The sequence below is a fragment of the Marinomonas spartinae genome (assembly GCF_900089775.1).
Taxonomy (GTDB): domain Bacteria; phylum Pseudomonadota; class Gammaproteobacteria; order Pseudomonadales; family Marinomonadaceae; genus Marinomonas; species Marinomonas spartinae.
In genome coordinates this window covers 230,686-288,356 of record NZ_FLOB01000002.1, presented here as the reverse complement: position 1 = coordinate 288,356, position 57,671 = coordinate 230,686, and the positions used below count along the sequence as shown (strand labels likewise).

At 43.2% G+C, this 57,671-nt stretch carries 52 protein-coding genes and 2 CRISPR repeat arrays (2 of these 54 only partly in view); of the genes, 11 read left to right on the top strand and 41 right to left on the bottom strand.

Annotation, left to right across the window (positions count from 1 at the left end):
• From MSP8886_RS22445 to MSP8886_RS05345, 9 genes are all read right to left on the bottom strand, one after another.
• Positions 1–310, bottom strand: partial view of a hypothetical protein gene (locus MSP8886_RS22445; RefSeq protein ID WP_217491327.1) — the beginning only. It extends 443 nt beyond the left edge of the window; the window shows 310 of its 753 coding nt (coding positions 1–310); the start codon lies at positions 308–310; the stop codon falls past the left edge of the window.
• A 68-nt stretch (positions 311–378) separates the two neighbouring features.
• A CRISPR array of direct repeats spans positions 379–1,007; the repeat unit is 28 nt.
• Positions 1,008–1,098: 91 nt separating this feature from the next.
• Positions 1,099–3,349: a CRISPR direct-repeat array (repeat unit 28 nt; unit sequence TTTCTAAGCCGCGTGCTCGGCGGCAAAC).
• 130 nt (positions 3,350–3,479) lie between these two features.
• On the bottom strand, positions 3,480–4,085 hold the full coding sequence (gene cas6f / locus MSP8886_RS05380; RefSeq protein WP_067013520.1) for a type I-F CRISPR-associated endoribonuclease Cas6/Csy4: 606 nt from the start codon (positions 4,083–4,085) through the stop codon (positions 3,480–3,482).
• A 12-nt stretch (positions 4,086–4,097) separates the two neighbouring features.
• Positions 4,098–5,078 carry a type I-F CRISPR-associated protein Csy3 gene (gene csy3 / locus MSP8886_RS05375; RefSeq protein ID WP_067013518.1) on the bottom strand — a complete coding sequence of 327 codons (981 nt, stop codon included), beginning with the start codon at positions 5,076–5,078 and terminating at the stop codon, positions 4,098–4,100.
• 18 nt (positions 5,079–5,096) lie between these two features.
• The gene (gene csy2, locus MSP8886_RS05370; RefSeq protein ID WP_067013516.1) at positions 5,097–6,275 is read right to left on the bottom strand and encodes a type I-F CRISPR-associated protein Csy2; all 1,179 of its coding nucleotides are present in this window, start codon (positions 6,273–6,275) and stop codon (positions 5,097–5,099) included.
• On the bottom strand, positions 6,272–7,705 hold the full coding sequence (gene csy1 / locus MSP8886_RS05365) for a type I-F CRISPR-associated protein Csy1 (protein ID WP_067013514.1): 1,434 nt from the start codon (positions 7,703–7,705) through the stop codon (positions 6,272–6,274). The genes csy2 and csy1 overlap by 4 nt, the downstream gene beginning before the upstream one ends.
• A complete protein-coding gene (gene cas3f, locus MSP8886_RS05360) occupies positions 7,705–10,995 on the bottom strand; it encodes a type I-F CRISPR-associated helicase Cas3f (RefSeq protein WP_067013512.1) in 3,291 nt (1,096 codons plus the stop codon). The genes csy1 and cas3f overlap by 1 nt, the downstream gene beginning before the upstream one ends.
• Complete coding sequence (cas1f, locus tag MSP8886_RS05355; RefSeq protein ID WP_067013510.1) at positions 10,992–12,044, bottom strand: type I-F CRISPR-associated endonuclease Cas1f; 1,053 nt, start codon at positions 12,042–12,044, stop codon at positions 10,992–10,994. The genes cas3f and cas1f overlap by 4 nt, the downstream gene beginning before the upstream one ends.
• 136 nt (positions 12,045–12,180) lie before the next feature.
• Positions 12,181–13,008, bottom strand: coding sequence for a BrxR family helix-turn-helix transcriptional regulator (locus tag MSP8886_RS05350; protein ID WP_067013508.1), 828 nt, complete (start codon positions 13,006–13,008; stop codon positions 12,181–12,183).
• Positions 13,009–13,133: 125 nt separating this feature from the next.
• Positions 13,134–14,312, bottom strand: coding sequence for a methyltransferase (locus MSP8886_RS05345; protein ID WP_067013506.1), 1,179 nt, complete (start codon positions 14,310–14,312; stop codon positions 13,134–13,136).
• 167 nt (positions 14,313–14,479) lie between these two features.
• Between MSP8886_RS05345 and MSP8886_RS05340 the strand changes: the two genes are divergently transcribed.
• A complete protein-coding gene (locus MSP8886_RS05340) occupies positions 14,480–15,676 on the top strand; it encodes an amino acid aminotransferase (RefSeq protein ID WP_067013504.1) in 1,197 nt (398 codons plus the stop codon).
• A 126-nt stretch (positions 15,677–15,802) separates the two neighbouring features.
• Here the strand turns inward: MSP8886_RS05340 and MSP8886_RS05335 are convergent, their stop codons facing one another.
• The 5 genes from MSP8886_RS05335 to prs form a co-directional block, all read right to left on the bottom strand.
• Positions 15,803–16,423 (bottom strand): UPF0149 family protein, encoded by a 621-nt coding sequence (locus tag MSP8886_RS05335; protein WP_067013502.1) that lies wholly within the window; start codon positions 16,421–16,423, stop codon positions 15,803–15,805.
• A 167-nt stretch (positions 16,424–16,590) separates the two neighbouring features.
• Positions 16,591–17,520: a histone deacetylase family protein gene (locus MSP8886_RS05330; protein ID WP_067013500.1), complete on the bottom strand. Its 930-nt coding sequence runs from the start codon at positions 17,518–17,520 to the stop codon at positions 16,591–16,593.
• 1 nt (position 17,521) lies between these two features.
• The gene (locus MSP8886_RS05325) at positions 17,522–17,983 is read right to left on the bottom strand and encodes a hypothetical protein (protein WP_067013498.1); all 462 of its coding nucleotides are present in this window, start codon (positions 17,981–17,983) and stop codon (positions 17,522–17,524) included.
• 132 nt (positions 17,984–18,115) lie between these two features.
• A complete protein-coding gene (locus MSP8886_RS05320) occupies positions 18,116–19,594 on the bottom strand; it encodes a nicotinate phosphoribosyltransferase (RefSeq protein WP_067013497.1) in 1,479 nt (492 codons plus the stop codon).
• A gap of 25 nt (positions 19,595–19,619) precedes the next feature.
• On the bottom strand, positions 19,620–20,450 hold the full coding sequence (prs, locus tag MSP8886_RS05315; protein ID WP_067013495.1) for a ribose-phosphate diphosphokinase: 831 nt from the start codon (positions 20,448–20,450) through the stop codon (positions 19,620–19,622).
• 129 nt (positions 20,451–20,579) lie between these two features.
• On the opposite strand from prs, the gene MSP8886_RS05310 reads away from it, so the two are divergent.
• The gene (locus tag MSP8886_RS05310) at positions 20,580–21,302 is read left to right on the top strand and encodes an NUDIX hydrolase (protein ID WP_067013493.1); all 723 of its coding nucleotides are present in this window, start codon (positions 20,580–20,582) and stop codon (positions 21,300–21,302) included.
• Between the two features lie 71 nt (positions 21,303–21,373).
• Here MSP8886_RS05310 and parE read toward each other — a convergent pair whose 3' ends face one another.
• The 4 genes from parE to MSP8886_RS05290 all read right to left on the bottom strand — a co-directional run bounded on the left by parE (position 21,374) and on the right by MSP8886_RS05290 (position 25,363).
• Positions 21,374–23,275 carry a DNA topoisomerase IV subunit B gene (gene parE / locus MSP8886_RS05305; protein WP_067013491.1) on the bottom strand — a complete coding sequence of 634 codons (1,902 nt, stop codon included), beginning with the start codon at positions 23,273–23,275 and terminating at the stop codon, positions 21,374–21,376.
• 184 nt (positions 23,276–23,459) lie between these two features.
• Positions 23,460–24,047 (bottom strand): YqiA/YcfP family alpha/beta fold hydrolase, encoded by a 588-nt coding sequence (locus MSP8886_RS05300; RefSeq protein WP_067013489.1) that lies wholly within the window; start codon positions 24,045–24,047, stop codon positions 23,460–23,462.
• Positions 24,048–24,086: 39 nt separating this feature from the next.
• On the bottom strand, positions 24,087–24,539 hold the full coding sequence (locus tag MSP8886_RS05295) for a DUF1249 domain-containing protein (RefSeq protein WP_245659034.1): 453 nt from the start codon (positions 24,537–24,539) through the stop codon (positions 24,087–24,089).
• A gap of 206 nt (positions 24,540–24,745) precedes the next feature.
• Positions 24,746–25,363: an NUDIX domain-containing protein gene (locus MSP8886_RS05290; protein WP_067013485.1), complete on the bottom strand. Its 618-nt coding sequence runs from the start codon at positions 25,361–25,363 to the stop codon at positions 24,746–24,748.
• Positions 25,364–25,490: 127 nt separating this feature from the next.
• On the opposite strand from MSP8886_RS05290, the gene MSP8886_RS05285 reads away from it, so the two are divergent.
• The 4 genes from MSP8886_RS05285 to pseF all read left to right on the top strand — a co-directional run bounded on the left by MSP8886_RS05285 (position 25,491) and on the right by pseF (position 29,094).
• Positions 25,491–26,060 (top strand): DNA-3-methyladenine glycosylase I, encoded by a 570-nt coding sequence (locus tag MSP8886_RS05285; RefSeq protein ID WP_067013483.1) that lies wholly within the window; start codon positions 25,491–25,493, stop codon positions 26,058–26,060.
• Between the two features lie 133 nt (positions 26,061–26,193).
• Positions 26,194–27,189: a UDP-N-acetylglucosamine 4,6-dehydratase (inverting) gene (gene pseB / locus MSP8886_RS05280; protein WP_067014464.1), complete on the top strand. Its 996-nt coding sequence runs from the start codon at positions 26,194–26,196 to the stop codon at positions 27,187–27,189.
• On the top strand, positions 27,176–28,363 hold the full coding sequence (pseC, locus tag MSP8886_RS05275; RefSeq protein WP_067013481.1) for a UDP-4-amino-4,6-dideoxy-N-acetyl-beta-L-altrosamine transaminase: 1,188 nt from the start codon (positions 27,176–27,178) through the stop codon (positions 28,361–28,363). The genes pseB and pseC overlap by 14 nt, the downstream gene beginning before the upstream one ends.
• A gap of 2 nt (positions 28,364–28,365) precedes the next feature.
• A complete protein-coding gene (gene pseF / locus MSP8886_RS05270; RefSeq protein ID WP_067013479.1) occupies positions 28,366–29,094 on the top strand; it encodes a pseudaminic acid cytidylyltransferase in 729 nt (242 codons plus the stop codon).
• On the opposite strand, the gene MSP8886_RS05265 is transcribed toward pseF, so the two are convergent.
• The 23 genes from MSP8886_RS05265 to MSP8886_RS05155 form a co-directional block, all read right to left on the bottom strand.
• Positions 29,080–30,063 carry a PseG/SpsG family protein gene (locus tag MSP8886_RS05265; RefSeq protein WP_067013477.1) on the bottom strand — a complete coding sequence of 328 codons (984 nt, stop codon included), beginning with the start codon at positions 30,061–30,063 and terminating at the stop codon, positions 29,080–29,082. The two genes, pseF and MSP8886_RS05265, sit on opposite strands and share 15 nt — an antisense overlap.
• Positions 30,060–31,079 carry a pseudaminic acid synthase gene (gene pseI / locus MSP8886_RS05260; protein ID WP_067013475.1) on the bottom strand — a complete coding sequence of 340 codons (1,020 nt, stop codon included), beginning with the start codon at positions 31,077–31,079 and terminating at the stop codon, positions 30,060–30,062. The genes MSP8886_RS05265 and pseI overlap by 4 nt, the downstream gene beginning before the upstream one ends.
• Positions 31,080–31,081: 2 nt before the next feature.
• Complete coding sequence (locus MSP8886_RS05255) at positions 31,082–33,190, bottom strand: motility associated factor glycosyltransferase family protein (protein ID WP_067013473.1); 2,109 nt, start codon at positions 33,188–33,190, stop codon at positions 31,082–31,084.
• Positions 33,180–33,473, bottom strand: coding sequence for a hypothetical protein (locus MSP8886_RS05250; protein WP_067013471.1), 294 nt, complete (start codon positions 33,471–33,473; stop codon positions 33,180–33,182). Before MSP8886_RS05250 ends, MSP8886_RS05255 begins: the two co-directional genes overlap by 11 nt.
• Positions 33,473–33,907 carry a flagellar export chaperone FliS gene (gene fliS / locus MSP8886_RS05245; protein WP_067013469.1) on the bottom strand — a complete coding sequence of 145 codons (435 nt, stop codon included), beginning with the start codon at positions 33,905–33,907 and terminating at the stop codon, positions 33,473–33,475. Before fliS ends, MSP8886_RS05250 begins: the two co-directional genes overlap by 1 nt.
• 29 nt (positions 33,908–33,936) lie before the next feature.
• Positions 33,937–35,379: a flagellar filament capping protein FliD gene (fliD, locus tag MSP8886_RS05240; RefSeq protein ID WP_067013467.1), complete on the bottom strand. Its 1,443-nt coding sequence runs from the start codon at positions 35,377–35,379 to the stop codon at positions 33,937–33,939.
• Positions 35,380–35,421: 42 nt separating this feature from the next.
• Entirely contained in the window at positions 35,422–35,841 is a 420-nt protein-coding gene (locus tag MSP8886_RS05235; RefSeq protein WP_067013465.1) for a flagellar protein FlaG, read from the bottom strand.
• Between the two features lie 63 nt (positions 35,842–35,904).
• Entirely contained in the window at positions 35,905–36,786 is an 882-nt protein-coding gene (locus tag MSP8886_RS05230) for a flagellin N-terminal helical domain-containing protein (protein ID WP_067013463.1), read from the bottom strand.
• Positions 36,787–37,472: 686 nt separating this feature from the next.
• Complete coding sequence (locus tag MSP8886_RS05225) at positions 37,473–38,363, bottom strand: flagellin N-terminal helical domain-containing protein (RefSeq protein ID WP_067013461.1); 891 nt, start codon at positions 38,361–38,363, stop codon at positions 37,473–37,475.
• A gap of 366 nt (positions 38,364–38,729) precedes the next feature.
• Positions 38,730–40,271, bottom strand: a complete 1,542-nt coding sequence (locus tag MSP8886_RS05220; protein WP_067013459.1) for an HD-GYP domain-containing protein — start codon at positions 40,269–40,271, stop codon at positions 38,730–38,732.
• Positions 40,272–40,296: 25 nt separating this feature from the next.
• Positions 40,297–41,640: a flagellar hook-associated protein FlgL gene (gene flgL, locus MSP8886_RS05215; protein WP_067013457.1), complete on the bottom strand. Its 1,344-nt coding sequence runs from the start codon at positions 41,638–41,640 to the stop codon at positions 40,297–40,299.
• Between the two features lie 4 nt (positions 41,641–41,644).
• The gene (gene flgK / locus MSP8886_RS05210) at positions 41,645–43,621 is read right to left on the bottom strand and encodes a flagellar hook-associated protein FlgK (protein ID WP_067013455.1); all 1,977 of its coding nucleotides are present in this window, start codon (positions 43,619–43,621) and stop codon (positions 41,645–41,647) included.
• A gap of 106 nt (positions 43,622–43,727) precedes the next feature.
• On the bottom strand, positions 43,728–44,768 hold the full coding sequence (gene flgJ / locus MSP8886_RS05205; RefSeq protein WP_067013453.1) for a flagellar assembly peptidoglycan hydrolase FlgJ: 1,041 nt from the start codon (positions 44,766–44,768) through the stop codon (positions 43,728–43,730).
• 21 nt (positions 44,769–44,789) lie between these two features.
• Positions 44,790–45,881, bottom strand: coding sequence for a flagellar basal body P-ring protein FlgI (locus MSP8886_RS05200; RefSeq protein WP_067013451.1), 1,092 nt, complete (start codon positions 45,879–45,881; stop codon positions 44,790–44,792).
• 55 nt (positions 45,882–45,936) lie between these two features.
• Positions 45,937–46,800, bottom strand: coding sequence for a flagellar basal body L-ring protein FlgH (locus tag MSP8886_RS05195; RefSeq protein WP_067013449.1), 864 nt, complete (start codon positions 46,798–46,800; stop codon positions 45,937–45,939).
• A 14-nt stretch (positions 46,801–46,814) separates the two neighbouring features.
• Entirely contained in the window at positions 46,815–47,600 is a 786-nt protein-coding gene (gene flgG / locus MSP8886_RS05190; protein WP_067013447.1) for a flagellar basal-body rod protein FlgG, read from the bottom strand.
• Positions 47,601–47,669: 69 nt separating this feature from the next.
• Positions 47,670–48,410 (bottom strand): flagellar basal-body rod protein FlgF, encoded by a 741-nt coding sequence (gene flgF / locus MSP8886_RS05185; protein ID WP_067013445.1) that lies wholly within the window; start codon positions 48,408–48,410, stop codon positions 47,670–47,672.
• 188 nt (positions 48,411–48,598) lie between these two features.
• The gene (locus MSP8886_RS05180; RefSeq protein WP_067013443.1) at positions 48,599–50,299 is read right to left on the bottom strand and encodes a flagellar hook-basal body complex protein; all 1,701 of its coding nucleotides are present in this window, start codon (positions 50,297–50,299) and stop codon (positions 48,599–48,601) included.
• 12 nt (positions 50,300–50,311) lie between these two features.
• Positions 50,312–51,067 carry a flagellar hook assembly protein FlgD gene (locus tag MSP8886_RS05175; RefSeq protein WP_067013441.1) on the bottom strand — a complete coding sequence of 252 codons (756 nt, stop codon included), beginning with the start codon at positions 51,065–51,067 and terminating at the stop codon, positions 50,312–50,314.
• 9 nt (positions 51,068–51,076) lie between these two features.
• Positions 51,077–51,529, bottom strand: coding sequence for a flagellar basal body rod protein FlgC (gene flgC, locus MSP8886_RS05170; RefSeq protein ID WP_067013439.1), 453 nt, complete (start codon positions 51,527–51,529; stop codon positions 51,077–51,079).
• 5 nt (positions 51,530–51,534) lie between these two features.
• On the bottom strand, positions 51,535–51,927 hold the full coding sequence (flgB, locus tag MSP8886_RS05165) for a flagellar basal body rod protein FlgB (RefSeq protein ID WP_067013437.1): 393 nt from the start codon (positions 51,925–51,927) through the stop codon (positions 51,535–51,537).
• Positions 51,928–52,217: 290 nt separating this feature from the next.
• Positions 52,218–53,048 carry a CheR family methyltransferase gene (locus tag MSP8886_RS05160; protein ID WP_067013435.1) on the bottom strand — a complete coding sequence of 277 codons (831 nt, stop codon included), beginning with the start codon at positions 53,046–53,048 and terminating at the stop codon, positions 52,218–52,220.
• 74 nt (positions 53,049–53,122) lie between these two features.
• Positions 53,123–54,055, bottom strand: coding sequence for a chemotaxis protein CheV (locus MSP8886_RS05155; RefSeq protein WP_067013433.1), 933 nt, complete (start codon positions 54,053–54,055; stop codon positions 53,123–53,125).
• 170 nt (positions 54,056–54,225) lie between these two features.
• Here MSP8886_RS05155 and flgA point away from each other — a divergent pair, with 170 nt between their 5' ends.
• The 5 genes from flgA to MSP8886_RS05130 form a co-directional block, all read left to right on the top strand.
• Complete coding sequence (flgA, locus tag MSP8886_RS05150) at positions 54,226–54,918, top strand: flagellar basal body P-ring formation chaperone FlgA (RefSeq protein ID WP_067013431.1); 693 nt, start codon at positions 54,226–54,228, stop codon at positions 54,916–54,918.
• Between the two features lie 116 nt (positions 54,919–55,034).
• Positions 55,035–55,349: a flagellar biosynthesis anti-sigma factor FlgM gene (flgM, locus tag MSP8886_RS05145; RefSeq protein WP_067013429.1), complete on the top strand. Its 315-nt coding sequence runs from the start codon at positions 55,035–55,037 to the stop codon at positions 55,347–55,349.
• A gap of 40 nt (positions 55,350–55,389) precedes the next feature.
• Positions 55,390–55,869, top strand: coding sequence for a flagella synthesis protein FlgN (locus MSP8886_RS05140; protein WP_067013427.1), 480 nt, complete (start codon positions 55,390–55,392; stop codon positions 55,867–55,869).
• A gap of 445 nt (positions 55,870–56,314) precedes the next feature.
• Positions 56,315–57,304 (top strand): helix-turn-helix domain-containing protein, encoded by a 990-nt coding sequence (locus MSP8886_RS05135; protein ID WP_083200832.1) that lies wholly within the window; start codon positions 56,315–56,317, stop codon positions 57,302–57,304.
• A 265-nt stretch (positions 57,305–57,569) separates the two neighbouring features.
• Positions 57,570–57,671, top strand: partial view of an APC family permease gene (locus MSP8886_RS05130; protein ID WP_067013423.1) — the 5' end (the start) only. It continues 1,320 nt past the right edge of the window; only the first 102 of its 1,422 coding nucleotides appear in the window; it begins with the start codon at positions 57,570–57,572; the stop codon falls past the right edge of the window.

Sequence of the window (57,671 nt, the reverse complement as noted above, 5' to 3'; positions counted from 1 at the left end):
TAAAGTCAATTAGGTAATGATAAGAACGAAACTGATCTTTTGTACGATAGAAGCGCTTAAATGGCATTAAGCTGTGCTTAGTGGAGCTGCAACTATTGGGGTTATTACAGACAAAAGCGATTTCTTTGATCACTTTTTGCTGATCGAAATGGTTAAGGCTTGCTAGCATAGCAAGCGCTTGACGAGAAATAAAAATACGCGCACTCATCAGATCTGCAGGGTTATATGCCAAACCATACTGCTGTGCCATCTGCTGATCTAAGCCAATCTCGTCAAATGCCTCAACTTTCCCTGAGTGTTTCCAAGTCATAATATGATCCCTCTTCCATAGGCAGGCCAAAATCATACGGAACTTCGCAACGTTAATCTAGACCCGTTTTTCTAAGCCGCGTGCTCGGCGGTGAAGAAATGAGCCGCCGCATCGGTGCGGTGGTATTCTTTCTAAGCCGCCTGTTCGGCGGTGAAGGAAGCCTTGCATATGCCGCAAGTGAAATTTCATTTCTAAGCCGCCTGTTCGGCGGTGAAGGCAACATGAAATCCCCCACCGTGTCACCATTATTTCTAAGCCGCCTGTTCGGCGGTGAAGTTGACCTAATCTAAAAAATGGCGCGCTGTCTCTTTCTAAGCCGCCTGTTCGGCGGTGAAGCCAAGGCTTTGGCGCTGTTGGCGACCGACTATTTTCTAAGCCGCCTGTTCGGCGGTGAAGTTGCGCCAGATCTAAACTTGCGCACAAACGCATTTTCTAAGCCGCCTGTTCGGCGGTGAAGGGCAACAGCAAGGTGGATTCAATCAGCCACAATTTCTAAGCCGCCTGTTCGGCGGTGAAGAACCATTGCAAGAAACGACCATACCCGCTCGCTTTCTAAGCCGCCTGTTCGGCGGTGAAGATCATTTCACGATTACGCCTAACATCCTCCTCTTTCTAAGCCGCCTGTTCGGCGGTGAAGGCTTTGAAGATGGGGCAAGGTGGAACACTGCTTTTCTAAGCCGCCTGTTCGGCGGTGAAGAAGAAGGTGATTATCTTGAGTCCATCAACAAATTTCTAAGCCGCCTGTTCGGCAGTGAAGTTCATCAGTTCTAACACATGGTTTTGAATGCTTTTCTAAGCCGCCTGTTCGGCGGTGAAGAGATGCAAGGGGTGATTAATCCTAATAGCCTATTTCTAAGCCGCCTGTTCGGCGGTGAAGCTTTTGTCTGTATTTGCTGGGGAGCGGAGCAATTTCTAAGCCGCCTGTTCGGCGGTGAAGAATGAGTAAACCTGAAGAAGTAATGAGCTTCTTTTTCTAAGCCGCCTGTTCGGCGGCAAACAACACATCAAACTCTCGCTGGTTCGCGTGGTCTTTCTAAGCCGCGTGCTCGGCGGCAAACAGTTGGGCATGGCTGAGGCGCTGGATTTTATTTTTCTAAGCCGCGTGCTCGGCGGCAAACGTCTAAACTTTTCATTTCTACAACCGCGTAAGTTTCTAAGCCGCGTGCTCGGCGGCAAACCGTGCTTATCGTGATGACGAATATCGGGATGTTTTCTAAGCCGCGTGCTCGGCGGCAAACATTCGATAAAAAGACGGTCAATTACTGCGCCATTCCTAAGCCGCGTGCTCGGCGGCAAACAATTACCAATAAGCGTAACATTTGCGCTTATTTTTCTAAGCCGCGTGCTCGGCGGCAAACTCGGAGCTTACGTGACAGTCAAAACGCCACAGTTTCTAAGCCGCGTGCTCGGCGGCAAACGAAGATTAACGCTTTCTGTGAGCCCCGCTACTTTTCTAAGCCGCGTGCTCGGCGGCAAACAGGCTGGCCCTCTGCTGTTGCAAAGTCCAACGTTTCTAAGCCGCGTGCTCGGCGGCAAACGTTGGTGTAGTTTTCGACGTTGTTGAGCGTTGTTTCTAAGTCGCGTGCTCGGCGGCAAACAAATACGGTCTCTACCATTTTTGGGGTTATTATTTCTAAGCCGCGTGCTCGGCGGCAAACAGTGGGTTTGGAATACGCCATCATCCGCAAACTTTTCTAAGCCGCGTGCTCGGCGGCAAACTTTGAGCCAGAAGTTGAGCTTTTCAATCTCTTTTTCTAAGCCGCGTGCTCGGCGGCAAACGACAAATAGCGCGCCATAAGTTTTCCCCTAAATTTCTAAGCCGCGTGCTCGGCGGCAAACTACTGGTTCACCGCTACCATACTTTCGAGATATTTCTAAGCCGCGTGCTCGGCGGCAAACGGCTGTCGCGAGATGGAAATTTAGAATCAATCTTTCTAAGCCGCGTGCTCGGCGGCAAACAGCTGGCTTGCCTTTCATGGCTTGCGGTATTATTTCTAAGCCGCGTGCTCGGCGGCAAACATTCAATCTCGGCTGAACGCTCAGTGCTTGGCTTTCTAAGCCGCGTGCTCGGCGGCAAACATTTTTTAGATTTTGCAGGTCTTTTTTTAACTTTTCTAAGCCGCGTGCTCGGCGGCAAACTATCAGATCTCATCGGTAATGGTTCAGGAGATTTTCTAAGCCGCGTGCTCGGCGGCAAACGTTAGTGGGCTGGGGCTTACTGTCATTGATGATTTCTAAGCCGCGTGCTCGGCGGCAAACAACATACTCATCGAAGACGAATTTACCAAAATTTTCTAAGCCGCGTGCTCGGCGGCAAACTTTATTTGCTAAACGAGAATGAAGTTATATCCTTTCTAAGCCGCGTGCTCGGCGGCAAACGTACATGCGATAAATAGAAGGTTTCGTCGTATTTTCTAAGCCGCGTGCTCGGCGGCAAACCGCCAAGAGCGCAAAAAAGACGCGGTGTATTTTTTCTAAGCCGCGTGCTCGGCGGCAAACAACATGCGCTCTTTGTTGGTTCCTCTGGCTCTTTTCTAAGCCGCGTGCTCGGCGGCAAACTTACTCATCAAACACATCCTTTACTTTATCTGTTTCTAAGCCGCGTGCTCGGCGGCAAACTTCCACACCTCTTTCGCCTGGTCTTTCTTGGTTTTCTAAGCCGCGTGCTCGGCGGCAAACAAGACACTCAGTGGTTTTCAGAAAGACTTTCATTTCTAAGCCGCGTGCTCGGCGGCAAACTGATTGATATGACACCCCATCAAGCCGTTTTTTTTCTAAGCCGCGTGCTCGGCGGCAAACCCCTGAAGACTGTAATTCGTGACATCGTTTTTTTTCTAAGCCGCGTGCTCGGCGGCAAACCTTGGTGTATCACGATTTGATAATGCTTTTGTTTTCTAAGCCGCGTGCTCGGCGGCAAACGCTGAGCCTTGTACATCTGCCAAGGCGTTACATTTCTAAGCCGCGTGCTCGGCGGCAAACAAGAACTTATTGCAACATTGAGGAAGCAAACATTTCTAAGCCGCGTGCTCGGCGGCAAACAATAGTCTAGTTGCAAAAAAACAAGTTACAACATGCCGTTAGGTAAAAATAGACGTTTTTACCAATGTTTTTTCTGCATGTTGTAACTTTCTGTTTTTAAAGTATTTTTTTAAAGAGCAAATTTTATTGGTTAAAACTTGGGTAAAACACCTTCTGCACTCAGTCCGTAGGTGTTAAACATAACGTGTTTATTGGACAACTCAGCTTCTTTTCTAGTGATGCTCATACAAAACTCGTTATCACTATGTAGGCTTTTCATTCGAATAAAAGGCAGATCTTTATCGGCTTTTTCCATGTTGTAGCCTTTAAAAAATTCTGCCGCTTGTTCCCATGTTTCATTATGACGTTTCATTCGCCTTCTAATATGCTTGTCTGGTGAGCCAGATTTACAACGACGATTAAAGGTTTCATAACCCTGCACATTATCTGGCACCTCTGCAACGCTTTTTATATGTACATAGTCAGTTAGACGATCTAACCATTTGACTAGGTTAAGTTGCTGTAACTCAATTTCGGTATTCGCAAACACTCTTAACTTTGAGCCTAAGCTGGCAAACACTCCATCTTCTTTTTGGATATATTTATACTCAGGAAAACTAACGCCAGTATTCACTGTTTTATCTGGGTTTTGTTGTTCTACTAATGCCAAATGCAACTGCATGTAGAGCTTTCCCCAGATAAAATAGGGTGAAATCTCAGGCGTTTTTATAAGGGTTATTTCTTGATAAAAACGCATAGTTGACTTCCTTTATTTAGATGACTTACTGAACACACCACCGCGAATTAAATTAGCCATAACATACGCTTGTTGTTCTGGTACTAATTCACTGCCGTTTACCCAATCAATCATTAATGAATATAAGTCACCTTCTTTTTTGTTTTTACGGAAAGCGTCACCAATTTGGGTAACAGCACCGAAGGGTTCAATAGCAATAGGCTGCCCGTATTCTTCATAACGGTTATACCAAGTATCAATAGTACGAACAGCATTGCCTATTTTTACGTTATGAATAGCAGCACAGCCTCCAAGTTTAAATAAGACCTTGCCCTTTTCACCCATGTTCATTTCTTGAGAGGGGAACACATGTTGCTGATGACCTAGTTTTACAAAAGCATCCACTTCAACGAGAACAAAGCTTTGTTGGTCACCTTGTAAACCCTCAGCAATGATTGCTGCTAGCTTTTGCAGATCTGCATTTTCGCTAGATTTTTCAAACTCATTTAAAGAAAAGTCATACGCATTAAATGTGAAGGAGTTATCACCTGCTTTAACTAAAATCGTTATTTCTTCTGCTCCAACACGATTACGCCATAAAAAACGGCCATTGGCCAAGTTGTAAGCATAACGATAAGCCAACGTATTAATACCTTCACGTTCTTTAAAAGCAGCTGTTTTAGCCTTAATTGCATTACTAAAAGCTGGCGAGTTACAACCAAAAGGGACACCAAGGTTGCCCACTACACGCAAACTAAAGCTTACTTTTAGAGTGTCATGTTTCTGAGGTAGATTGGCATCCTCGGCTCCTTGAGAAACAGGGTTAGCTTCACTCATCTCTCCTTCTTTTGTTCCTTCAGCACTTTTTGTAGATCTATTCCAACGCTTACTGATTTTAATATCCTGCCATTTTTCATCAGATGTAATACTTTCCCACTCACCTGAAAACATCAAAGCGTCAGATGTTTCTAGTTTTCGTTCAAAAGCTAGCATACTTGGTAGTTGTATAGTCATAGGTATTTCCTTTTTAAATTAGTAATAAACTTCATCGCTTGATGATTCGGTGGGTAATGCTTGGTTTTCAGTTACTACGCCTTGCTGGCACATGTACCAATCTTTTTCATAAGGCGCATAGCGCCACACACTGGTTTGCCATTGCTCTAGTTTTTTTAAACGATGTACGCTTTGCCATTCACCAATAGAATGTACAGCTTCTACAAAACATAGATCTGTTTCAGAATCTCTAGCACCATCAATTTCACCTGCTGGGTAAACGTCAGTAATGGCTTTGTAACCCGTCATTATTGGGACTAAATAACCCGATTGTGGTTTTTTGGCGTATTCCCAATTAGCCGATGTTTTTTCATTTGGCTCTAAGTAGTTTTGCCATTGCATTAAAATTTTAGGATCAATGCATTCTTGCTGTTCTGCAAAGTAAGTAATTAGCTCATTAGGTAGGTTTTCTTGTTGGTACGGCTGGCTTTTATGTTCAAGCCAGATATCATTTAACAACGAAAGAGGTTCTGATTTTTCAGCCTGGTCAGCCAAGTGTCTATCTAACAACTCACAGGCTGGCCTAGCTACTTGCTTCAAGGCAATAAAATCAAACCACGCATCAAGTAACTCTGCTTTGGGGTTACTCTCTTTAAGCATTGAAAAATGCTCTGCTAAATAACTGGATCTATTTTGCAAAATAAAGCCCGGTAATAGTTTTCTTCTAATACTTTTAAGCTGTTCGTCCTTAGCCAAATCAATAATATCTACATTCGCTACTGACAACACAGTTCCACCGGCTAAACGCTGTATTTGGCACGCGTTTTTAATAAATTCCTTCAATAATTCCTGTAAACCACCTAAGTAACCCTCTACAGGGATTAATAAAGAAACTGTCATATTCATTTTGGCTTCTTCAATAATAGATGGTGATTTGTATGTATCTGCTGGATTTGTTGTATCTAAATAACTAGTTCCCCTATGTTGAGAAAATAACAGTCCATTTTCTACTTCGAACGTATTTGAATGACTACTGTGTGCAATAACTGCACATCCACCCAGAGATAAACTGTTCAGACTAGAATCTTCTGTTAATTTTCTACATAAATTATGGCTAAAACCTAAAAAATTGGTTATGGCTGGAAAGCCCCAAGTAAAACCAGAGGCTGCATTAGCGTTTTGCACCTTAATTCTTTCAATTAATAAGTACTGGCTCATGCTTTTTCCTCCTGCGGTGTTAATCCTTTGGTATCAAATTCTTCTCTAAAATTAGCTTTGAAAATTTTCTTCCACAGCTTGGTATGTGCATCTTGTGGTGTAAATTTTTCATTTGCTCTTGTTAGGCGATTATTCAGCCAAGCCGCAAAGTCTTGGATGATGACCGCCTGCCAATCGCTACTGTTTTTAATCGCTAAAAAATCGTCATCTTGGCGATAACAATCTAATAAAACTTGGTGCTCTGGTTTTAATTTAATCCCCTCTTTGGCAGACCAACCTGGTGGCAAGTCTTGTATAGTCTTAACATAAACCAGCACCTCATCAGCTAGGTTTTCAATCCAATCATTAACCCAGCGCATACGCTTAGGGTCTTTAATGCTGAGTTGTAAGTTTTCAAATCGGATTAGAAAATCAGCCAAATATTGAATAGTTTCTTTAACTTCATAATTTTTTGATAATTCATAAAAAAAGTTTTCTTTGTAGGTGGGTGCTTTTAGTTGTGAATAGCATACTGGAGGCTCAGATGAAACCACATAGACAACACCATAAGAACTCGTTGAATCTTTATAGGGCTTCCAGTTTCTACCTCTATTTAGCATTGATACATTCTGTGGATTGTTTCCACCAACTCTAATAACGGCATTTTTATTTTTTGGTATTATGAGCCTCGGGCTTAAAGAACCGTCGCTATAGAAATAATCAGCTTTTTTTTTGTATTTAACACTTGTTATTTTAGTAAAAATTGATTCGGCAAGTGTAGATGAAGTCAATGGAGCTAGTAGGTGATAGCTTTCACAATTCACAGGAAAATATATCTGCTTCGTAAAACTTGCTGATTTTATGCTTCTTTTCTCTACAAGCTCTGAAAAGCCTAACTTCCATATTTCAAGTTGTTCTTTATTTTTATAAAAACCATCTAAAAAACAAAAGTCATTTTCCAAGATCAAGTCATAAATAGAAACTCCACCATAAGTCAATGCTAAAAATCTAGAGATACTTATTAATGCACCATTATTATGCGCCATATCGAAAGTTTTCGAATCGTTCGAAATAGAAGCAGTATTTAACAAAGGTAATTCATCTTCATAATCAACTAAAACTCCGTCATTGGGTGCTGAGCTATGACTGAATTTTAAAGGATGAGTAGATTTAATTATTCTATTTCCAGTTGATATTTTTTTTACTGTGTTCCCATCTAGCCACTCTATTATTTCATCCGGGTTGTCTTTTAGATTTTCAAAATCCAACTTCTTTTCTTCTATTGAAATTGAAAGTCGCTCCCGCTTTTTTGCATTATTTTCAATTTTAAGCTTTGCAGAATTATCTTCTATATACTTACTCGCTTTAGCTAAAGCGGATGTGTTTACTTTTGTCTGAAAAAACAAAATTATTACATCACGCCAACTATTAATCTTAACTTCTTCAGTCATCACTGCACCTCTTGGTAAATTCCTAAATTAGAAAAATATCTGTATTCGTTTATGTCATTTTTTTTGTAGCTAACCAGCCTTAACTCGCCAAAAAGCTGGGAAGCTTCTTCTTCGCTGGTATTAAAATCGTTGGCTAATTCTGCGTATATACGGTGTGGGTTTAAATCAAACCAAAAGCTGATGCCTTCAGCTGGCATAATGGCAGGTTCTTCTTTTATCGAAATACCAGCCCCTGAGAGCGCCCCCATTTTAGGAGAAAAAACCGCCTCATTCTTCCACTCCCACATCAACTCATTATTCTTATAAAGCAAATACAAAGCTTCATCTTTGGCGGATTTTCTAAAGACTTGTAAGTTTTGCAATACACCACACCAATGTGCCTGTTCTTTCCACCAAAAGGCGGTAAGACTTCTTTCATTAACCTTTCTACTTAATGCTTCATGCTCTAGTGACACCAAGTTTTCTAGCGGTGGTTGTTTGCTTTTAATCACTCTTTCTACTGCATTGATCGATTGATATTGTGATTTATCCAATACTTCTCTTAACGTATGTTTATTCAGCTTAAGTTTTAAATTTTCTACTTCAAAACCCGGTTGATTAAAACAGCGTTCACAGCCTTTAAGCTGTTTGATATTTTGGTTAATTAATAGAATGTTTTCTTGCTCTGGAACTTGATCTCGATGCCTTAGCACCCGCCCTGCTATCTGAATAATGGAGCGCATGGAGCTTGGCTCAATGATTGCCCAATCATAATCGTGGTCACGCCCAACCTCTGCTACAGGTGATGCTAATACAATAAATAGCTGGTTTTTTGCTGCTGTTTTGTTGACTAGATTCTGGAGGTTTTGAGGTGGCCAGTTTTCCTTGCGATTCAGTATTTGGTCTAACTCACCTTCAAGGTAAGAACGCACTGCCAAAGGATAACGACTGTGATATACGCATAAATGTATATGTGTATTTTCAGGTGCGGGTAAGTTTAATAAAGCCTTAGTGACGACAACCATTGGGTTGATATTAGCCATACGCACTAAACCAATTGACACCTGTTTATCATCCAGCTTTACATGGTTGTTTTTATGCAAGGCAAGAGCGCCCTGCATAATGGTTTGAGCAAAATTGACGTAGATATTGTCAGTTCTTGTTAGGTTATCAAGAATCTCAGCTTTGTGTTTTTCTAGGCCATAACTTAAATATTCCTCTCGTTTTTTAACATACTTTTCATGTTGCTCTTTAAAGCTAGAGAATTCTCGAACTTCCGCTTTATGAGCACCGCCCTTTGGACGCTCATCAAACCAAGCACAGTTAACGCTTTTGTTCCATTCAGCAATATTCACTTTGGCATATTCAGCCCAACCAGCTTGATATGCTTGAAAAGCAGCAAAAGCTAAGTCTGGTGGCATAGTGGCGGTAGAAAGCAAAACGCGACTCCCTAACATGCCAGCCCAATAAACCAGCCGACACAAAGCAGGTAAGTCTTCTAAGCCGAAATCATCGGGCTCATCAATAACTAAATCTGAAGTGAGAAGCCTTAACATCGGCCCTATTTGCTTACCGCCTTTGGTGCCATCCGTCGAAGGGATTAAATGGTCAATCGTGCAAACCAACGCGGGCGCTTGCACTAGCTTTTCAATTCGTGGGTTAGCGCCAGTCCAACTATGTAAACTGTGCTCTACACCTGATAAATCATAATCAACATATAAGTCTGGATCTAAAAAGTCTTCAACCGACTCACTGCCTGTGCCGAAGCTTTCATCAGGTGCTTTTTTATGTTGCTCGTTTTCAAACAAGGCTTTAGAAGCTGAGCCGCCTACGGCAATCGCTAATTGCTCTGCGGTTAAATCTAACTGCTTACGATATTCTCTGCCTGTTTGTAGGGTGAGTGTTCTTAAACCCAGTGCGACGGTAAAGCGACAATCTTGTTCTTTACTCGCCAAGGCATACATAATTTTGGCATTAGCAAGCGTTTTCCCCTTACCTGTCGAAGCCATATTAATACCAAAGAAGCCTTGTTTCTTACTGGATTCACTTATATCTAATGCCACTTTTTGTGCTGCAATCTGCCAAGCGTATTTATCATCAGCTTTGGTGCTTTTTAAAAACTCATTATCTTCCAACGCCTGTAAGCTGCCTTTTAGCTGTGGCAAAGCACCTACAATATCTACTGCGTGTTTAGCCACACCAATTAAATGCTCATCAAGCTGTTGTTTAAGTGCTTTTGTATCTCTGTCAGTATTTGCAAAAACGTTATAATTAGGGCTTTGCCACTCTGGCGTGGTCTCTTTCTGCGCTGAATAATGATGATCGGCAAGCATCAAAGCCATTCGAGCAAGGTGACTGGTAAACAATTCGTCATGTAAAAGGCTTTTAGCGGAGAGTTGTTTAACATTTTGCAGAGCTTTATCTGCTGCTTCTATAGCTCTAAGCCGCCACTTGGTGCTTTTATACGGCAAACCTTCGCTATGAAACGTCCAGTTATCGTGTAAAAAGCTTTGGCTATCTTCATTTTTAAAATTATAAGAATTCCAGAAAACCTGTAACTCTTCAGCAAACCAACTGTTTAGTGGGCTAACTCCATTTTTATGCAGAATTGCTGGCGAGGTTTCTGGAGTTAACGTCTTCTTCCAACTAGGCACAAAAGGTAATTTATGGTGGCTAAGGATTAACCAACCGACTAACTGAGCAAAAGGAGGCAAATTAACTAATGGGTTATTTCTTCCATCATTAATACCGTCTTGGTAAATATCATCACTATGGTTTTTATCTATCTCTGTTAACGCTATTAGCCACTGCTCATCTGTTTTGTCCCCAACAAATGCCTGAAAAACTCTTAGTGACACCCATTCATGCCTTACAGGTTCATATTTATTCTTACCTTCGCCTTTTAGTTTTTGCTGAAATAAAATATTTGCCTTACCAAAATCGTGAAAAAGTGCGGCAATAGCAACCGCATTTTTCATTACTGCCAAGCTCTGCCACTTTTCTTTGTCCATAAACTGCCCAATATCACCTTCGGTATAATTAACTGGCACGATACCTTGTTCATTAAACTTATTCTTATTCCCCACCACCCAAAGTAATTCACTTCTGGCACGGGTTCTTATCCAGTGGCAACTGACGGCGGTGTTTTTACTGGCGGTTTGACGCAGCATTTTTTTGACGGTAAGCAAGCCGTCTTCGGTAATCAGGGTTTGCCATGTGTTGTCACCGATTCGATTGGCAAAGGCATCTAATACACGTCGGGTCTTTTTGAGTGAGTTTTTTTCGCACTGGGAAACAAAGGTCACCATCATCGTTCGGTATCCTCGTCGTTTTGTCTCTCTAAAGAACGACCTACAAGTGTCTCTTGTTCTTCGAAGTCATTTTGCTTATTTGATGAACTACCAAGATGTAATGCCATGCTTTTGACCGTCTCAAACATAAAATCTAAGGCTTTATGGTCGGTGAATTTTTGTAGAATTTGCTGACGAAATTCTTGTTCTGTGGCGTTTTCTTTGGCACAGACAAAGGCCCAAGGCAAAACGATGGCGTCTTTTATCAAATCCGCCACATCAAAGACCAAAGCCCCACGTCGAGTTTTGCCGTGCATAACAGCAAAACCATGAGGAATGCCAAGCACCCACAAACAGCAAGCAGCCAAACCGTAGGCAAGATAGTTGCCGTGGTTGAGGAAATCGTTGGCTTTGTCATTTGAGTCGTGTTGACGTGTAAAGTCATCAATGCTGACCGCATTCGCGGCGTATTTATACAAAGCCTTAGTCAGTTGTGCTTCGGTTAGTAATAAATCGGACTGTTTAGCTGCTGCATCAGTTCGGTTATGAAAGGTTTCAAAAGCGCTTTGCAATGAGGCATCTTGGAGTGTAAAGCCTTCACTTTTTAGGTCTTTGTCTTTTGTCCAAATACGCTCTAGATAATCGAGGCGCGCTGTTTGGAAAGTTTTCGCGGCATCCAGACGTTTTTCATCATCAAACCAAAATTGCAACCAACCATGAAGGTATTCGGTGGGGCGATACTCGCTTTGCGGGGTAAACCATTCTACTTCACACGACATATAGAGTGGCGTTCCACCGCCACCACAAAAGCCAACTAATACACCTGCTTGAGCCAACATGCGCATGGCGGCTTGGGTGATCGAGGTACCATTACCAAGTAGTAACACTGTTGTGTTGGCTATTGGGATATTAAAATATTGGTTTTCTCCTGACTTTTTATTAGAAAGCGCTTCCGTGAGATACAAGACTCGACCATCTTTTTGCATCACCCGACAGTATTCGAGGTAGTACATATTGGCTCGCTTGGAGTGCAATATGGTTTTCATATCCGATGGTGAGAACTGTTCCATTGTTTGTCCCTTCTCGCTCTAGTTATTTGCCTTGTATCCACTGTGCCTTGCTTCTCTCAATCCCACAATGCTGTCGTTTTGCACAGGTAAAGTAATTTGACAGGTCTTAAGTGAAATCCTGTTTTTCATCATTCAATCAGTCAAATAACCAGTGTTTTATGTCGGCGTAGTTAACACATACCAGTTGCTGAGCTTGCGGGTTGGCTTCGAGCATTTTGGTTTTTATTTGCAAGTCATCTAGGGTGTATTTGACAAGGGCAGCACGGGTGGTGATGTGAAGTTGCCTATCTGTCATACCATAGTCGTTTTCAAGGACGCGTTTTTGTTTGTCGGTAAGGCGGGAGTCAGGGGCAAGAATCAATGTGACTTGAGTATTCCACAGGGTGTCTTGTTGTGCGGTCTGTTCGGCGATTTTTCCATCGTAGTCGACGCTCTGAAAGCGGCTCAGAACGAAGTCTAGAAATTGCTGTCGCATGTCGCAGTAAGCACGCACATGCCAGCGTCCGGCGGTTTTCACAAAACTATGGGGGTAAATCAAACGACCTTGCGGGTCGCTGCTGGAAACGGATAGATATTCGCAATCCACAGCGGTTTTATCTTTAACGGCTTTTAATAAGGGGCGCATGACTTGCGGTGAGACAAAGCGTGCTAGGGCTTCTATTCTGTGTTGGGTGGATTCAGTGGCGGTATTAGAAAAGGTGGGGATTTTGCCGTAGTTTAACCAATCAAAATATTCGTCAACGCTTTGGTCAATATAATGGGGCTCAAAGTGATCGGTGATTATGTGGGCTTTTTGTTTGGTATCGTAAACTAGACCATTACCCGTTGCTTCTTGGTATTGCTTAAAGAGTGGGCTAACACTTTGACGCGTTAATCCAAAGCTTTTTATTAAGGGGGTGGTATTGATCTGCCCTTCCCAAAAAGCCAATAGCTCTATCATCCAGTAGCGCTGCCCCACTTCCATTCTGACAATTCCTTTACCATTGAAGGTCTAGCAATGTAGCGCAGTTTTCTACGGTAGCCAAATAGCAATTGGCGTCCTTTAGTATTTAGATCAATCCATGCTTCGTTTACCCATTTACTGACTCATCAACGAGTTGCCCTGATCATCCAGTTTCTTGGGGTGAGGCTTTTCTCGCAGAATGTGCCGATCTCCACTTGGTAGCCGTTTTCTGCTAGGTATATGGCACGGTCTAGGATGAGCCAGTACTCCAGTGCAGGGCGAAACAGTTGACTGATGGTTTCCAGCTTTTGCACCTGTTTTGCTCTGGCTTCGCCGATAGATTCGAATTCTGCGAATGGATTGGCTGCAATGAAATCCGTAAGACCTTTTTGCTTGGCGGCCCAGTGACAAAAAGCATCGAAGCCTTGTGTCAGTATGGCTTTTTGTACCGAGGGCACAGGCAGGTAATCACCTTGTTGACGGGCGGCTCGCTGCCAGGAATCAAACCCTAGTCGGTAGGTTAGTTCGAGTTGTTTGAGGCGTTGTTCCCGTGCGCCAGCGGTGGCGACTTCTTTAACCGCAAGTTTCAGGTCGGCTTGGCGCAAGATCAATGGCGATTGTTGGGCGGTTTGCGATAATGGCTGATAAAATTCATCTTTAGTAAGGTGATAGCAACAGGGAGAAAGGCACAAAACGGGGGTCTTAGCGGCCACGGCTTGTTTAATCAGTTCAAGATGCAAATCCCCACAGGCATGCAGCGCAACAGCGCAGTGAGCATTCGCTAATGCTGAGCGCCCTTCTCCTTTGAGCACATCTGCGTGGCTGAAAGTTTGACGTAGGTTGAGACGCTCTGCATCTTGTTTTCCTCCATCACACAAGCTTTGTTGCCATTCTAGGCTGTGGACTTTTGTATTGCCTTGAAAGGCCAGTAATTTACCTAAATGCCCCTTACCTGCACACCATTCAAGGTAGTCCTCAGCAATGGGGGTAACGTTAGCAAAAGCGGTTATCTGCTGCCACTTTCGCCCTTTGATGCCCACAGAAAAATAGCTTGGTACGGCTTTGTCGCGCTCCATGATGCGACTCAGGGAGGGAGCCCTCAACCAGGTTTGACAAGGAGCAAGAAAGGGAAAGTGTTCGATCAAATCCGCTTTACGATCGGCGTCTTTCTCAGCTAAACGAACGCGAGCCAAATAGCGTGCCAGTTCGGGATAGCCCCTCTTCCAAGGAATGTCTAAATCAACAAAGGTATCGATTTTCCAAAGAGACTGATGGGCTCTTAGCCAACCATCAATGTGTTGGAAAGTGGCAGGTAATGAGGACATAATTTAGCTCTTATTGGGCTGTCTTTTTTTCTTTACAGACAGGGTAACATTTCCGCAGATTTTACATTGTATTTTGCCATAAAAACGGCAAAATGAAGAGGCAACTAAAGCAACGACCAATTCGCAGTCATTTTGCTGTGACCAACAACAAGGACTCCATATTTATCATGTTCAAGCACCTTAAAGCCGTTTCTGGCGACCCGCTGTTAGCCCTTATCATTGCCCATAAGAATGATCCTAACCCAAAGAAGATTGATTTGGGTGTGGGCGTCTATAAAGACGATTTTGGTAATACGCCAATTTTAAACACGGTAAAAAAAGCCGAAGCGATACTGCTTGAGCAAGAGGATTCAAAAAGTTATCTAGGGATTTTTGGTGCGTCTGAATTTGAGCCCATTATTCAAAACCTAGTATTGGGTGAAGGGAATGAGTTGATCCGCTCTGGCCGTATTCGCTCAACACAAACACCCGGCGGTACCGGCGCTTTAAAAGTGGCGGCGGACTTTATCAGCGCGAATTTGCAAGATGCGCGTTTATGGGTGAGTGATCCGACTTGGGGAAACCATAAGTCTATTTTTCATTCTGCTGGTGTCGAGGTCAAAGATTACCCTTACTACGACCCTGAAACAAACGGACTGCGCTTTGACGATATGATGGCGACTCTGAAAGCCGAAGTTAAAGAAGGCGATGTCTTATTACTACATGCTTGCTGCCACAATCCAACCGGTATTGACTTACAACTCGATCACTGGAAAGCCCTAACAGATTTTGTCAACGAGCGAGGTTTATTGCCATTGGTTGATGCGGCTTATCAAGGCTTTGGCGATGGCTTAGATGAAGACCTAGCAGGCCTTCGTTATATGGCGGCCCGTGTGCCAGATATGTTAATCGCCAACTCGTTCTCAAAGAACTTTGGCATTTACCGCGAGCGCTGTGGTGGTTTAAGCGTGATTGCCGAAACCAAAGACGAAGCCGATGCGGCATTGTCTATTATTGGCCAAGCGATTCGCGCCAACTATTCTATGCCACCAGCACACGGTGCAGCAGTCGTGTATACCGTTATGAGCAATCCAGAACTAAAAGCGGAATGGGAACTAGAAGTCGCCGAGATGCGCAATCGCATCAATGGCCTACGTGAAAAGTTAGTTGCAAAATTAGCCACTTCTGGTGTGAGCAAAGACTTCAGCTTTGTCAAAGACCAGCGCGGCATGTTCTCTTACTCAGGTTTAACTCTGGAGCAAGTTCACGCTCTACGTAACGACTACTCGATCTATATTGCCGATACAGGCCGTATGAGCATCGCTGGTGTGAGTGATAACAATATCGATTACTTGTGCGAAAGTATTGTGAAGGTTGTTGGTTAATTTTACCCAAAAATAGCAAAAAACCGCGAAGGTCAACTGAGCCTCTCGCGGTTTTTTATGATCGATATTCAAATACAGATTTAAACAACACGCTATTACCAGCCAAGACTGCTAACTTGAAATGCTTCAATGCAAGGTATGCGGTTTTTCATTCTGTTGTTGTGCCCCTTGGATTTCAGGGTGGTTAAATTGTGCTAAGCGTAAGATTGACGGTTCGATGGTATCACGCCAAAAGTCTACTTCCTCTTCAACCATATTCTCCAACTTTTTCCAGCCAGTTGAAGTGCCAAAGAGACGCACGGGCGCAAGTACTTCATTGTAAAAATCACGATTACTTTCGTCTAACCCTAAACCTGCCAAGCGAGCACCACGTACAAAACCAAGACACCACTCTTCAACCACTAACTTAAACTCACCCTCTAACTCTTGTTCTAGATAGACGGGTGAAATCTCACCATGAATCAGGGCATTCATGGTTTCCATATACATGATCAACACAAGGCTTAGGAACTCGTCTTCTTCCTCTTGTGTTAGCCATTCAGGTTGATCTTCTTCTGCGCCCCAAATGGTGGCAAGCCATTGATCTGGAGCCAGCTCTTGCGCACTGCAACCTATAGCGGTTAGAAAACCATCTAACTCAGACACACACAGCAAGGAACGCTCGCACCCGTAGGCAGACAGGTAATAGTCTAATCGCTCGTATAACTCTTCTTCACTTATGACACTTTGGTCTTCATTCTCAGACATTGACTGCATTCCGCTTCATGTGTGTTCCTTCTATTTTAACGCGATTCACGTAAATTTGCCTGCAGAAAAATGCTATCAATAAGATAAACCACTTATAAAAGTAACGACTCATGAGGCACCGTACAGTGTGATCGCTTAGCTCTTTCTCAGCCCAGCTATTCGCGTGATTAAGCTAACGTCAATGCAGTACAATGAGAAATAGCTTGTATTACACTCTTAGCACTGTCTTTGGAATAACCACCACCGCCGAGAACTACCGCTGGGATAGCATACTTCGCCAATGACTTTAAGGTCATTTCTTCCCGCTTCGCAACCTCATCAATGGTTAGACAAAGTCCTCCTAATTTATCCGTCATTAAGGTATCTGTCCCTGCGACAACAAACGCCAGACGATAAGTGCCCTCTATTTTATCTAACGCTTCAGCGAATCTAGATAAATAGGTCTCGCCATCCGTTCCAGGTGGTAAGGGAACCGGAATATCGACGCGCTCTCTTGTATAACCTGACGTGGGGTAAATACCCGCGTTATACACATCCAAAATAGTGACGTTTTGGTTTTCCATAAAGGTGTAGCCATTGCCATTACCATGATGAGCATCCGTATCGATGATAAGGATCTTGTCATCTGGTTGAATCTCTCCACTTTTTAGTAATTGCTGATAACAAATCCCTATATCATTATAAATACAAAACCCTTCCATGTTTTGCTGCATGGCATGATGGTAACCACCAGAGAGGTTCCAATATACACCACCTAATTCAAGTGCTTTTTTCGCTCCAAAGATCGTTCCAGCAACGCCCCAGCGCATGGGATTAAGAATTTTACGATCCAAAAAGTCGAAGCTTACAAAAGGGATTTTAGGCACTTCAAGCGCTCGAAATATAAACACTTCGTCCCTAACTTTTTTTCTCATCATGCTAGACAAAAACTCATCAACAATCGCCATATCCACTGGCTCAGCAGGTGCTATAAAAGTTATATCATCACGATTTTTTAATGACTCATAGATACGACCAAATTTAAGCCCATCAAAAGGGTGAAGATAATTTAGTAAGCCCAAAGAGATATTGAAGTGTTTGCTGTAAATAACGTTCATATTACCCCTGCTGGTCTGATAGCTCTTGTGCATACATTAAAATCTGATGAGGAGTCCAGATACCACGCCCCATTAATTTACCTAGTCGGCCATACTCTTGAGCACTCGGCTGAAAACTTGGTTCTTTACCACAAGCTACTTTTAGACAATCAGCGACCACATGTGAACAGTTAAATTTTGCCAACTGATAGCGAGGTGTATTACGCTGAATATCAAGAATAAAATCTTCTAACTTCTCACTGTCGATCTTGTCTATCATAACAATGGTAGGCTGCCGACCTCCCTCATTACGAATATCTTCATGTAACGCATCTATAAAAGAGCCTGGATGACTTCTTTTAATTTTAAGATCCTTTTTACCTGCACCATCCTCTGGCCAGAAACTCACATAGTTCGAACCAAACGAAAGTGAAGCATGACCTACATTTTTATCGTCTTTTAACCAAACATAAACTTTTAGCATAAGAATCTCCTTATAAGCTTTCGACATCCGAGTTGATTTTAATAATGACGTTAGAACTTACACCATACCTAATGAAAACTCCGACGGCAATTTAGATCTACGAGGCAAGCTCAAGCTACCTCACGCTTCGTTCTAGTCCTTTAAACGTTCTCTAATCTCCATAAGAGAATGCTCTATGACCAATGAGCCGTTTTTAAATACCGTTTTCAATTCCCCTTGTTTTTCCTGTTCGGGTGTTTGCTGGTCGAACAACTCAAAGCCATTCTCAGTTTTTTCTACTCGTAATAGGCCCCTTGCAGACTTTTTGGTACCACTGTCGGTAATTGGGTCCTTGAAGATTTCTCTTCCTTCGCCATTTACCTGCCCCCAGGTGGCCTTCATGGCAAAGCCAAAGCTGTCTCGGGTCAGGTACTGATAGGTGAACCCTCCCACTCCCAACACGATATTACTTGAAGCAAAGCCTTTTTCTTCCATAACCTTAAGGATGGCTTGCGCTTTTTTCAGTGTAATGGAATCGCCATAAATTAATCCCACTCTTGGATTCAGCATTTTGTAACCTTTATCGGTGATGTCGCCACCAAAGATGTCCCACAAACACTCTACCGCGCCTTTGTATTCAGGAGAGCCAGGTTCAGCCTCTGGGTCTCCTGCGATGATTTTGACAGGATCACCACTGTCGGGTCTGAAAACCACTTTTGCTAGGCCAAGTGCATCTTCTTCACGGTCTAAGATGGTTTGTTTCAATTCACGAGCATAGCAAGAAATCACCTGCCAAAAGTCCCATGTATCAGATACAATGCTCACAACGCCCCGAGGATATAATTCCGTGATCAAGCGACGGAAGGTGTCAATTTCACCCTCTTGGGTGCCCATGCACATCACACTGTGTTCGGTGGCTGGCACTGAGACGCCAATCACCCCTTGTGCATTGTAATAATCTTCGGCGTAGTCAATCGCGGCCACGGTATCAGTACCGATAAAGCTAGTCAGGTGCCCCATACCAGATTGGGCGGCGTCCATCATGCCACTCATGCCACGGAAGCTAAAATCATGTCCTTGTAATGGCACAAACTCCATTGGCGCACCTGTCTTTTGTGCATAGTCGTTTAATAGACGTTTGTACTCATAGGCAACGGTTGCAGTGGTGCATATCTTCCATATCTCGGCACTTAGGCTGGTTTCCAAATAATTGGTTAGCCAATAGAACTCTGGCAAGGTATTCACAATGGTGAACATGGGCACTTTAATGTTGACTCGGCTGCCTTCAGGCAATGCCTTAATCTCCAATGGTAAATAACCCAAATCGTGCAGTGCTTCGATGTGGTCCACCGGAATAGCTCCTTCCCCCAAGGACGTGTCCATACGACGTTTGTATTTCGCCACCACCTTCTCTTTTGGTTGGTTAAAGAAGTTCTCATTCCAGGTGTCTATTAAAAAGCGCTTGATATAACCTTGCAGTCCGACAAATACCACTCGATCGTCAAACCCTTCAAGAACAGGAGCTAAACGAGAAGATCTGGGCGTAAAATTGGAATACACATACTCTGTCCCCGCAGGGTATTGGCGTCTGTGGTCGGCTTTGTAAAAGTCAATTGCGGTTAATGGGTTCATAAAAACCTCCTGCTTTACTGTGACATTAATATTGTATGACGTTGATTTTTGGGCTGACGACTGTCCGCTCTATACTGTTGCTGGTGTAAATGTCGTCGATCAAACCATCAAAGACTTCGACACCTTTGCTGAAAATACCATGGGTGACATAGAGCACGATTTTTTCTGCTCCTTTGGCTTTAAGCTGTTCTGCAATCTTGATAAAAGTGAAGCCACCATCGCAAATGTCGTCGGTGATAATGGCCGTTTTTCCTACAAGACTGTCAACATCCACCGTCGTTTGGGTAATTTTCCCAGTACTTGGATCACGCTGCTTGGTGCACTGGATCATGCTAGGCAAATCAAAAAACGCTTTAATGGCAGAGCAACGCGCTTTAGCGCCATTATCAGGACAAACCAATACACTGTTTGCGGATTGTAATAACGTTACCAGAGCAGGGCTTGCCGCAATGATTTTCTCGGGGGTTATATTTTTCGCCCGTGTCAGATTTATTCCTACCTGACTATGGCAGTCCCATACTGTTATGTTACTGAACTCCATACTATTCAGTAGCCCTGCAAATACGTCTAATGAGAACGCCTGCCCTTCTGCACACACCCTGTCCTGTCGAGCATAAGGTAAGTAAGGGAGAGTAATGTTTATCACCATATCCGCGCCAAATTTGTGACGTAGCGCGTTCACTAGCAATAACAAATCCATAATATCGGTTGCACTTTGAAGACGAGCGCTCAGATCTATTTGACGGACGGTAGACTGAGAGGTTCCTGGCAACTGAACATGTCGCTCACCACCCGAAAAGGTCAGGAAGGTAACATCCAATACTTCATGTTGATTTGCTATGACTCGAATACTCATTTTGACACTCCATTATCTCTGTTTTTTTATATAGTGTCCTAATGACACTATATGTGTCAATATATTTTTTGTCTTAAGGACACTATTTGCTACAATAAATATTAAATACACCGTTTTATTGAGAAAAAGATGCAAGAAACAGAAGCTGAGTTTTTAAAAAAGTATGATCGCAGAGAATATCTTGCCCCTTTGATGACCGTGGATGCAGCGATTTTTACTTTTCATGGCGGAAAGCTGTTAGTACTACTAACGGAACGCTGTGAACATCCCGAAAAAGGTAAATGGGCCTTACCTGGCGGCTTTGTAGATGAAGAAAAAGACGCCTCTTTAGAAGAGGCCATACAACGCAAGCTACAAGAAAAAACCGGTGTGAAAGCCCCTTATATAGAACAGCTGATAAGTGTCGGCAATAATCAAAGAGACGCCAGAGGCTGGTCAGTGACCGTCGTTTACACCGCCCTAGTGGCTTTGCAATCTTGCCAAAGCTTTGTGGATAACGTTTCTGATGTTCGCTGGGAAATGTATGAAGAAGCGTTGAAAATGGATCTGGCGTTTGATCATATAGAGATCATGAAAGCGGCAAGAGAAAGATTGAAACAAAAAGCCCTCTATTCTATGGTGCCAGCCTACGCACTGCCCGAAGAGTTTACTTTACCAGAGCTGCAACATTGCTTAGAAGTCCTGATTGATAAGCCAATCCAGAAAAAATCCTTCCGCCGACGTGTCGAACAAGCCGATTTAATGGAAGAAGTTGGGTTACGATCTGCCGACAAAAAAGGAAGACCTTCTATGGCGTATCGCTTAAAAGAAGGCGTTAAAGATTTTACGTTTATTAGAAACTTAGATGCCTAGTCATTAAGAACAACAGAAAATCACTGAAGACCTTTGCCATGTAGTCAATGACAAAGGTCTCAGTTTTGTCATTACACTTCTACAATAGCTAGGTTACCGTAGGTTTCTAGCCAGCTTTTACGATCCCCAGCACGTTTTTTAGAGAGCAGTTTATCGAGCAATTCGCCAGTGTCGACGGGGTCATCCATGGTCAGTTGAATCAAGCGACGGGTGTCTGGTGCCATAGTGGTTTCACGCAGTTGCGATGGATTCATTTCACCCAAGCCTTTGAAGCGCTGTACGTTTGGCGTACCGCGCTTATTCTCTGCCGCCATTTTATGCAGGATGATGTCTTTTTCTTCGTCATCTAAGGCATAAGAAACCTCTTTACCCAAATCGATACGATATAAGGGCGGCATGGCGACAAATACATGGCCTGCTTTCACAAGGCTGGAAAAATGGCGTACAAATAAAGCACATAACAAGGTGGCGATATGCAGTCCATCCGAGTCGGCATCGGCTAGGATACAGATTTTTCCATAGCGTAGACCAGATAAGTCTTCTTCTCCAGGATCCACCCCAAGGGCAACAGAAATATCATGTATTTCTTGGGAGCCAAGAACTTGGCTAGATTCCACTTCCCATGAATTGAGGATTTTACCGCGCAATGGCAAGATCGCTTGAAAGTCTTTATCACGGGCTTGCTTGGCAGAGCCACCTGCGGAATCCCCTTCCACTAGAAATAATTCACTGCGACTGGAGTCTTGTCCCGCACAATCGGCCAATTTACCGGGGAGCGCTGGCCCTTGGGTGATTTTTTTACGTACCACTTTTTTGCTGGCTTTCAGACGCTTTTGCGCGCTGTTGATGACAAGATCAGCAATTTTCTTCCCATCCTCCACATGTTTGTTTAGCCATAAACTAAAGGCATCTTTCGCAGTGGCTGAAATAAAAGGAACAATCTGACGAGATGATAAACGTTCTTTGGTTTGGCCTGAAAACTGTGGCTCTTGTAACTTTGCCGATAGGACGTAGCTACAACGATCCCACACGTCTTCTGCGGTCAACTTTACCCCACGAGGCAGCAAGTTATGGAAATCACAGAACTCTCGAATGGCTTCTAATAAGCCCGTACGTAAACCATTGACGTGGGTACCGCCTTGAGCGGTAGGAATCAAGTTAACATAGCTTTCGGTAATCAGCTCCCCCCCTTCGGGAAGCCACTGCACAGCCCAATCCACCCCTTGTGTTTTTTCTGTTAACCCACCAAGGAAAGGCTCTTCTGGCAATAACTCAAACCCTGCGTTCGCTTGAATAAGATAATCTTTTAAACCATCTTCGTAGAACCATTCCTCACGTACTTCTTCGCTGCCACTTTGATCGATAAAAATGACATGTAAGCTAGGGCACAATACGGCTTTGGCTTTAAGTAAGTGTTTTAGGCGTGATAGGGAATATTTAGGACTATCGAAGTACTTCCCATCAGCGGTAAATTTCAGCTTGGTCCCCGTGTTCTTTTTACCAACCGTACCAACTTCATTTAATTCAACGGTTTTAAAGCCGTCAGCAAAGGCAATATGGTGGATTTTGCCATCACGTTTTACCCAGACTTCTAAAGAGGTAGATAGGGCGTTTACTACAGAGACCCCCACACCATGCAAACCGCCAGAAAACTGATAGTTATCGCCAGAAAACTTACCGCCCGCGTGCAGTTTGGTCAGGATCAATTCGACACCAGATACCCCCTCTTCTGGGTGGATGTCTACTGGCATACCTCGTCCGTTATCCTCCACACTTAACGAGCCATCTTTATAAAGAATAACTTCAATACGGTCAGCATGGTCAGCAAGGGCTTCGTCCACGGAGTTATCAATCACTTCTTGAGCCAAATGATTAGGACGAGTGGTGTCAGTGTACATTCCAGGGCGTTTTTGGACAGGTTCTAAACCGCTTAGAACCTCAATCGATCCAGCATTATATTCTTTAGCAGACATGCGTGTTTGTTCTTCCAATTTGAGATTGCGATAGTGGAGTAAAGCACACTATCGAGTGGGTATGTAAAAATATGACCCGAAGTCTATCACTGCTGTTCAGTACTGTGAAATAGCTAAAACATGCTGTGTGATCCTCTTTTATATTTTCTAAGCCGCTATGTAGAGACTGAGATGAAATGACACGTTAAACAATGATATTGGCAAAGCGAAGAATATCATCTGTAAAGCGCTCAAAGCCCTCAAAACGATGACTGCCATTTAGCTCATGAGTTAAACGGGCGGTTTCAGGAAAAGTCTGTAAAGCGGCACGGTAATCCAGTGTTTCATCGCCCTCTTGTACCATTAGCCAATAAAGGGAAGGGGTCGGGGTAGCGACCATCATAGCTTGCAGTTCAGCCATATGCGCCTGAGTAAGTACATAATGTTCGTCTGTGTACGGATTATACTGAGGCCCAAGATGCTCGACTAATAGAGTCGGTGCTTGTACAGCGGGGTTCACTAAAATACAGTGAATTTGGTATTTTTCCGCTAAATAACTACCATAAAAGCCGCCAAGTGAACTGCCAATTAAGGTCACTCGATTACCTTGGGAATGCTGTTCGGTTATCATCGCCTCTAACTGAGCCAAAGCTTTGGCTGGCTGCCATACCAAACGAGGTGCTAAAAACGCCGCCTCTTGCACGCCATGTTGACGTATCGCTTGTGCCAATAGGGTGGCTTTTTCAGACAATTCCGAGCTATTAAAACCGTGAATATACAATAAGGTATTCATGCTACAACCTTTAAAATTCGCGGTTATGCGAACAAACCATTAGGCAAATTGAAAATACGTGGTTTCGTATAAACGATGACCATGCTTTAAACATAGCTCGAGTAGATCCGCTAGTTGCTGATTCAAACGGAATTTTTCATCCCTATGGTACATTGCATCATTGGGATAAGGATAAGCGCCACTGTATTGGCGATGCCCATCGGTAATTTCCGCAATCCCCACATCATGATAAAGGCGAATGGTCATATTCAGTTTGCTTTCAAATAACAGCTTATTTCTGATTTCAGGGCCAAACTCTAATGCCACATCTGTGGTGAAACGACTCTCGTTGCCAAGCGTCAAACGCAAGCGACTTTCTTGATCCCCAGCACTATGAATGGAAAAATGCCACTGAGTATCACTTTCATGCCCGCGCATCAGTTTCGCTACGCGGCGATAATTTAATTCGCCGAGCATCTGCAAACTGGTTAAATCGGGAACATACTTTGGCATTCTCTTTATCACCTTGGTCATTATAAAAACGACTTTCCTTCGTTACACTATCTGGGGTTAAACATCTAGAAGTTAAACACGTTGACTAAAATCTAATCACTTTATGATGAGCTTAGCACGATTGAATCCTATCTCATAAAACATGTCTATATCGAGACAGTATAGACAAATTCAACCATGCCAGCTTACCAAATACGCACTATCTTTTATTTCCAACAAGCAAGCAAGCGCTGTTTATTTAGTGCAAACCATTGTAATCCCATGATGGTACTGGCATTTTCGATATCATCATCCAATAAAGCAATCGCCTCATCCGCACTCATCAAGTGCAGTTTAATGTCTTCATGCTCGCTGTCTAAACCATGGGTTTCATCTGGATTGACCTTACCCGCATCAAACTCTCCAGCGTACATACGAATGTATTCCAACAACCCGCTTGGAGATGGCACAAATTTAAACATGTACTCAAGGCGCTTAATGGTCACACCTGCTTCTTCAAGCGCTTCACGGCGCGCCACGTCTTCGTCACTTTCGCCTTTCTCAACCATACCCGCCACAAGCTCAATCAACCATGGAGAATCCTTTTGATAGACTGCTGGGCGAAATTGTTCGATCAATAGCACCTTATCTGCCACTGGATCAAACAACAAAACACAAACTGCATCACTGCGTACCATCATTTCTCGTACCATGGGTTGGCTCCATTCCCCATTGTACTTTTTGTGTTTTAACGTCAATTTACGAAACTCAAAAAAACCTTTGTAAACACACTCGTCGTTTAGAATTTCCACATCGTTTTTAGTATAAGTTGGCTTAAAGCTCATGGTTTATCCCGTTAGTCTCTGTCCATTGATGCCACGCAATCATTTTTCTTTACGAATTTTCATAACAGGGTATGCTGATTCAAAAAGCAAGACAGCGCCAAGAAAATACGATTAAGGGGTCAAGTCAATGGAAGCAATACGCTGTAGTTGGTGTTTAAGTTCACCCGAATACATAGAGTATCACGACAATGAATGGGGAAAGCCCATTTATGACGACCCAACCTTATTTGAATGCATTGTACTGGAAAGTGCCCAAGCAGGTCTAAGCTGGATAACAATTTTACGAAAACGTGAAGGTTATCGAGCCGCCTTCCATCAGTTTGATCCAGAAAAAGTGGCCAAAATGACCACAGACGATGTCGAGAGACTGGTGCAAGACCCTAGTATCGTCCGCCATAGAGGAAAAATCGAAGCAACGATTGCCAATGCGCAATCCTTTTTAGCCATCGCTGAAGAGTTTGGCTCTTTTAGTGACTATTATTGGGCCTTTAGCGATCACCAAGTAATCGACACCGCCCCCTCTTCACTCTCTGACGTTCCTGCTGTAACCGAATTATCGACTCGCCTTTCGAAAGATATGAAAAAACGTGGTTTCCGTTTCTTCGGCCCCACAACCTGCTATGCTTTTATGCAAGCCTCAGGCATGGTAAATGATCATGTTGCTGGCTGTATCTCGCGTCAAACGAATGATGCTTAACAAGTCTGATCGGCTGATCACTTAATTACCCAAAATTAAAGCGAAAAACGGCATCAGTTTCTTGATTTTATTCATGTTTTTAAACGGTTTGCCGATATATCATTTAATACACTCTGGTTTGGTATTGTTATTCATGTTTAACAACAAAAGTATTCTTATTACCGGTGGTACAGGTTCTTTCGGCCACCAATACGTCAAAACGCTTCTGGCGCATTATCAACCGAAGCGTCTGATTGTCTACTCCCGTGACGAGCTAAAACAATACGAAATGCAGCAAATGTTCGATGCGCCCTGCATGCGTTATTTCATTGGGGATGTACGCGATAAAGACCGCTTAACCCAAGCCATGCGAGATGTGGATTATGTGATTCATGCAGCGGCTCTTAAGCAGGTCCCAGCTGCGGAATATAACCCAATGGAATGTATTAAAACCAACATTCATGGGGCCGAAAACGTAATTGCTGCCGCCATTGCAACCAATGTGGAGAAAGTGATTGCGTTGTCAACGGACAAAGCGGCGGCGCCGATTAATTTATATGGTGCAACCAAGCTTGCCTCTGACAAACTTTTTGTCGCAGCAAATAATATGGTTGGTCAAGGTCGAACACGCTTTTCTGTGGTGCGCTATGGCAATGTGGTGGGTTCCCGTGGTTCCGTTGTGCCTTTCTTTCAGAAATTGGTCAATGAAGGCGCACAAAGCATTCCCATTACTCATCCGGATATGACACGCTTTTGGATTACTTTGCAAATGGGTGTCGATTTTGTGCTCAGCAATTTTCAACGCATGCACGGAGGTGAGATTTTTGTGCCGAAAATTCCTTCTGTGCGCATTATGGATCTCGCGACCGCTTATGCCCCAGAGATTCCCACAAAAGAAGTCGGCATTCGACCCGGTGAAAAACTCCACGAGGTAATGTGCCCTTCTGACGATTCTTACCATACTTTCGAGTTTGCTGACCATTACGTGATTGCCCCCAGTATTAAGTTTTATCAAGAGGATATTCGTTTCGATTGCAATAAACAGGGGGAAAAAGGCTCTTTAGTTGAAGCGGGGTACGAATATCATTCGGGTAATAATCCGCATTTTTTAACGGTTGACGAGATATTAACCTTCGATGACTCACTCTGATTTTATTCCTTATGGCAAACAGTCCATCAGCGATGACGACATTGCCGAGGTGGTTCGGGTTTTAAAGTCGGACTTTCTCACTCAAGGCCCAAGTGTTACAGGGTTTGAGCAAGCCATTGCCGAAAGAGTCGGGGCTCAATTCGCTATTGCTGGCAACAGCGCCACTTCCATTTTGCATTTGGCCTGTTTGGCGTTAGGCGTAGGGGCTGGAGATAGAGTATGGACCTCTCCAAATACCTTTATCGCTTCAGCTAATTGTGCTCGCTATTGTGGCGCTGAGGTGGATTTTGTCGATATCGACCCACGTACTTACAATTTAAGCGCAGAAAAATTAGAAGAGAAGCTAATCTCAGCAAAACGTCTTAATACCTTGCCAAAGGTGGTTATTCCTGTGCATTTTGCTGGGCAGTCTTGTGATATGGAAGCCATCCATCACTTATCTCAAGCATATGGCTTTGCTATCATTGAGGATGCCTCTCACGCCATTGGTGGACAGTATAAAGGCCACCCTATCGGTGATTGCCGTTATAGCGATATCTGTGTGTTTAGTTTTCATCCAGTGAAAATCATCACCTCAGCAGAAGGCGGCATGGCCGTCACAAACAGCACCAAACTTGCCAAGCATATACGCACGCATGCCCAACAAGGTACCACTAAAGCGTCAGATGAACTGACGCAATCCCCTGGTGATTGGTACTACGAACAACACACGTTGGGCTTTAATTACCGCATGACAGAAATGCAAGCGGCCCTTGGTTTGTCTCAACTCTCTCGACTGGATCAATTTATCGAGAAGCGCCACCAGCAATTCAAATATTACGAAAAGCTGCTAAAAGATTTTCCGATCACCTTGCCATTCCAAGCAGAGGACACTCACTCCTCCCTGCACTTGTATCCTATTTTATTGCCAGAACATAATAAAGCCGCCCGAAAAGGGGTATTTGAGGTTTTACGTCATGCTGGCATTGGTACGCAGGTACACTATATTCCCGTGCACACACAGCCCTATTACCAGACACTGGGCTTTCAGCTGGGGGATTTTCCGGTTGCAGAAGATTATTATTCACGAACCCTGAGTCTGCCGCTTTTTGCCGACCTAACCACGGCACAACAGGAACGTGTTGCGCTGATTTTAAAACATGCGCTGATTGCTAATCGAGTCATGAGTGCCTGACCATGAAAGACATCGCCCTTCTACAAGAAAATCACCATCGGGTAGCCGTGATTCCAGCCCGTGGTGGCTCCCAACGGATACCAAGAAAAAACATTCGTTTGCTAAACGGCAAACCTTTGTTGGCTTATTCCATCGAGGTGGCGAAAGCGTCTGGCCTATTTGATCGCATTGTCGTATCGACAGATGATGAGGAAATAGCTGAAGTCGCACGAGAATACGGTGCTGACATTCCATTTATGCGCCCACGCAACTTGGCTGATCACATGACAGGAACGACCCCAGTAATGCAACATGCTCTACGTATGTTGATCAAACAATCGTCCCTTGATGACTCCAAACGCCCTACCCAAGCTTGCTTGATCTATGCAACCTGCCCACTTTTAACCCCAGAAGACTTACAACAAGGCTTTAATGGCTTGGAAAATGCTACATTTTGCTTCTCTGCTTGTACCTTTGACTTTCCTATTCAAAGAGCGTTGCACCTCGATCAGAATGGCCAACTTGCACCAATGTTTCCAGAGCACATTGCCAAACGTTCGCAAGATTTAACGGAAGCCATTCATGATGCAGGGCAGTTTTACTGGGCCAGTGTTCAAGACTGGCTAGAGGATGGTGTTATTTTTGGCGCAAAATCCAAACCTATCATGTTACCAAGACATCGCATTCAAGATTTGGATACAGAGGAAGATTGGCAACGATTAACACAACTAATGGCGCTATATCATCACTGAGAATTCTTGGTGGACCGTTTTGGCAACACGATCAGCTCCTTTGCCATCAACAAGACTCCGAGCGATCTTCCTGGCCTTGGTCAGCCAAGTGTCATCCTGCCAATAGATCATCACTAGACGAATAAGATGCTCGATGCGTTCCACTTGCTGTTTTTCGCTAACGTCATCAAACCGAACAGCATCACACCAAGTCATTGGAACATGTTGCTCTAGAGAGCGAGTTTGATTCTCTGCCACTTGAGCAAACACCGTTGGTACCCCCATACAAGCCAATTCAAACAAGGTACCACCCGCCGCAGAAATAGCCATTCTTGCTTGACGCATTAATGGAGTGACATCACTCACGCCTTGCCGCCAAGCGATGTGTTTTTCCTCGCAATAAGCAAGCACCTCTGCGCTATTTCTGGCATTCTTACCCAGCATCACTTGCACCTTGTCTAATGAAAATCCGGTCTTTTCTAAAGCCTTAAGCAAAGGTAAGGTCAGCGCCAATGGATCAGTCCCCCCCAAGGTCAAGAGCAATCTATCTGGGGTGATCGACTCAGAGTAATGCTGTGAGAAAGAGGAACGTAACAAGGCGTATTGTCCGCCAGTAAGAGGCATGGCAACTTGGGAGGAATACACTTGATTGAGTGGATTGACTAGCCACTTAGCGGGAAAGATGCCTCTGTCATTCATGTCGTCTACGACCAACAGGTTTGGCTGTACTTGAAACAAACGCGCTATATTATCCGCTTGATAACCATAGTGGTCTAAAATCACCAAATCTGCCTGTTCCGCCAATGACAACAAATCCTCTTCGCAGTCAATCAAAAGATCGTGATCCGAGGCGAACTGCCGGTAACGATGGTGAACAACAAACTGGCACGTCCAGCCTAATCGCTCAAAGGCGCTGGCCAACGCCTGACAACGAACACGATGCCCCATACCTATTTCTATGGCCGCATCAGCTCGAATCAGCGCTTTCATTCCATCATATTCCACGCCAGTGGCTGACCTTTTATGGCATCCACTTTCAGTACTTTTCCTAACACCTCTGGCCAATACTTAGGCGCTAGACCAAAAGACGGGCGGATAATTTTTAAATGGGTCTCGCCAAGTACCGTCCCTGCTGGCAAGTCCTGTGCGATATAGATAGAACGACGATATTTTTTCGCTGCTTGCTCGGCCTCAGAACCACCATAAACAACACGCCCCAATGCGGCTTTTGCATCACGACATGCTTTTACTAACGCTGCCATTTCAGACGGCTCCATAGAGAAAGCCGCATCGACACCACCAGCACAACGATCCAATACAAAATGTTTTTCTATTGCGGTTGCACCTAGTGCCGTCGCAGCAACAGCCGCCCCTAATCCCTGTGTATGATCGGATAATCCCACTTGGCAGCCTGTACGCTTAGCAAGATCCGCCATGGTCATCAGGTTTGAATCCTCAATTCTTGCTGGGTAAGTACTGGTACATTTTAGCAATGTCAGGGGGTTATTACCGATTGCACGAATGGTTGCAATGGCTTCTTCTATTTCAGCAAACGTCGCCATGCCAGTCGACATAATAATCGGCTTATTGGTTCTCGCCACGGCTTGAATCAATGGGATATCAGTCATTTCAAACGAGGCTATCTTGTATATCGGCACATTGAGAGACTCAAGAAAATTCACCGCACTGATATCAAAAGGCGAGCTAAACGCCACCAAGCCAAGCGATTCTGCTAACTCAAACAAGGGTTTATGCCATTCCCAAGGGGTTGATGCTTTGGCATATAGGTCGTAAAGATTATCCCCTTTCCACAGGCTATCACTTTCTGAGACCATAAATTCATCACGTCGCACATTAAGCGTCATGGTATCAGGTGTGTACGTCTGCAATTTAATGGCATCAACACCAGCCTTGGCAGCAGCATGAACCATTGCCTTCGCTAGCTCAAAGTCTTGATTATGGTTGCCAGAAAGCTCGGCAATAATAAATGGGTCTTGTTCGAACATAATTAACCGTTGTAAAAGGTTATAAGGTGATCATTACCTTTGTCTATAAAGTCAGACGCCTGCTGTAACATGCTTGGCATTTCGTCTAAAAATTCACACCAAACATCAAACATCTTACGTGCACGACGCACGGCTTCAGCCTCATCCTCGTGTGCGAAAATAAACTTTATGATCAAGAAGGCGGAATAGGTAAAGGAACCAATAAGCAAATCATGAATATGGCAATGTACACTGGCACGAAGAAAAAACAGTCTACGGTGATGGGACCACAATAAATCACATACGGCTTCACGGGTTGTGACGGTATCATCCCAACCTTGCTGCAAAAGCTTAGCTATTTTATAAAAATCTTCGATAGAAATGAGCGTTTCTGGCGCCTCTTTTAGCACACTGGCTGGCGGTTCGGTAAAAAAACATTGATCCAGTAGCTGAATCACGGTTTTGTGGTCAATCTTAGGATCTAATATCATTAGATCCTCTGGTTTGAGTGGCTCAACCCCTTCGATTTTCGCGCCATCAGATAAATTATAGCTATTAAACCCTCGACGCTTCTTCAAAAGCCGCGTTAAGGACTCTAACTGAACCCGAGATGTATCCATAATATTTGTCGCATAGATCACATCACCAAAGTTACCCTCACGTTGAATTAAAGAGGCATCTTGAAAACTCTGAAAGCCGGACTCTTTGCCATCTTTATAATAACCACTGTGGATAGAATGGTGACTGCCTTTGTCCTTGAAACCATTGTCGACCCCAAGGTAATAAACTGTATTAAAGCCAAACAAGTGCACATAAGATAACGCCAAGTTAGCAACCACTGGATTGCAAAAGTTTAGCTGAACATACTCTTCCATATCTCCTTGGGCACGGGCTTGATGCAGAATCAAGGTTGTAATGGCCTCCCCAGGCTTTAGCCCCATACCAGAATGCTTAAAATATTGAAAATACTCGGGGTGCATTACATCAACAGACAGCCCCCAGATCTGATCTAGATAGTCTTGATCCAAAAAAACAAACTTGTCGACGGTTTGCTTCATGCGCTCGATATCCACATGAATATCTGGCGTGACACCCAGTTTTTTAAGCGTGTTGATGGTGGAACCACAACTAATCACTAGGACTTGATCTCGCACCTCTTTTACCAAGTCAATACCTTGATCAAGAGATGGCCCATTACCTAAGATAAAAACAGGGATATCCAATACCCATTTCGGGAGCTCATTACGCCCTTTAAAACGAGCTAAACGAGTATTGGGTAAAGATCGCAGCCCCTGAGCAATGCCAATCAATGCATCGTCAAAAAACCCCCACCCCATCACCTGACGAACATAATGTTGTTTAAAATAGTGGATAGCTTGATTGTTTTCAGGACTACTGTAGGCAACGTGCAAGAAGGTTTCCGGCGCCATAAAATAACCATTTTCGGCCAACTGAAGTATGTATTTATCCGTAAAATCTTCAGCATCCACACCTAGAGAAAAATAAATGGTGCGACCATCTCGATTAAACTTTTCCAGTATCGGTAGCCAATCAATTGCAAATAAGGAGTAATAAAAACAATCTAAATTTCGCTCATATAGATAAAGATGCTTCACCTCCCGACACTCAAGAAAAGCTTCTAGCTGATAACCAAGTTCAATGCCAAAAAAAACGGCGGATCCCACGAACTGGGTTATGCTCTCTTGTTTAGCAAGTCCTTGAGCTTGCGCAGAAGCCACATCCATCATTTTATTGCTATAAAACACGTGACGGCTTGGGTGATTCTCTGTTTTATCTAAATTTAAAAATGTTTTATTAGGAGAGCGAAGTGAGGCCAAGACTTTTTTTTGTGATTGTTTTTTAGGCTCATCGGAAAAAAAGGGCACACCAACATCTTTGCGAAAAAGATTCAGGTCGCCGTTTGCTTCCATATAGAAAAAAGGGTTATCTGGTGTATAGGATTGAAACGCTTCATAGATATGCGGCATCACCTCAGCAAAAACGGCCATATTATTAGCATATCGATTATTGAGCTCTGACTCGTGTTCTTTTATACGGTGAAGACCTTGTTGCAAAAGAGAAAGATACTCTTCCGTTGGCACGGTGTCGGCCCATTGCCCCTCATTTTGCATGCTTTACGCCCTTGTACTGGATCACACCTTGACGGGTTTTAGTTGATTTAAAAAGCTCATTTTGCATGACAGTATGAAGATTCTCAACCAGCTCAAGCGCACGCTGATGAACTTGAGCAAACTCTTTAATCGCTTGATTCACACCTGCATCATTCGAAGGCTGGATTGATCGTATAAACGCATCATGTTGCTCACAAAACTGTAAAATACTATCAACATCCTGGCCTTGAACACTCGCTTCTAGCTCATCCGTCAATTCGACAAGATAGGCCGTATCCAGCATTAAGCAATACCCACACGGGCTTCCGCTCTATCAGCATAGGCTTTCTGTTTATCCGCTTCAGAGATTTGATCCCAAGCCCCTTTGACCTGTAGCAATAACTCCATCACATGATCAATAATGCTAGTATCACGTGTTGCGCTGGCCTCATTGATTTTGACCGTCATATAGTCATACAGGGAGTCTAAATTATCGACAAGCTCTGGGTTAGTATCGCGATCCAAAGCATCACGCAAGCCATTAATAATTTCAACGGCATTGGTCAATGCTGTAGCTTTACCTTGCAAGTCCCCCCGCTCTATGAACCCTTTACCAAGCGCCAAACGCTCTAAAGCTCCTTGCATCAAGAGCTGAATGACTCGATGAGGATCAGCTGATGCCAAATCAGACTTCAAAGAGTCTTGTCTATAAGCATGAATCCCTTTTTTCTCGTACATAAACAACCCCATTTATTACAGTTTAAACGTTACTTCATTTTTTCTAGTGCATTATTTAGATAGTTCCCTTGTGCTTTCATCTCAGAAAGCCGAGAGTCTAAATGTGTAAATTTATCTCGCAATGATGACTCATAACTCTTCATTCGATGTTCAAAGTTCTTCATTGTTTCTTCAGTATCATCTTTCGACTTTTCGATAGAGTTCTTTAACGTGGCATTCATTCCATCTCTACCGGTATAGTTATCCAGAACTTTTTCAAGGGATTTTGCCAAGCCATCGTTACCCGTAAACAAACCAGGAAGCTCGTCATAACTTGTGGACATGACTTTATCGAGCTTATTTTGATCGAGACTTAATGTTCCGTCGTTGCCAATTTTCACACCTAAGTCAAAAATATTATTCAACTTACCAGGACCAGCATGAGTCATCATTAAACTATTCGTTAAAGAAGACTGTAAATTTCGAATCATACTATTGCTATTTAGCACAGCCCCCTTGGAGGTACTCTTTTTTAAAACGCCAATTAATTCATTGTATGACGAGACAAACCCCTGAATAGTGTCCTTAACGGATTTCTCATCCTGCGTCACATTCACCTTGGTCGGTTTATCTGTTAATGCCAGTGCATCAATGGTTAAACCGGATACTGCCTTATCAAATTTATTACTATCATTACGAATTTGGATACCATCCACTGTGATCATTGCATCACGGGCCTGATCTCCTTGCAGCATGACCATGCCAGCAGATAAACCTGAGGTAGACACACTGTCTAATGACAAACCATCCGAATTAACAGGAGGCTTTTCTAAGGTATCTTTACCGTCTTTTGTTAACGTATCTGAAATGGGTAGTTTGCCCAACGGGGTCTTTGTATTGGTAATACTGATGGAGTTATTATCGCCTTCTTTATCTGACGTAACAGTAAAAAACAAATGACCTTTTCCGTCATCGATGATGTTGGCAGAGACCCCAAAATTATCCTTGGCGTTATCAATTTTCTTTCTTAACTGGGCCAGAGTCGTTCCTGGGTCCACATCTACTGAAAATGATTCATTACCAGCACTTAGGTTCAACTTTCCACCACGAGCCGTAATTACATCACTCTCAGAATGAAATATATTGGGTTTAGATATGATTCGGCTACCTTTAGCCGTCTGATCTACACTGATTTCATAAGAAGAGTTTGACGCTGTCGGGCCCGCAGTAACATCCAATACTTTTTTGTCGTCAGGCTGATCAATCTGCGTATTACGCCCTTCAAAACTTTCTTTGTTATTCAGTTTTTCCACGGATGATTTGAATTTGTCTATCGATGCACCGACTGTCCCAAGAGCAGATAATTTAGCGTCATAGCCATGGATTTTGTCCTGATACAGCTTAACTTTTGGGTCTCGCTGAGCACTCACCATTTTTTTGACGAGAGAGTCCAAGTCTAGACCCGATCCCATACCCAATGAGCCAACTGGCATATCTACTCTCCTGATGCATTACAAATTACTAAATATATCAAATCATACTTTGCTGTTGACAATGGTACCTTTGATGTCACGTAGCTGACTAATAATATCATCAATCCGCTTCGACATTTTTATAAACTCTTCCGAAGGAATTTGACGAACAACATCCCCCGTGGTTTGGTCGATCACCTTGACGATTTTTTCATTACTGTCTTTGCTCATTTCAAACGATAGATGAAAATTCAACTGAGCCATCTTGGTGTTCATTTGTTTTACTTGATTTGGCTCTATCTTGTCTGAAAAGGTTTGTTCTTTCGAATCTTCTTTATTTGTTTTATTGGTATCGGACAAAGTCTGGACAACTTTAGCCTCTGACTGATTCCGTACATGAAAATTATCAGAATTACGCTGTTCGGGCCTTATCGGTAATGAACTTAACGTATGTTTAGAAATATCACTTGAACTGATCGACATAGTCTGAACCTCTCATAACACATAGAAAGCTGAGGTAGCCCCTCAGCTTTCTATAATGTGAAATTATCTCAATAGAGACAGCGCTGTTTGCGGGCGCTGATTTGCTTGAGATAAGATAGACGAACTAGCCTGTTGCAAAATCTGTGCACTTGTTAACGCTGCGGTTTCCTTCGCGAAATCCGTATCTTCAATACGGGCACGCGCAGCGGTCACATTCTCAGTGATGTTGCTTAGGTTATTAACCGTTGACGAGAAACGGTTCTGTATTGCACCCAATTCCGCACGCTTAGAATCCACTGCAGAAATCATCGTATCAATGACGGAAACCATACTTTGCGCATTCGTCATGGACGTAACCGATGCCGTAGTGATGCTAACTTGGGAAGAGGCCTGACTTGACAGACCTGACATAGTAAAGCCACCATTCCCAGCAAAGTCAATAGACCCAGTGGCACCAGCATTCGTCATATTAAAACTGATCGTTTGATTCGAGTCAGCACCCACCTGAAAGACGCCATTGTAGGTGCCATTAAGTAAGTTTCTTCCACCAAACGTAGTATCCGACGCAACCCGGTTAATTTCCTTCGATAGTTGTCCCACCTCTTGCTGTATGGCTTTCCTATCTTCATCGCTATTTGAACCGTTAGAGGCTTGCAATGACAAAGTACGTATACGCTGAAGCATATTAGTTGTTTCATCCAATGCGCCTTCTGCCGTTTGTGCGACAGAAATACCATCATTCGCATTTCGCACAGACTGATTCAACCCATTCACCTGAGAACTTAAACGGTTAGATACTTGTAAACCTGCGGCATCGTCTGCTGCCGAATTAATACGCTTCCCAGAAGACAATCGCTGGTAAGCAACATCTAGCGTGTCGCCTGACTTCATCAACTGACGCTGAGCATTCAGAGATGAAACATTCGTGTTTACATAAAGAGCCATAAATAGCCTCCTAAAGTTTTCGACAATTCCTGCAAAAAAGCAGCACTCGTCCTTAATATCGACGAGAACATCAATAACTTTACTGTTTCATGGCATTTATTTACCCAATACAGGCAAAAACCTTCACCTCAATCGGCAAAAATATTCCTAACTGATTAATATAAATGATTTTTTTTCATTTATTTCCTGACCAATAAAACCGTCTAAATAATGTAAAAACGAAGCATAATAGACTCGTTATCACTACAAAAAGCCTAACGGGAGCCCCCTCCCTTCTAAACGAAAAGAACCAATAGACACACGAAATCGATACATCCAACATCGACAGGCAGACATATCCCTATGAACCAAAGTAGCAGGTGCGACGAAATAGTAATGAGTGTAAAACCCACCTGACGCAGATGTTATAAAAATCAGACACTATCAAGCGACAGAAAAATATCCGCCTAACATGCCAGAGACAAAAGCGCGCAGCCGCAGGTATTGTATTAGCTCCACTTAATCACTCGTTATCAAATGCAAACCTCCAGAAAACACAAATTTTAGGCACAAAAAAGCCAGATGAAACACTTTCATCTGGCCAAAAGCCGCTTTCCCCAAGAGAATAGGAGCCGCTTGAAATAAATAAATTTAAGAGAAGAAAAGCAGTACCTAGGGTACTACTTTCACTCGCTATCTAATGCTAATTAACGACCACCCAATAGAGACAAAGCCGCTTGAGGACGTTGGTTAGCCTGAGAAAGAATACTACTACTAGCTTGCTGAAGAATTTGAGCACTGGTTAAAGCAGCCGTTTCTTTGGCGAAGTCAGTATCTTTGATACGTGCACGTGCAGCTGATACGTTTTCGGTAATATTACTCAAGTTATTCACAGTAGAGGAGAATCGGTTTTGTACCGCACCTAACTCAGCACGCTTAGAGTCTACTGCCGCGATCATAGTATCAATAACTTTGATCATACTTTGCGCATTACCCATGGTGGTAATTGATGCGGTATCTTTAGAGACCTGAGGTGTTGCTGCACCGCTTGACAACCCAGACATGGTAAAACCACCATTTCCTGAATAATCAATGGAATTCGCATTACCACCAGATTCCAGTGTAAAACTAATGGTTTGGTTAGAGTCTGCACCAACCTGAAAGACACCAGCGTAAGTACCATTAAGCAGGTTACGTCCACCAAAGGTCGTCGTACTGGCAACACGGTTTATCTCTTTAGAAAGCTGCCCCATTTCTTGCTGCATCGCAACACGGTCTTTATCACTGTTTGATCCATTAGCAGATTGAATGGATAGAGTACGCATACGCTGTAGCATGTTGGTTGTTTCGTTCAACGCACCTTCAGCGGTTTGAGCAACAGAAATACCATCATTCGCGTTTCGCACTGATTGATTCAGGCCATTCACCTGAGAAGTCAAACGATCACTGATTTGCAAACCAGCAGCATCATCAGCAGCACTGTTAATGCGGTAACCAGATGATAGACGCTGGTACGCAGTATCCAATGACTTACCCGATTTCATTAGCTGATTCTGAGCATTTAAAGAAGAAGTATTTGTGTTTACATATAAAGCCATTTTGCTTTCTCCTAAATAATAAAAAAAGAGAGATAACGCTGTAAAATCAACTTGGCATCCACATATACAGCGATCTACCAAATGCTCGTTTGAATTGTGTTATCAAACTCCATATACCCTTTATCGACACTCTATTTGCAATCTTTAACTTTTTTTTCTATTTTTTCTGCTTTCCTCAAAATCCTTTACACTTAAAGACAACAAGGACAAGAAAGTCAGTAGAGTACGCAAAGCTATGTACAAAAATTAAGCACTTCGGCCTTATTTGCAATCTACTACAAATAATCCGTTGTTAGCAAAAAGACTCATGACAAAAAACAGACAATTGTGATACGAGCTATTCAGTGTACATAAGGGGGAGAAGCATTAAGCGAGGTAGTTAATAAATTGGATCCCTAAAGACTGAGGGGCAATGTCTCTGACAATTTTAGTACTCTCCTGAGAATAGCCAGGCTTACTCAAATCAATATCCGATACTGTAATGAAGCTCTTATGGGTCAAGCTATATACTTGACGAATTAAGGCAGGCTCCAAAGAAGCATTTAAGGTCAATACAAACCCCACACGACCATTAGATAGCACAATACAAGAACCGACCGGTATTCTTCCGATGCTTTTGAGAAAAACGCCTAAAAGAGATTTATCAAATGCCAGTCCAGCCTCTTTTATTAGCTGCTGGCGCGCCCGTAATGGCCCCATGGACGGCTTATGAACTTGTTGTGAGGTCAAGGCATCATAGGCGTCGATAATGCCAGCTATTTTCCCATATACAGAGATCTCTTGATCCTGCTTGCCATGGGGATACCCTGCGCCATCCACTCTTTCGTGATGATCGATCAACATTTGATAAACCACTTTGGGAATGTTGTCACTTAGCTTAAACATTTGCTCACCAAAGGTGATGTGCTTTCGAAACAAGTCAAATTCGGCTTCTGTCATTTTTCCTGCTTTATGACTGATGGCCATAGGCAAACGAAAACGCCCCAGATCAAAAAGTAGCCCACCCAATGCAATAGCTTCGATATAGGGTGCAGACAATGCTAAGGCTTTGGCAAAATGAATCCCCAGTACGGCCGCCCCGATTGCATGTTGCTCTAGGTACGTAGAGGCATCTTTTATATGGCGAATAGCAAGCAGAGCAAAGGAGTTACGGGTATGAGACTGAATCAAGCGCTGACAAAAGTCTCTTAGTTTATCCACATCTAATGGTGAGCCCGTTTTAACGATGTCCGTCTGCTCCCTGAGCAAAAGATAACCATCCTCAAAAAGCTTTAGGGCTTTAACAACCTCATCATTAAATGAAGTCGGCGCTAATTTTTTCTCCGCTAAACTAACCTTATTTCGACGTCGCGAAGGCACAGAAGCTAATGCGTTTTTCTGAGACTCATCCACCTCTTCCTCAACTTGCTTTACCTTATCCCCTTGCTTCGCCTTATAGGCGAGAATGTACTCACGGGTATTATCATCAAGCTCTTGACGGAAATATTTAAACAGGCTGCGACCTTCATTGGCTTTATCACGCCAATCTTTGGTGGTTAATGAGGCGTGTAATTTTTTTAAGCTTTTTACCGTTTTCCCTTGAGTCATCGAATAACAAAGCAACAGAAAGCGCTCTTGTGCATCATATAAACGCTCTCGCTTTGTATTCAGTAGTTTTTCAAAAGTAAAAGAAGGGTCATAGGGTAGCAGATCTGTTTCTAATGCGGGCTTTACTAAATCAAAGATCACTTGACGCATTGCTACACTGACAATACGACTTTTTTTCCCTTGTGCTCGTATCAGGCTACGAATACGCTTGTGATTAAGAACCTCACTTCTAATACCAAATTGATCAATAATCTCATCAAGATTAAAGAATCCCGAATTCAACTCAACACCAAAGCATGACTCCACTTGAAACGCTGACATCACTCACTACCTTCCAAGTCACCCATCAAATTTTGTTGAATAAAGACAGATTATCTATCCTAGTAAATAGCTTCTGCGAAGCATTTAAAGCCGTTTCAGACATGGACAACTTAGTCGCCGCCTTGCCCATATCCAGCCCAGCGACTCGATCCTGAGCCATGGTATTGGCCATCTGATTCGCTGTGGAAAAATCGCCCCGTTCCGTCATACTGTTGAGCCTCGCACCTACCACCGAGCGCACTCGACCAACCGAGGTCTGTGTATTAACAATACTAACTTGCCCATTTTTCAAAGCAATATCACGCTCTTCACTCGAGGCGTGAGGATCTTTCATCACTTTTATGGTATTGCGTAACACATTCACTACATTGTCACGTTCTGGTTTATTAAGATCAACGTCAACAATCGCACCAGGGTCTCCTTTTAATGAGAAAGACATCCCCTGAATAATGAGGTTTTTGTTTGGATCATAGGTCCCAGAGGCAATAACATTACCAGATGAATCCGCCAGAAAATAACGCCCAGGAGGACCGATGTAGCTTCTGTCATCATCTTTATTATCGTTATTCGCACCATCCGCCTTATTGGCAGCAGCATCTTGTGCTCTTTGACTCACTAACGTCTGTATTGCAGCGGCATCAGGTTTGGTCATGGACAAGGGCGTGGTTGTCAGCACAAAGTGGTTACTGGCTTTATTGGTGACACTAAAGTGTTTTTTTAAAAAAACATCAAAGTCATCCTGATTAGAAACTTTTGACGTCACACTAGAGTTACCTACGCTCAATTTTGTGGAAAATGTATTACGCTTCCATACATCTTCAAAAATGTGCTTACCTGAATCGCTCACTGCCACTTTACGACTCTCTGAAATTTGCGCAAAATTTTGCCCCTCATTACCAGACCACTTAAAGGTACCGTCAGGTAAGTGAGTAAACGCAGGCGCTTGCGTATTGGTCCCCGAAAAGATATAGCTGCCATCTGCACTGCGTGAGTTCATTAAATCTTCCATGGAATCCACCATGGAAGACACTTGGTCAGCAATCGCGCCTATATCTTGATGCGTATTCGCCGTATTATCGGCTTGAATCAACATGGTTCTGGCTTCATCAAGTAAGCCATTGTAACTCTGCAAGGCGACTTCTTCGTATTCCAAATGGCCTTTCGCCATTTTCATATTGTTATCATACTGCTTCAGAGACTGATTACTTGATTCATATTGCATCACTTCCCGCGCACCTACAGGGTTATCACTGGGAGAAACAATACTGGTATTTTCCGTAATTTTCTTTTGAATATCCATCACACGGTCATTCGCCTGACTGATAGCGCGACTGGACTGACCGTAGATTTGATTATTAGTGACTCTCATAAGCTTACCTCATTGCCGCTAATAATGTATCGAATGTACTTCGAGCAGCGGTGATCACTTGAGCGGAAGCAGAATACGCCTGCTGATACTTTAGCAAGTTAACCGCTTCCTCATCCAAGCTAACACCAGATACGGAGTCACGTCTTGCAATACTTTGATTCATGACGACATCACTCGAGTCTTTGTTGGTTTCCAACGATGCCGTTTTACTCCCAACAGAGGCAACAAGATCGGCAAATGACTCAGATAAGGACGTTTTCCCTCCGATGAGGGGCTTATCCTGCAAAGACACTAATTTTAAACCGTTATAATCGTCTGCCGCCCCCGTAAATTGAGGGCCCAAATCAAATTCATCTCCCGCCTTAGGACTTCCTTTTAGGGACAAATCAAAACCAGCCTCTTTTGCTAAACCTGCCTGAGTTAGAAGGTCTTTAAAATTCGTCATGCCATCGACTTTTGCTAAAGCATTTCCACGACCATCACGGACTTCGAAAGAATGATCCCCCGTAAACACGATACTATGAGGGGCATTTTGGTAGAGTTCATCACTACTCTTAAAGGCAGAACGATCAGGATGGGTGTTTGTAACAGACGTTAAGGTGAGTTTCGCATCCGACATATTGTTTGGGTTCGTTTGTACACCAATCGGAGCCCGAAGCGCCAAATCTTCTCCGCTATTAGCCTGTAAAGATAGTCCTGTCGCAGCGCCTTCTGTTGGCGAAAAGTTGTATACATCATTAATCGAATATTTGCTGATATCCCCCAAACGAATATCAAAACCAAGACCAGGCACCTGATAATAGCCTTTGTCATCCGGTTTCATCGTACTGGTGTTGATTTCCGAAACATGCTTTCTAAGATGACCATGCTCATCGTAGGCCTTAATCAAAAAACGATTATTATCGGTTTTCGATAACTCATAGGTATCAGTGGTTATTTCAGCAGATTTGCCAGAAGTCACTCGTACTGCCAGATCCGATGCGTTGCCGATATTATGCTGCCCAGCGTGAAAGCTAATGCGGCCAATACGAAATAGATCCTGTCCAAAATTACCATCACCGTCCAAACCCAGCTTATTCTGTTGGTTCATCTTGTCGGCAATAGAAATCGCACTTTGCCCCAATAAACGGTCAGATTTGACGGCAAAGTCGGCACTATAATCGACCAAAGCACCAATAGAACCACCTAAGTTTTCATTATTGACGCCCACTTGGTATTTACCAAAATCAATGTAGAGTTTCTTGTTTTGTGGGTTCTTAGGGTCTTCTTCAACCTTAAGCTTAGTAGGGGTTTTATCCATCACCAACGGCTGACCATTAGCAAGATGCACCGTCATAACGCCTGTTTTCGAGTAATCCACTTTAATATGCAAATAACCAGATAGCTTTTTAGCTAATTCTTCTTGCCTGTCACGCAGCTCATTGGCAGGTGAAGTGGAACGAGTTTCCTCTTTGAGAATATCGCCATTTAACTGCGCAATTTGTCCAGTAATGTTATTCAGCTCCGCTACAGAAGTTGATAAACGCTTATCGGCGATGGTTTTCTGCTCACCCACCAAATGAGACAGGGTGTGATAATGCTGAACCAAATCCTTAATATTAGAAAAGGCAATATCACGTAAAGACGATGAGGTTGGATCATTATTCGCATCTTGAATGGCCTTAAACGTCTTACTTAAATACGCATTCAGAGAGACACTTTTTTCCCCCAATAATTGATCTGACGTCGACATGATCGAATGATATGTATCATAGTATGCATGCGCAGACACATCATTACGCACTTGCTCGTTAACAAATTTGTCAACTATTCGCGCGGTATCTTTAATCCTAACGGTGCCATTGGCTTCTGCAATCGTAGAGGTTTTCTGACGACTATAACCAGCTGTATCCACATTCGATGTGTTTTGACCGGTCGTATCAATACGAGCCCGACTGCTTTGCAGCCCAGACAAACCAATCGCATATAAATTTGAGCCCATGCCCACACCTCTAAGGATAATTTCTAAAATGACACCTAACGCTACGACGATTTATCGACAGCTAACGCAAGAACTTTACCTGATGAACAAGAAAACCAACGCGACCTTATAGCGACTCAAACCACTTGCTAGACAGAATACGGTCTATCTTTTGTGCGTACTCAGGATCTGTTGCATAACCACCTTTTTGCAATGAAACGGCAAATAAAGACGGATCATTGCCCGACTTCAAGGCGTCTTTATAACGATCATCGGCGGTTAAAAAGTTGGCATAATCATTAAAACTTTGCGAAAAAGAGTCGTAAGCACGAAATGCTGCTTTTTCGCGTTTAGCGATTCCGTGACGAAACTCTAGCGTATTAACCACCGCCCGATCACCATCCCAACGATGGTCTGCCTTAATGCCGAATAAATTATAACTGGCCGTTCCATCGTCTTTCGCAATGGGGTGTTTCCCCCAGCCCGTTTCCAACACCGCCTGCGCCAATATAGCCTTAGCACTCACCCCCAATTTCTCTGCCACGGCTTTCGCATGAGGCCACATTGCTTTTACAAAAGCCTCGGGAGAATCAAACGCCACAGACTGCGCCGTCGGCTTACTCACTTCCATTTTACCATTAGGTAAAGAAGGAGAATCACTGTCAGTAGGAGCTTTGGGAGAAGAACTCGAACTGGATGCATTAACGGTTGCGCCTGACGTTTCTTTTTGTGCAGCTTTTAAAAATTCAGTAGAAGCTTGGTGAGCCAACGCTTTCACCCGCACCAAATCCTGATTAGACACCCGCTTAATAAAATCACCATCATCAGAAGCACTTGCCTTATGAGCCTTTGGATGTTGCGCCTGATACTGACGAATCAACGCCTCGGACACCCCAAGTCCTCCTGTTTTGGACAATACTTGCGCCATTTGATCGTCCATCATGCCTTGATACTGCTTCGTTTGTTGACTAGAAAACAAACCATCCCCCAAGGCCTCATTACCTGCTCGCATATTTTTTAAAAGCATACCAATAAAAATGGCCTCAAACTTTTGCGAGACTTCCTTTAGCGCCGCTTCTGGATCGTTTTTCGCCTTGGTTTTTAACGACTCCAAAGAAGAAAAGTCAGCAAAGAAATCATCTGGATTTGTTGGCGGTAAAGCATTCATAAGCGTCTCAGATTCTTTTACTTAGATAATGACAAAGTCAGCATTAATGGCGCCAGCTTGTTTCAAACCTTCTAAAATAGCAATTAAATCTCCAGGGGCTGCCCCCACTTGATTCACCGCTCGTACAATATCGTCCAAAGATGCCCCTGGCGCAAATGAAAACATATGCCCACTGTTTCGACCAACTTGAGGGTCTCCATTTCTGGGGGATACAATCGTCTGTCCTCCTGTTACCGTACCATTTTGATCTGTTACTTTAGGCGTATTGCGGATGGTGACCGTCAAACTACCATGGGTAATCGCCGCTGGAGACACTTGCACATGCTGGCCAATAATAATGGTGCCAGTACGAGAGTTAATCACCACTCGGGCACGCTCTTCGCCTTGCTTTACATCCAAATTTTCCAGAATTGAAATAAAGGTCACCCGTTGACCTGGGTCTCGTGGGGCAGTGACACGAATCGAAGTCGCATCCAAGGCTTCCGCAACCCCTTTTCCCAAGAGAGCATTGATTTTATCTGCCACATCTTTTGCTGTGGTGAAGTCAGGACGATTTAAGTTAAAGGTTAACGAGTCCCCTGAATCAAAACTCGTCGGCACCACTCGTTCAACACTGGCGCCATCTGGAATTCGACCAACCGTGGGCACACTTAACGAGTTTCGTGAACCATCTGAGCCATTATTCCCAAACCCCCCAATAATCACGTTACCTTGCGCAATGGAATAGACCTGTCCATCCGCCCCTTTTAAAGTTGACAGTAAAAGCGTGCCTCCACGAAGGCTTTTTGCGTTACCAATTGAGGAAACGGTCACATCAATCTTTTGCCCTGGCTTAGAAAATGCGGGTAGAGTGGCCGTCAATGACACCGCCGCAACGTTTTTAGAGGTTGCGCTCACGCCAGCAGGCAAAGTGACGCCAAATCGCGACAGCATGTTAGCAAAGCTCTGATTAGTAAAAGGTGTACTATCACCCGTTCCATCTAACCCAATCACCAGGCCATAGCCGAACAACTGGTTATCTCTAACCCCTTGAACACTGGCAATGTCTTTTAAGCGTTCGGCTTGGGCCCCAAAGGACGCAATAAGCAAAAAGACGAGTGCTAACTGTTTCATGTTCGTAACCACCTATACAAAACAATTGATCTAATGATTGCTATTTGGACGCCCATTATCTTGGCGCGTCACTACTATTTAAAAGGCGAGTCACCCAGCCTTGTTGACTGCCTTCTGCCACATCCCCATTACCTGAATAGGTGATACGAGCATCTGCTACCCGCGAAGAGTCTACCGTATTTTGTGGGGACACATCTGCTTTACGCACTAAACCAGTAAAGCGAATATACTCATCACCTTGATTAAGCCTAAGCCACTTTTCACCACGAATGGCCAGCAACCCATTCGGGTACGCTTTATAAACCGTTACCGTAATCGTCCCCGTTAAGCTGTTATCCTGATTCGCAGAGGCGCTGCCAGAAAAATTCGTTTTTTGCTGTGGCAAGGTGGAATCAGAACGGATTTTTTGCCCTAATACTGTTGGGTTATCCCCCGTTGCAGACGAGGTTTTCGATATGGTCGCGGCATTATCTTTGGTTGAGGAAGTGCTCTCATTCAAATTGACAGTCAGTATGTCACCAACCTTGCTGGCTCTCTGATCTCCATACATGACATCCCCCATGCCCGTTCTATAAATACTGCCATTGGGAGCCTGGGCAGGCTTCAATCCATCCGGTTCCACAGGTGCATAGTATGGATCATCTTCCTGAATATTTGCTTGGGCTCTTGGTGGTCCCTTCATCGGATCATTTGGATCTGGAACATAACCTTTTCTTTTTGGCTCTTTTGGCTTTTCATCTTTCGCTGGTGTTTTGTCGGCTGTCGCAGCATCCGCTACCGCCTTACCTACTGCCGCACCCGCAGCGGCTCCCGCTGCTGCTCCTGCAGCGTTCGCCACTGCCTGCTTATCAACCTTCCATGTTAAGCAACCACTCAAACAAGTCGAAAGCAAAACTAAAAGCACCAGTTTAATTTTCATATTATCCACTTATCCTAGAGCTGCTGAATAGCGAAGCTCATCATACCATCGGCAGAAGAAATGACTTTAGAGTTCATTTCATAAGCTCGTTGTGTCGTAATCATGTTCACCAACTCTTCAATTGAGTTAACGTTTGACGCTTCCAGCATACCTTGCCCAAGGGAGCCAAGTGCATCAGTACCAGGCGCTCCCACAATTGGTGGTCCACTGGCATTGGTTTCAGTGTAGAGGTTCCCGCCAATGGCATCCAATCCAGTTGGGTTAACAAAGCCGGCTAAATTAATCACACCAACTTGCTGCATATCCGTCACGCCTTTTTTCTGCACTGAGACCACCCCGTCCTTAGCAATATTGATGCTAGTCACATCTGGATCGATCTGAATAGGCGGTTGCACTACCAACCCATTGGAGGTAACAAGTTGCCCAGTACTACTCAGTTGAAAACTGCCATCACGTGTATAAGCCATCGTGCCATCAGGCTGTAAAACTTGAAAAAAGCCATTACCTTGAATGGCAACATCTAGCTTTCTACCCGTCACGTTAAAGTCCCCATTGGAGAAGTCTTTTTGAGTAGCATCCACCTTCACCCCAGTACCTAACTGCAATCCAGATGGCAATTCGGCATTTTGAGCGCTTAACCCCCCTGGCGCGCGCTCCGTTTTATACATCAGATCTTCAAACACGGCACGGTCTTTTTTAAACGCTGTGGTTGAGACGTTCGCCAAGTTGTTTGATATCACATTCAGTTGTTTGTCCATGGCTGTTAAGCCGGTTTTACTTACCCAAAGTGCTGAGTTCATATAAGCCTCTTTGCAAATTTAATAACGCGACAACCATCGTTCAAGTAAGACAATTAACGCAAGAAACGATTATGCTCTTTGTAAAATTCTCGAAGACGCAGCACTGTCTTCCCGGATGGTGTTCATCATTTTAATATTCATTTCAAAGCGACGAGACAAATCCATAATATGCGTCATTTCTTCGACTGCATTCACATTACTCCCTTCCACAAAACCGGAGGCAACCTGCGTATTTACATCTTGATTAAACACCTGCCCATCTTTACTGTGAATCAAACCATCTTCGCCTTTACGCAAATTATCAGGATCAGGATTCACTAACTTAAGCTGACCAATAACAGCTACCTGATTTGCAGCTCCTCCTTGTGGAATAATCGAAATAGAGCCATCAGAGGTAATCGTAAGGCTCTGCAAAGGCGGCAAAAAAATGGGGCCATCAACTCCCGCTACCGGTAGCCCAGTGCCCGTTACCAATTGTCCTGCGGCATTAATTTGCAGGTTGCCATCTCGTGTATAAGCTTCTTGCCCTTTTGAGTCGTAAACGGTTAAAAAGCCCTTGCCTTTGATTGCCACATCTAGGTTACGCCCCGTTTGAATCATACTTCCTGGGGTAAAGCGCGTACCAGGATTCTCCGTCATAGCATACACACGGCTTGGATAGTGTTCTCCGTAAACTTGCATTGCTCGCGCCTGCTCAAAGTCTGCACGAAAACCTGTCGTGTTAACATTTGCTAAGTTATTCGCGTGAATGGTTTGGGCATTCATTGTTTCGACACCACCACTCATTGCTAGATACAACGCTCTATCCATCACACCCTCTCGTTACACATTTTTTACCATCTAACAACTTACTTTCAAGAATCATACCAAGTTTTGAAAACCTATAATGCATTGATATATAAGGGTTTAATAAAATAAGCACTAAAGATATGCAAAAATAAGGCAAAAAAAAGCCGAAGTGGGCAACCACTCCGGCTAGGAAGATCTCTTTTATCTCATTAACGCAAATTAATGATAGTTTGCGTGACCGTATTTTCCGTCTCTAACGTTTTACTGTTTGCCTGATAGTTACGCTGCGCTTCAATTAGAGCAACCAATTCGGAGGTAAGATCCACATTGGATTCCTCTAACGCTCCGCCTTGAATCCCACCCAAGGTACCACTATTAGGTCGACCAACATTAGCCTGTCCAGAATTAGAGCTTGCCACCCAAGCAGTATCACCCGCTGGCGTCAAACCATCGACGTTATCAAACGACGCCAAGGCAACCTGGCCAAGAACAGAGGTTTGTTGATTGGTATAGGTCGCTTTTAAGTTACCATCACGATCAAATGAAACTCCTTGTAACTCACCAGCAGTGTAACCATCTTGCTCAAAGTTATCAGTACTCGCTAAAGCAAACTGCGTTGATCCAGCAAGGTCGATGGGCATAATAGCGTCACGATTTGTCGGATCAAACCCAGTAATCTCTAGATTAACCGGTTGCGGTGTTCCAAAAGGCGGAATCCCCTGGAACGTGCCTTGGAATTTACCCGTAGCATCAAACTTCACCATACTGTCTTTCGGTAAGAATGGCTTTTCCTCACCCGTGACCGGATCGGTATAGGTTTCTTTTCCATCAACCGTCGCTCTCACTTCATATGTATTATCTTCACCCTGTTGAATAAAGTAATAACCCAACGTATGAGTCTGCCCTAACGAGTCATAAACATTCTTGGTATTGCCATAACTGTATGACTTCGGATTATTCGGATCAAATGCAGGTCGCGCCACTTGTTTGGGCTCACGCAAATCCGTTGGCGCCAAACCGCCAGTAATGGCCACCCCACCCAATGTACCACTGACGGCAATAGGCGCTTGCGACATAGCGGAGATTGATGCTGTTGTTGGCTCGGTATTTCCCAGATATAAAAGCTGAAAAGGTTTTTCTTTAACCCCATCGCCGTTGTAATCGGTGTTACCTTCGGCACTGTTAAAGGTTGCATACGTGGGCGGCATAAAAGCCGCACCAGTATCGTCTTTGGTTTTACCGTCTACCGTCGCATAAACACGATAGGTATCAGGATCCTTACCTTTAGCATAATAGTAACTAATAATATGGTTGTTACCATTCCCATCGGTTACCGTTTGGGTTTGAGTATAATTATAAGTGTCTGGATTTTTAGGGTCAAAATCCGCACGGATGTAGGGAGGAACATCCTCACCTTCTGAGTTCAAGTTTAATTTTAGCTTTACATCAGACGTTGCTTTAGGAGGGATTCGCTCCGTTGGCACAACCAAATCTTCTAAATTACCACCCAAAATACCATTTTTTGCATTGTAACCTTGTACTTTTTGGCCGGTATTGGTCACCAAATTGCCATTGGCATCCAATTTAAAATCACCCGCACGAGTGTAAGCTTGGGTACCATCCGGCTGTTTGATCACAAAAAAACCTGTGCCATCCACTGCCAAGTCTAAATTGTTATCTGTGTATGATAAGTTGCCAGAAGAAAACTCTTGAGCAACTTTTGACACCCCAACCCCAGAACCTATGGAGTTGTTACTACCAGCCCCTAACACATTGGTACTATATAGGTCATCGAACTCGACACGAGATTTTTTGAAACCTGTTGTATCCGCGTTAGCGATGTTGTTACCTGTTACATTCAAGTAATCAGACGATGCCTTGATGCCTGATAACGCTGTATTAAATCCCATAATCTGCTCCGGTTAACCTAATATTTCCAATTTGTTAGTCAGTTTAATCTTTCCATGATTCTCGACATTTAACATAGTACCGTCTTTGCCATTAATCGTTACGCCCTGAATACGAGCGGGTAATTGAATAGGCATAGCTGCTACTTGACCTTTTTCATTGACAGATGAAGCGGCAAAATGATATTCGCCAGGCGGCAACTCTTTACCTTTATCATCTTTCCTATCCCAGCTAACATCGTTTTCTGTCAATTTCTGCGTACGAACCAACTTATTGTTGGCGTCGAAAATCTTCAACTCTGCGGAACTAGAGTCCTTAGGGATATCTGTTTTAAGCTCAATAGAGTGCTGAGAATCACTTACTGAAAGTTTATTTCCAGGCATCAATAACGATTTTCCCACTAAACTCGAAGCTCCAATCGCTTGATTGGACGTCAGAGCCGTTGTCATATTCTTGAGTTGATCTGAAATACCCGATAACTTTTCCAAAGAGCTAAACTGTGACATTTGAGCCACCATATCATTGGTGTCTTGCGGTGCCGTTGGATCTTGATTTTTAAGCTGTTGAATATACAGTTTTAAAAATACATTTTTATCAGCCAATCCTTTTGTCGGATCTTTCTTTGGATCTTTTACATCATGCGCATCCGCAGCGGCGGGGTCCTTGACACTGCCCTTATGCTCACTTTTCTTCAAACTCGCTTTTGCACCATCTGTGCCGTACTGAGCAATCAGGTTTTTTAAACCATTGTTATCAGATATATTTGCCATACATCACCCCTATGATGACTGTCCAAGCGTGAGCATTTTTTGCATCATGCTTTTGGCTGAATTCATAATATCGACATTCGTTTGAAAAGAACGCGATGCAGACATCATATCGGCCATTTCTTCAATTGGATTAACATTTGGGTAATAGACATACCCTTTTTCATTTGCCATTGGGTTATCCGGCTCATACCTTGGTTTAAGTGGCGCAGAAGATTCCACAATGCCATCAACTTTGACACCCACTCCCGCACCACTATCATCATCTGTGGTATCTCCCCATCCGTTATCTTTCATGGAGTTAACCATCATTTCAGAAAATACAGGCTTACGGGCTCGGTATGTTTGATCTGCAGAGCTTGCCACACTATCAACGTTTGCCATATTACTCGCCACGGTATTTAAGCGAATGGTTTGGGCACTCATCGCAGACCCTGCGATATTAAAAATATTACCTAAAGACATACTGATTAATTCCCGCTAAGCGCTTTTTTCATACCACTGATTTTTCTGTCCAAAAACATAAAACTGGTATCAAATTGCAAAGAGTTCTTAGCGTATTCCGCTTTTTCTCTTTGCATATCAACCGTGTTGCCATCTAAGGAGGGCTGGCTTGGATTACGATACAAAAGACCACTATCACCGCCAAGTTCACTCACCCCATTTATATGCCGCTTATCATCTACCGATAAATACAGCTTGTTTTTCTCATTGTTAAACATAGAGTCGAAAGTAATATCTCTGGCTTTATAGTTTGGTGTATCGGCATTCGCGATATTATTTGCCAATACAGCAGCACGGGCACTGCGAAACTCCAGCATTTTGTCATGCCCAGCAAATGCTTTTTCAAATGATATAGCCATACTTCTCTCTTCACACAACGGTCAAACGTATAGCTCAAAAAGCAATAATGATGCCAAAACAAAAAAACCTTTATATTCAAAAGCTTATGAGTTTTTTATTCGTAGTCGGCAAAAAGCGGCAATATAACAAAACTTATAAAGGCAAGACCCCACAAAGAGGAAAAAGAGGAAAGTATGAACGCAAAAGACCCTTCATGGCGTAACGGCAAGAAGGGTCTTGAAAGGTCGCTTTCAAAGAGGAGACATAACATATGCCCTCTTTACTGCAACAAAGTCATAATAATTTGTTATTATTTAGCCCTATAGACAATTCCTGGGTGACATTGAACAATCTCAAACAAATCAGATAAACCACTTAAGGCTTCAGAACCACCAAGAAACAGATACCCCCCAGGATTCAGAGAGGCACGCATTCGCCTCAAGATGTCCATCTTCAAATCGGCAGTGAAATAAATTAGGACATTACGGCAAAAGATGACATCAAACTTACCAAGCCCTGAAAATGAATCAATCAAATTCAAGTAGCGAAAATCAATACGCGCACTTAAAGAAGACTTTACCTTCCATGTGGTGTTATTAATTTTATCAAAATACTTGCGCTGCATATCATCCCCCAGACCACGGGCAATGGCTAAACTATCATACTCACCTTGTTTAGCATGCTGTAGAATGTTGGTACAAATATCGGTCGCAACAATCTTTTCACCTGGCCTTAACACACCAGGACGAGACGCTTTGAACTCCTCTATTACCATACTAATAGAGTATGGTTCCTGCCCTGTAGAAGAAGCGGCCGACCAAATTTTCAGGGGCGACTTCGTCATTTCAGGCAGAATCTTTTCTTTGAGAATCTTAAACGGATGGGAGTCACGAAACCATAAGGTTTCATTGGTCGTCATCGCATTAATCACTTCTTCTTTTAATTTGGTACTACCCGCACGCTCAAGAGCATCAACTAACTGCTCTATCTTACTAAAATTTTCTCTTTCTAAGATCTTCCCTAACCGACTAGCCACTAAGTACTGCTTATTATCACTTAATGAAATGCCACATACTTTCTGAAGAAAATCTCGAAACCTTAAATAGCCGTTTGGTGTTATTGCATTCGTACTACTGAGCATTAGAACTCCTAAAACAGCAGCTAAAGGGATCAGACACAACGCTAAAAGCCATCAGAACCATATTACACTTGAACTCAATCATCGGATTGAATCTTGACCGTCTCGATCGCTAAGCGTGCGAGCTCATCAGGTTGGAACTTAGCTAAAAAGCCATCCGCTCCGACTTTTTTTACCATGGCCTCATTAAACACACCGCTTAACGACGTATGAAGTAAAATAAACAGATCTTGTAAACGGCTGTCATTACGAATAGCTGTGGTTAACGTATAACCATCCATCTCTGGCATCTCAATATCAGAGATAACCATCGCAAATTCTTTGGTAACGTCCGCCCCATCGGCGACTAAACCTTGAAGATAATTCAGAGCTTCACGGCCATCATTCAAAACCGTTGTGGCAAAACCCACTTGTTCCATACAACGCTTAATCTGCTTACGAGCAACGGAGGAATCATCGACAATTAAAATATGATGCTGCTTAGCGTTGCTTTGAATATCAACGTTAATGATACCATCCGAAATATCCTGACGGGTCGGGGCAACTTCAGACAAAATTTGTTCTACATCAATAATTTCAACCATTTCTTTGTCAACCTGACACACAGCGGTTAGGTAGTTGTCATTAGACAAACCTTTTGGTGGTGGCTGAATATCGCTCCAGTTCATATTGACAATACGTTCAACACCTCGCACCAAGAACCCCTGAATACGACGGTTATATTCTGTAATGATCACAAAACATTGGTCGATGTTTTCTATCGGACTTGCCCCTGTTGCAAGCCCCAAATCTAAAATAGGAATGGTTCCACCACGGATATGAGCCACACCTCGGACAACAGGACTACTATGGGGCATGGAAGTTAGCTTAGGACACTGCAATACTTCTTTCACTTTAAACACGTTAATGCCATATATTTGCTTGCCATTTAAGCGAAAGAGCAGCAATTCCAGGCGGTTCTCCCCAACAAGTTGGGTACGCTGATTAACGCTATCGAGAACACTGGCCATAAAGCCTCCTATGTGTATTCGTAAATTCAGTATTCACTGAAACTAATTAATATTAAAATATATTCTCAATGATAGAGTGATTTTTGCTATTTTACTAATACCTTATAGTAACTCAATGTACTAAATGCACTAACTGAGAACGTAACCAAGACTAACTAAGAGAGTAGACTATGCGACTAATAAGGCTAATGTTAGCCTTCTCTTGCCTTCAGGCTAGCACTACGTTTGCTTTGTCCATAGAAGGTCAAGTCCAGAACTACATCAATAATGTTGAAATTCCTCGCCTATCAGGCATTTATCCTGATGCTGCGGTGAAAATTACTCTCAACAATAAAATTTCACTTAGTTATCTACCAACTTGTAAAGACAAACACATCCAAATAAAAAACCAGCGACCTAGTGCATCCAAGCGCACCACCTACTCTATTAGCTGTAACAACCCAATGTGGAAATCTTATCTGCCCGTCACCCAGAGTATTTTAATTCCTGCCTTTAAAACCCTTGCACCTATTAATAGAGGACAAGCTTTCACTAAGCAAAACATTGGCATTGGCAATGTGGATTTAACGAATTTACGGGGTCAAGTATACACTCCCCAAAATCCGCCTTATGGCCTTGTTGCCTCCAGAAACTTACGTATAAATACCTTTATTTCTGATAATGTCACTCAAAAGCCCACTCTCATAAAAAAAGGCAATCAAATCCTCATTACAGCTAAGAGCGGAAACATCACGGTTAAAATGAATGGTATAGCACTACAAAATGGCGTCGAAGGCCAACAAATACGAGTGAAAAATACCAGCTCAGGTAGAATAATATACGCAAAAGTTGTAACGGACAGTGAGGTTCTTGTAAACTACTGACTACTCTTTAGCCTAGTTTGGTTTTTTATATCGACATTTACACGAAGTTTAACTAAAGTTTTATGGGTAATGGTCGTTAACAGAGACAGATAAATTATTTAAGGCGGTAAACCCCCATGGCAATACACTTTACAGGGTTATCCAATCAAAGCAACGTCACGAAAAATGAGCGTGCAACGAAGGACGATGCAAACAAACACTCTGTTGATACTTCATCGACCCCAAACTCTAGTAGCTTAATGGCTGCAGATACAGTTAAGCTCAGTGGCACAGCTAAAACGCTAAAACATCAGGAATCACGCATCAATAACATGCCTGAGATTGACCAAGACAAGGTTGACCGTATCAAAAACGAGCTAGCCTCTGGCAATTATAAAATAGATACTCAGAAGCTTGCCCATAATATGGCTTCTATGGACGCGTTGTTCTAGACTATAAGACACTCTCTTATAGTCTAGCTCGGTCAGTTTTATGATCCCTATCGAACCAGTTTTCATCAGAAGTAAAGAAATCCTTACAGAGCTAGTGTCGCTTCTGGATAGCGAGCGCTCAGCATATGGTCAACTGGACAACCAAACGATCGTTCAAATAGCAGAACAAAAAAGAGCATTACTCGATGAAATGAGCATGCTAAATGAGCGCCGAATCAATATTTTGATTAAATTTGACATCCTAGACAGAGATAATCCCCTTGAAGACGACTTTAAGACTTGGCTTAAAAAACAAGATAGTTCTATGGATGATACCCGTCTACTGATATCTGAATGTGAAGCTCTGCTAAGCAAATGCAAAACCAAAAATCAAACCAATGCCCACATCCTTCACACCCTCCAAAAACGTAACAAGCACCTTTTCGAGCTATTGCAAGGCCACAGCAGTAAAAATAAAGTCTACACAGCAAGAGGCTCAACCCAACCAGTTAGCAGTAAGCATACTTTAGGCCGCGCCTAACTTTGTACTGACCTCACCATAGAAAACTATTTATTTAGCAATGTGATAAAGCGTACAAAAAAATGGGTAAAAAAGAAACGAAAATGCCCTACCATAAAGCACATCTTGAGAAACTGCACAAAAAACAAACACCATTGATCTAGGTCAAAATAAATATATATTTCTCAATATTAGAGAATAAAATAAAGCCTATATATTCAATCTCCCTACACTCCTCATAAAAGCCTTATTTTTTTACTTCAAAAACCCTGTAAAACCAATGATTAAACAACTATCTAGAGTATAGAGGTTCATTGCCCTTACTTGTGCCCTCGTCGTTCAGTCTTGCCCGTCAAAGCAAAAGCACCTTTCTTTACATCCCCTTCTCATCCTCCCATGAAAACCATTGGCCTGCATTTTGCTTTATTTACACAGTGACGCAATAAAACAATTAGAAAAAGAGGTTATGTCGATGTTGGCGGGACAACTTACTAACAGCTTTCGTAGTGAATCAGATATCCATGAAATAACAGCACACTGCCAGATCCTAAGAGAGTGCTCTCTCAATTATGAACAGCTTTCAACAGGTCAGTTTGAGGGCTCTCTTAAAGAACTTTGGCTAGAAGGCATACAAATTTACGAAGAAAGTCTATCGAGATCCGTTTTTCAGTATGGCGAGTCCCGAAAAAACTCACTAAGTTTTTCAGTATTTAATCAGCTCGACAGTGAGGCCCGCTGGCTAGGAAAACCCATCCAAAAAGATGATGTATCTTGGTGTGGCTTTCAAGAAGAGCTGATGCTACAAACGCCAGAGAACTGTAGCTTACTCGTCGTTAGTGTACCCGAGGAACTCATCTCTGACTTAACAGACAGCCCCTACCCTAAAGTAGGAGCGCTCACCAATAAAACTCTCGTCCAAGGTTTCAGGCATGAGTTTAATTCGATACTCTCTAACATGAGCCAAAATTCGTTATTATTTAATCAACCAGCAGCCATTAAACAATTTAAAAGTGACATACGAGAGCTGGTAATGCTGCTTTTTCAGGCACAAGAAAAAAGCCCTGAAAAAAGAAACATCTCGCGACAAAAAGCACAGCAAATAGTGTGTCGGGCTAGAAAAATTGTTTTGGAACACCCTGAGACGCCCCTAAACGTCGATGAACTTTGCAAGATCACGTACACTTCTCGTCGAGCACTACAGAACTGCTTTTTAAGAGTAACAGGCCAAAGTCCTGCTACTTTTTTAAAAAATATACGACTCAATGCCGTTAGACGAAGCATGTTAAATGATCCCTATGACAATATTTGTAACATTGCATCACAATGGGGGTTTTGGCACCTTTCTCAATTTACTTGTGACTACAAACGGTTGTTTGGTGAACTACCATCACAAACACTGAATACGCTTCGTATGACTCACAAAACACGTCAACCATTAATAAAAAAAGCATCCTGACCGGACAAGCTATGCCTGCAATCTTCTCAATTAATTTGAGACTTGCCCTAAGCCATTTTTACTCATCAAAATGGACTTTATTACCACATAAGAGTCTTAATTTATGACGTTAAAAAACCGTAAAAAGACCATCAACCTACAATAATATTCTCACTTTATGATAATTCTATTAATTTTTAAAAAAAGGTGCCGATTTTCGATAACACCCTTTCTCGTCACTAAATAGACTGAATGTACCCATCATAATTAGAAATAGGAACACGCAATGGAACATCCTAAATTGAAAAAAGAGAGTCTAGGGCTCTGGTCAGTCGTTTTTTTCGTTATTGCTGCAGCTTCACCTTTGACGGGTGCCGTTGGTGCCCTA

Excerpts from the sequence above, each read along its gene's own strand:
- cas6f (WP_067013520.1), bottom strand. The coding sequence starts at position 4,085 with ATGCGTTTTTATCAAGAAATAACCCTTATAAAAACGCCTGAGATTTCA.
- csy3 (WP_067013518.1), bottom strand. The coding sequence starts at position 5,078 with ATGACTATACAACTACCAAGTATGCTAGCTTTTGAACGAAAACTAGAA.
- csy2 (WP_067013516.1), bottom strand. The coding sequence starts at position 6,275 with ATGAGCCAGTACTTATTAATTGAAAGAATTAAGGTGCAAAACGCTAAT.
- csy1 (WP_067013514.1), bottom strand. The coding sequence starts at position 7,705 with ATGACTGAAGAAGTTAAGATTAATAGTTGGCGTGATGTAATAATTTTG.
- cas3f (WP_067013512.1), bottom strand. The coding sequence starts at position 10,995 with ATGATGGTGACCTTTGTTTCCCAGTGCGAAAAAAACTCACTCAAAAAG.
- cas1f (WP_067013510.1), bottom strand. The coding sequence starts at position 12,044 with ATGGAACAGTTCTCACCATCGGATATGAAAACCATATTGCACTCCAAG.
- MSP8886_RS05350 (WP_067013508.1), bottom strand. The coding sequence starts at position 13,008 with ATGGAAGTGGGGCAGCGCTACTGGATGATAGAGCTATTGGCTTTTTGG.
- MSP8886_RS05345 (WP_067013506.1), bottom strand. The coding sequence starts at position 14,312 with ATGTCCTCATTACCTGCCACTTTCCAACACATTGATGGTTGGCTAAGA.
- MSP8886_RS05340 (WP_067013504.1), top strand. The coding sequence starts at position 14,480 with ATGTTCAAGCACCTTAAAGCCGTTTCTGGCGACCCGCTGTTAGCCCTT.
- MSP8886_RS05335 (WP_067013502.1), bottom strand. The coding sequence starts at position 16,423 with ATGTCTGAGAATGAAGACCAAAGTGTCATAAGTGAAGAAGAGTTATAC.
- MSP8886_RS05330 (WP_067013500.1), bottom strand. The coding sequence starts at position 17,520 with ATGAACGTTATTTACAGCAAACACTTCAATATCTCTTTGGGCTTACTA.
- MSP8886_RS05325 (WP_067013498.1), bottom strand. The coding sequence starts at position 17,983 with ATGCTAAAAGTTTATGTTTGGTTAAAAGACGATAAAAATGTAGGTCAT.
- MSP8886_RS05320 (WP_067013497.1), bottom strand. The coding sequence starts at position 19,594 with ATGAACCCATTAACCGCAATTGACTTTTACAAAGCCGACCACAGACGC.
- prs (WP_067013495.1), bottom strand. The coding sequence starts at position 20,450 with ATGAGTATTCGAGTCATAGCAAATCAACATGAAGTATTGGATGTTACC.
- MSP8886_RS05310 (WP_067013493.1), top strand. The coding sequence starts at position 20,580 with ATGCAAGAAACAGAAGCTGAGTTTTTAAAAAAGTATGATCGCAGAGAA.
- parE (WP_067013491.1), bottom strand. The coding sequence starts at position 23,275 with ATGTCTGCTAAAGAATATAATGCTGGATCGATTGAGGTTCTAAGCGGT.
- MSP8886_RS05300 (WP_067013489.1), bottom strand. The coding sequence starts at position 24,047 with ATGAATACCTTATTGTATATTCACGGTTTTAATAGCTCGGAATTGTCT.
- MSP8886_RS05295 (WP_245659034.1), bottom strand. The coding sequence starts at position 24,539 with ATGCCAAAGTATGTTCCCGATTTAACCAGTTTGCAGATGCTCGGCGAA.
- MSP8886_RS05290 (WP_067013485.1), bottom strand. The coding sequence starts at position 25,363 with ATGAGCTTTAAGCCAACTTATACTAAAAACGATGTGGAAATTCTAAAC.
- MSP8886_RS05285 (WP_067013483.1), top strand. The coding sequence starts at position 25,491 with ATGGAAGCAATACGCTGTAGTTGGTGTTTAAGTTCACCCGAATACATA.
- pseB (WP_067014464.1), top strand. The coding sequence starts at position 26,194 with ATGTTTAACAACAAAAGTATTCTTATTACCGGTGGTACAGGTTCTTTC.
- pseC (WP_067013481.1), top strand. The coding sequence starts at position 27,176 with ATGACTCACTCTGATTTTATTCCTTATGGCAAACAGTCCATCAGCGAT.
- pseF (WP_067013479.1), top strand. The coding sequence starts at position 28,366 with ATGAAAGACATCGCCCTTCTACAAGAAAATCACCATCGGGTAGCCGTG.
- MSP8886_RS05265 (WP_067013477.1), bottom strand. The coding sequence starts at position 30,063 with ATGAAAGCGCTGATTCGAGCTGATGCGGCCATAGAAATAGGTATGGGG.
- pseI (WP_067013475.1), bottom strand. The coding sequence starts at position 31,079 with ATGTTCGAACAAGACCCATTTATTATTGCCGAGCTTTCTGGCAACCAT.
- MSP8886_RS05255 (WP_067013473.1), bottom strand. The coding sequence starts at position 33,190 with ATGCAAAATGAGGGGCAATGGGCCGACACCGTGCCAACGGAAGAGTAT.
- MSP8886_RS05250 (WP_067013471.1), bottom strand. The coding sequence starts at position 33,473 with ATGCTGGATACGGCCTATCTTGTCGAATTGACGGATGAGCTAGAAGCG.
- fliS (WP_067013469.1), bottom strand. The coding sequence starts at position 33,907 with ATGTACGAGAAAAAAGGGATTCATGCTTATAGACAAGACTCTTTGAAG.
- fliD (WP_067013467.1), bottom strand. The coding sequence starts at position 35,379 with ATGCCAGTTGGCTCATTGGGTATGGGATCGGGTCTAGACTTGGACTCT.
- MSP8886_RS05235 (WP_067013465.1), bottom strand. The coding sequence starts at position 35,841 with ATGTCGATCAGTTCAAGTGATATTTCTAAACATACGTTAAGTTCATTA.
- MSP8886_RS05230 (WP_067013463.1), bottom strand. The coding sequence starts at position 36,786 with ATGGCTCTTTATGTAAACACGAATGTTTCATCTCTGAATGCTCAGCGT.
- MSP8886_RS05225 (WP_067013461.1), bottom strand. The coding sequence starts at position 38,363 with ATGGCTTTATATGTAAACACAAATACTTCTTCTTTAAATGCTCAGAAT.
- MSP8886_RS05220 (WP_067013459.1), bottom strand. The coding sequence starts at position 40,271 with ATGTCAGCGTTTCAAGTGGAGTCATGCTTTGGTGTTGAGTTGAATTCG.
- flgL (WP_067013457.1), bottom strand. The coding sequence starts at position 41,640 with ATGAGAGTCACTAATAATCAAATCTACGGTCAGTCCAGTCGCGCTATC.
- flgK (WP_067013455.1), bottom strand. The coding sequence starts at position 43,621 with ATGGGCTCAAATTTATATGCGATTGGTTTGTCTGGGCTGCAAAGCAGT.
- flgJ (WP_067013453.1), bottom strand. The coding sequence starts at position 44,768 with ATGAATGCTTTACCGCCAACAAATCCAGATGATTTCTTTGCTGACTTT.
- MSP8886_RS05200 (WP_067013451.1), bottom strand. The coding sequence starts at position 45,881 with ATGAAACAGTTAGCACTCGTCTTTTTGCTTATTGCGTCCTTTGGGGCC.
- MSP8886_RS05195 (WP_067013449.1), bottom strand. The coding sequence starts at position 46,800 with ATGAAAATTAAACTGGTGCTTTTAGTTTTGCTTTCGACTTGTTTGAGT.
- flgG (WP_067013447.1), bottom strand. The coding sequence starts at position 47,600 with ATGAACTCAGCACTTTGGGTAAGTAAAACCGGCTTAACAGCCATGGAC.
- flgF (WP_067013445.1), bottom strand. The coding sequence starts at position 48,410 with ATGGATAGAGCGTTGTATCTAGCAATGAGTGGTGGTGTCGAAACAATG.
- MSP8886_RS05180 (WP_067013443.1), bottom strand. The coding sequence starts at position 50,299 with ATGGGATTTAATACAGCGTTATCAGGCATCAAGGCATCGTCTGATTAC.
- MSP8886_RS05175 (WP_067013441.1), bottom strand. The coding sequence starts at position 51,067 with ATGGCAAATATATCTGATAACAATGGTTTAAAAAACCTGATTGCTCAG.
- flgC (WP_067013439.1), bottom strand. The coding sequence starts at position 51,529 with ATGTCTTTAGGTAATATTTTTAATATCGCAGGGTCTGCGATGAGTGCC.
- flgB (WP_067013437.1), bottom strand. The coding sequence starts at position 51,927 with ATGGCTATATCATTTGAAAAAGCATTTGCTGGGCATGACAAAATGCTG.
- MSP8886_RS05160 (WP_067013435.1), bottom strand. The coding sequence starts at position 53,048 with ATGCTCAGTAGTACGAATGCAATAACACCAAACGGCTATTTAAGGTTT.
- MSP8886_RS05155 (WP_067013433.1), bottom strand. The coding sequence starts at position 54,055 with ATGGCCAGTGTTCTCGATAGCGTTAATCAGCGTACCCAACTTGTTGGG.
- flgA (WP_067013431.1), top strand. The coding sequence starts at position 54,226 with ATGCGACTAATAAGGCTAATGTTAGCCTTCTCTTGCCTTCAGGCTAGC.
- flgM (WP_067013429.1), top strand. The coding sequence starts at position 55,035 with ATGGCAATACACTTTACAGGGTTATCCAATCAAAGCAACGTCACGAAA.
- MSP8886_RS05140 (WP_067013427.1), top strand. The coding sequence starts at position 55,390 with ATGATCCCTATCGAACCAGTTTTCATCAGAAGTAAAGAAATCCTTACA.
- MSP8886_RS05135 (WP_083200832.1), top strand. The coding sequence starts at position 56,315 with ATGTCGATGTTGGCGGGACAACTTACTAACAGCTTTCGTAGTGAATCA.